The 57,671-nt window shown below is 64.3% G+C and carries 43 protein-coding genes; 17 read left to right on the plus strand and 26 right to left on the minus strand.

Annotated features, from left to right (window positions below; all coding sequences use genetic code 11):
* Positions 1–19: 19 nt before the first annotated feature.
* The gene (locus tag QX039_RS05635) at positions 20–313 is read left to right on the plus strand and encodes a DUF6496 domain-containing protein (RefSeq protein ID WP_315738669.1); all 294 of its coding nucleotides are present in this window, start codon (positions 20–22) and stop codon (positions 311–313) included.
* Positions 314–358: 45 nt separating this feature from the next.
* On the opposite strand, the gene QX039_RS05640 is transcribed toward QX039_RS05635, so the two are convergent.
* Complete coding sequence (locus tag QX039_RS05640) at positions 359–1,240, minus strand: Ku protein (RefSeq protein ID WP_315771969.1); 882 nt, start codon at positions 1,238–1,240, stop codon at positions 359–361.
* A gap of 640 nt (positions 1,241–1,880) precedes the next feature.
* On the opposite strand from QX039_RS05640, the gene ligD reads away from it, so the two are divergent.
* Complete coding sequence (ligD, locus tag QX039_RS05645; RefSeq protein WP_315771970.1) at positions 1,881–4,565, plus strand: DNA ligase D; 2,685 nt, start codon at positions 1,881–1,883, stop codon at positions 4,563–4,565.
* Between the two features lie 94 nt (positions 4,566–4,659).
* Here ligD and QX039_RS05650 read toward each other — a convergent pair whose 3' ends face one another.
* Positions 4,660–4,824, minus strand: a complete 165-nt coding sequence (locus QX039_RS05650) for a DUF3309 family protein (RefSeq protein ID WP_006614022.1) — start codon at positions 4,822–4,824, stop codon at positions 4,660–4,662.
* A 169-nt stretch (positions 4,825–4,993) separates the two neighbouring features.
* On the opposite strand from QX039_RS05650, the gene QX039_RS05655 reads away from it, so the two are divergent.
* Positions 4,994–5,305, plus strand: a complete 312-nt coding sequence (locus tag QX039_RS05655; RefSeq protein WP_315738666.1) for a polyhydroxyalkanoic acid system family protein — start codon at positions 4,994–4,996, stop codon at positions 5,303–5,305.
* Here the strand turns inward: QX039_RS05655 and treY are convergent, their stop codons facing one another.
* From treY to treS, 5 genes are read right to left on the minus strand one after another with little or no spacing between them, the layout of a single operon-like run.
* Entirely contained in the window at positions 5,306–8,107 is a 2,802-nt protein-coding gene (gene treY / locus QX039_RS05660) for a malto-oligosyltrehalose synthase (protein WP_315771971.1), read from the minus strand.
* Position 8,108: 1 nt separating this feature from the next.
* Complete coding sequence (gene treZ, locus QX039_RS05665; protein ID WP_315771972.1) at positions 8,109–9,875, minus strand: malto-oligosyltrehalose trehalohydrolase; 1,767 nt, start codon at positions 9,873–9,875, stop codon at positions 8,109–8,111.
* Complete coding sequence (glgX, locus tag QX039_RS05670) at positions 9,872–11,947, minus strand: glycogen debranching protein GlgX (protein WP_315771974.1); 2,076 nt, start codon at positions 11,945–11,947, stop codon at positions 9,872–9,874. The genes treZ and glgX overlap by 4 nt, the downstream gene beginning before the upstream one ends.
* A 4-nt stretch (positions 11,948–11,951) precedes the next feature.
* On the minus strand, positions 11,952–14,090 hold the full coding sequence (gene glgB, locus QX039_RS05675) for a 1,4-alpha-glucan branching protein GlgB (protein ID WP_315771976.1): 2,139 nt from the start codon (positions 14,088–14,090) through the stop codon (positions 11,952–11,954).
* Positions 14,087–17,392, minus strand: coding sequence for a maltose alpha-D-glucosyltransferase (gene treS, locus QX039_RS05680; RefSeq protein ID WP_315771977.1), 3,306 nt, complete (start codon positions 17,390–17,392; stop codon positions 14,087–14,089). Before treS ends, glgB begins: the two co-directional genes overlap by 4 nt.
* A gap of 351 nt (positions 17,393–17,743) precedes the next feature.
* On the opposite strand from treS, the gene malQ reads away from it, so the two are divergent.
* Together malQ and QX039_RS05690 are read left to right on the plus strand one after the other, a co-directional pair.
* Positions 17,744–19,696, plus strand: coding sequence for a 4-alpha-glucanotransferase (malQ, locus tag QX039_RS05685; protein WP_315771978.1), 1,953 nt, complete (start codon positions 17,744–17,746; stop codon positions 19,694–19,696).
* A gap of 41 nt (positions 19,697–19,737) precedes the next feature.
* Positions 19,738–21,549, plus strand: coding sequence for a glycoside hydrolase family 15 protein (locus QX039_RS05690; RefSeq protein ID WP_315738658.1), 1,812 nt, complete (start codon positions 19,738–19,740; stop codon positions 21,547–21,549).
* Between the two features lie 11 nt (positions 21,550–21,560).
* Here the strand turns inward: QX039_RS05690 and QX039_RS05695 are convergent, their stop codons facing one another.
* The 6 genes from QX039_RS05695 to QX039_RS05720 are packed head-to-tail and all read right to left on the minus strand — an operon-like array spanning position 21,561 to position 29,092.
* Positions 21,561–22,385: an HAD family hydrolase gene (locus QX039_RS05695; protein ID WP_315738656.1), complete on the minus strand. Its 825-nt coding sequence runs from the start codon at positions 22,383–22,385 to the stop codon at positions 21,561–21,563.
* 19 nt (positions 22,386–22,404) lie between these two features.
* Positions 22,405–22,899, minus strand: a complete 495-nt coding sequence (locus tag QX039_RS05700) for a gluconokinase (protein WP_315771980.1) — start codon at positions 22,897–22,899, stop codon at positions 22,405–22,407.
* Between the two features lie 22 nt (positions 22,900–22,921).
* On the minus strand, positions 22,922–23,671 hold the full coding sequence (gene pgl, locus QX039_RS05705; protein WP_316219509.1) for a 6-phosphogluconolactonase: 750 nt from the start codon (positions 23,669–23,671) through the stop codon (positions 22,922–22,924).
* Positions 23,672–23,673: 2 nt separating this feature from the next.
* Positions 23,674–25,197 (minus strand): glucose-6-phosphate dehydrogenase, encoded by a 1,524-nt coding sequence (gene zwf, locus QX039_RS05710; protein WP_315738654.1) that lies wholly within the window; start codon positions 25,195–25,197, stop codon positions 23,674–23,676.
* Positions 25,194–26,231, minus strand: a complete 1,038-nt coding sequence (gene gnd / locus QX039_RS05715; protein WP_315738653.1) for a phosphogluconate dehydrogenase (NAD(+)-dependent, decarboxylating) — start codon at positions 26,229–26,231, stop codon at positions 25,194–25,196. The genes zwf and gnd overlap by 4 nt, the downstream gene beginning before the upstream one ends.
* Before the next feature lie 14 nt (positions 26,232–26,245).
* Positions 26,246–29,092 (minus strand): bifunctional transaldolase/phosoglucose isomerase, encoded by a 2,847-nt coding sequence (locus QX039_RS05720; protein WP_315738652.1) that lies wholly within the window; start codon positions 29,090–29,092, stop codon positions 26,246–26,248.
* Between the two features lie 1,135 nt (positions 29,093–30,227).
* Here QX039_RS05720 and QX039_RS05725 point away from each other — a divergent pair.
* The 3 genes from QX039_RS05725 (at position 30,228) to QX039_RS05735 (ending at position 35,208) form a co-directional block, all read left to right on the plus strand.
* Entirely contained in the window at positions 30,228–32,171 is a 1,944-nt protein-coding gene (locus QX039_RS05725; RefSeq protein WP_315738651.1) for a PrkA family serine protein kinase, read from the plus strand.
* A gap of 224 nt (positions 32,172–32,395) precedes the next feature.
* Positions 32,396–33,673, plus strand: a complete 1,278-nt coding sequence (locus QX039_RS05730; RefSeq protein WP_315738649.1) for a YeaH/YhbH family protein — start codon at positions 32,396–32,398, stop codon at positions 33,671–33,673.
* Positions 33,670–35,208: a SpoVR family protein gene (locus QX039_RS05735; RefSeq protein WP_315738648.1), complete on the plus strand. Its 1,539-nt coding sequence runs from the start codon at positions 33,670–33,672 to the stop codon at positions 35,206–35,208. The genes QX039_RS05730 and QX039_RS05735 overlap by 4 nt, the downstream gene beginning before the upstream one ends.
* 15 nt (positions 35,209–35,223) lie before the next feature.
* Here the strand turns inward: QX039_RS05735 and QX039_RS05740 are convergent, their stop codons facing one another.
* Positions 35,224–35,634: a VOC family protein gene (locus QX039_RS05740; RefSeq protein WP_315738646.1), complete on the minus strand. Its 411-nt coding sequence runs from the start codon at positions 35,632–35,634 to the stop codon at positions 35,224–35,226.
* 161 nt (positions 35,635–35,795) lie between these two features.
* On the opposite strand from QX039_RS05740, the gene QX039_RS05745 reads away from it, so the two are divergent.
* Positions 35,796–37,067 carry a TMEM143 family protein gene (locus QX039_RS05745; protein WP_315738645.1) on the plus strand — a complete coding sequence of 424 codons (1,272 nt, stop codon included), beginning with the start codon at positions 35,796–35,798 and terminating at the stop codon, positions 37,065–37,067.
* A gap of 367 nt (positions 37,068–37,434) precedes the next feature.
* Here QX039_RS05745 and QX039_RS05750 read toward each other — a convergent pair whose 3' ends face one another.
* The 10 genes from QX039_RS05750 to pqqA all read right to left on the minus strand — a co-directional run bounded on the left by QX039_RS05750 (position 37,435) and on the right by pqqA (position 48,152).
* Positions 37,435–38,490 carry a 2-oxoacid:ferredoxin oxidoreductase subunit beta gene (locus QX039_RS05750; RefSeq protein WP_315738644.1) on the minus strand — a complete coding sequence of 352 codons (1,056 nt, stop codon included), beginning with the start codon at positions 38,488–38,490 and terminating at the stop codon, positions 37,435–37,437.
* A 166-nt stretch (positions 38,491–38,656) separates the two neighbouring features.
* Positions 38,657–40,507 carry a 2-oxoacid:acceptor oxidoreductase subunit alpha gene (locus QX039_RS05755; RefSeq protein ID WP_315738643.1) on the minus strand — a complete coding sequence of 617 codons (1,851 nt, stop codon included), beginning with the start codon at positions 40,505–40,507 and terminating at the stop codon, positions 38,657–38,659.
* Complete coding sequence (locus tag QX039_RS05760; RefSeq protein WP_315738642.1) at positions 40,477–42,276, minus strand: FAD-dependent oxidoreductase; 1,800 nt, start codon at positions 42,274–42,276, stop codon at positions 40,477–40,479. The genes QX039_RS05755 and QX039_RS05760 overlap by 31 nt, the downstream gene beginning before the upstream one ends.
* 337 nt (positions 42,277–42,613) lie before the next feature.
* On the minus strand, positions 42,614–43,282 hold the full coding sequence (locus tag QX039_RS05765) for a DUF4286 family protein (RefSeq protein WP_315738641.1): 669 nt from the start codon (positions 43,280–43,282) through the stop codon (positions 42,614–42,616).
* Positions 43,283–43,460: 178 nt separating this feature from the next.
* Positions 43,461–44,450, minus strand: coding sequence for a prolyl aminopeptidase (gene pip, locus QX039_RS05770; RefSeq protein ID WP_315738640.1), 990 nt, complete (start codon positions 44,448–44,450; stop codon positions 43,461–43,463).
* Positions 44,443–45,639: a pyrroloquinoline quinone biosynthesis protein PqqE gene (pqqE, locus tag QX039_RS05775; protein ID WP_315738639.1), complete on the minus strand. Its 1,197-nt coding sequence runs from the start codon at positions 45,637–45,639 to the stop codon at positions 44,443–44,445. The genes pip and pqqE overlap by 8 nt, the downstream gene beginning before the upstream one ends.
* Complete coding sequence (gene pqqD / locus QX039_RS05780) at positions 45,636–45,944, minus strand: pyrroloquinoline quinone biosynthesis peptide chaperone PqqD (RefSeq protein WP_315738637.1); 309 nt, start codon at positions 45,942–45,944, stop codon at positions 45,636–45,638. Before pqqD ends, pqqE begins: the two co-directional genes overlap by 4 nt.
* A 206-nt stretch (positions 45,945–46,150) precedes the next feature.
* Positions 46,151–46,906, minus strand: a complete 756-nt coding sequence (gene pqqC / locus QX039_RS05785) for a pyrroloquinoline-quinone synthase PqqC (protein WP_409998868.1) — start codon at positions 46,904–46,906, stop codon at positions 46,151–46,153.
* Between the two features lie 20 nt (positions 46,907–46,926).
* Positions 46,927–47,856 carry a pyrroloquinoline quinone biosynthesis protein PqqB gene (gene pqqB, locus QX039_RS05790; RefSeq protein ID WP_315738635.1) on the minus strand — a complete coding sequence of 310 codons (930 nt, stop codon included), beginning with the start codon at positions 47,854–47,856 and terminating at the stop codon, positions 46,927–46,929.
* Between the two features lie 215 nt (positions 47,857–48,071).
* Positions 48,072–48,152, minus strand: coding sequence for a pyrroloquinoline quinone precursor peptide PqqA (gene pqqA / locus QX039_RS05795; protein WP_012029362.1), 81 nt, complete (start codon positions 48,150–48,152; stop codon positions 48,072–48,074).
* Positions 48,153–48,457: 305 nt separating this feature from the next.
* On the opposite strand from pqqA, the gene QX039_RS05800 reads away from it, so the two are divergent.
* Positions 48,458–48,715 (plus strand): DUF6894 family protein, encoded by a 258-nt coding sequence (locus tag QX039_RS05800; protein ID WP_315718026.1) that lies wholly within the window; start codon positions 48,458–48,460, stop codon positions 48,713–48,715.
* Between the two features lie 54 nt (positions 48,716–48,769).
* Here QX039_RS05800 and QX039_RS05805 read toward each other — a convergent pair whose 3' ends face one another.
* Together QX039_RS05805 and QX039_RS05810 are read right to left on the minus strand one after the other, a co-directional pair.
* The gene (locus tag QX039_RS05805) at positions 48,770–49,204 is read right to left on the minus strand and encodes a group III truncated hemoglobin (RefSeq protein WP_315738737.1); all 435 of its coding nucleotides are present in this window, start codon (positions 49,202–49,204) and stop codon (positions 48,770–48,772) included.
* A gap of 80 nt (positions 49,205–49,284) precedes the next feature.
* Positions 49,285–50,388 (minus strand): lactonase family protein, encoded by a 1,104-nt coding sequence (locus tag QX039_RS05810; RefSeq protein WP_315738634.1) that lies wholly within the window; start codon positions 50,386–50,388, stop codon positions 49,285–49,287.
* A gap of 244 nt (positions 50,389–50,632) precedes the next feature.
* On the opposite strand from QX039_RS05810, the gene QX039_RS05815 reads away from it, so the two are divergent.
* The 7 genes from QX039_RS05815 (at position 50,633) to QX039_RS05845 (ending at position 57,301) form a co-directional block, all read left to right on the plus strand.
* Entirely contained in the window at positions 50,633–52,027 is a 1,395-nt protein-coding gene (locus QX039_RS05815) for an amidase family protein (protein ID WP_315738633.1), read from the plus strand.
* A complete protein-coding gene (locus QX039_RS05820) occupies positions 52,027–52,503 on the plus strand; it encodes a glutathione peroxidase (RefSeq protein ID WP_315725519.1) in 477 nt (158 codons plus the stop codon). The genes QX039_RS05815 and QX039_RS05820 overlap by 1 nt, the downstream gene beginning before the upstream one ends.
* The gene (locus tag QX039_RS05825; protein ID WP_315718031.1) at positions 52,500–52,754 is read left to right on the plus strand and encodes a DUF3297 family protein; all 255 of its coding nucleotides are present in this window, start codon (positions 52,500–52,502) and stop codon (positions 52,752–52,754) included. The genes QX039_RS05820 and QX039_RS05825 overlap by 4 nt, the downstream gene beginning before the upstream one ends.
* Positions 52,755–53,155: 401 nt before the next feature.
* Positions 53,156–54,211, plus strand: coding sequence for a hypothetical protein (locus tag QX039_RS05830; RefSeq protein ID WP_315738632.1), 1,056 nt, complete (start codon positions 53,156–53,158; stop codon positions 54,209–54,211).
* 440 nt (positions 54,212–54,651) lie between these two features.
* The gene (locus QX039_RS05835; protein ID WP_315738631.1) at positions 54,652–55,911 is read left to right on the plus strand and encodes a hypothetical protein; all 1,260 of its coding nucleotides are present in this window, start codon (positions 54,652–54,654) and stop codon (positions 55,909–55,911) included.
* Positions 55,912–56,002: 91 nt separating this feature from the next.
* A complete protein-coding gene (locus QX039_RS05840) occupies positions 56,003–56,584 on the plus strand; it encodes a hypothetical protein (protein WP_315738630.1) in 582 nt (193 codons plus the stop codon).
* A 303-nt stretch (positions 56,585–56,887) separates the two neighbouring features.
* Positions 56,888–57,301, plus strand: coding sequence for an SRPBCC family protein (locus QX039_RS05845; protein ID WP_315738628.1), 414 nt, complete (start codon positions 56,888–56,890; stop codon positions 57,299–57,301).
* Positions 57,302–57,671 lie beyond the last annotated feature (370 nt).

A 57,671-nucleotide genomic window follows, 5' to 3' on the forward strand; every position in this document is an offset into this window, starting at 1 on the left:
CGCAATCGGGAGGATGTTCATGGCACGACAATACTCGCGCAAGGCATCGGCCAAGGTCGGCCGGGCCATGAAGAAGCGCAAGGCCGGCACGCTGCGCAGCGGCGGTTCCGGTCGCAAGGTCAAGAGCCGCAAGCAGGCCATCGCGATCGGCCTGTCGGAGGCGCGCCGCGAGGGCAAGAAGGTGCCGCCGAAGAAGAGCGCGCGGACATCGGCGAAGAAGTCATCGAAAAAGACAACCAAGAAGGCATCGAGCAAGAAGACCACGAAGAAGACCAGCCGGAAGACAGCAAAGAAATCATCGAAGAAAAGCTGAGGCTCGGGATTGTGCCGCCTTGCGCTCATCCGGGCTACGGCGTACTCAGCCCGCCTTCCTCTGCCGCGCCGCCGACCGATGCGTCTTCTTCGCCGTGCGTCGATGCGTGCTCGTCCGCCGTGGCGCCGCACGCGCCGTCTTTTTTCCGCTCTTGCCGTTCAGGCTCTGCTTCAGCGCATCCATCAGGCTGACGACGTTGTCGGGCCGTTCCTCCGGCTCCGGTAGCTTGATCGGCTTGCCCGACGCCTTGCGTTTTACCAGCGCCTTCAGCGCGGTCTCGTATTGGTCCTTGAACTCCGAGGGATCGAAATGCGCCGCCTTGGTCTGCAGGATGTGGCCGGCGAGCTCGACCATGTCCTTGGTGATCTTCGGCGCCTTGATGTCGTCGAAGAACTCAGCTTCGTCGCGCAGCTCATAGGGAAAGCGCAGGGTGGTGCCGAGCATGCCCTTGCCCATCGGCTCGATGGCGATGATATGCTCACGGTTGGTCAGCACGATGCGCGCCAGCGCGACGCGGTCCTGATCCTTCATCGCATCGCGGATCACCGCGAAGGCGTCGATGGCCGCCTTGCCGTCGGGGGCGATGTAATAGGGATCGTTGAGATAGCGCTGGTCGATCTCGTCGCGCGGCACGAAGCTGTCGATGTCGATCGTATGGTTGCTCTTGATCTGGACCGCCTCCAGCTCCTCGGGCTCGATCTCGACGTACTGTCCCTTGGACAGCTCGTAGCCGCGGCCCTTCTGGTCGCCTTCGACGATGTCGCCGGTCTCGGAGTCGACCATCTGCTGCTTGAGCCGGTTGCCGGTCTCGCGGTTGATCAGATGGAAGCGCGTTTTCTCGACCGAGGTCGACGCCGGATAGAGGACGACGGGGCAACTGACGAGCGAGAGTTTGAGCGAGCCTTTCCAATAGGCGCGGGGGGCCATCGTGGTCTCCTTGGAAAATCCGGACGACGCTGCAACGGGCAAGCGTCGGTGTGGGTTCCATGGGCCCGGCGAAGGTCGCTTCGGGAAAAAATAATTCGCTTGACGACTTCGTAAAATCAGCATTATGGTCCGACCCGTTCCGTTGCGTCGGAGGGGACGTATCGCGGTCGTCACGGACGTCGGCAGCGGAATGCGATGGGTGTGTCGGATTGCAGCGTGATTCAGTCGCGCCGACGAACAATCCGGCATGCACGGTCAAGTCGCGCGGTCCTGATACCCCGATGCTGGTATCCAGCGCGATGCGCGCAAGCGCATTGTCGCGACACGGTGGCCAACAAGCCCGGCGCGCCGAGGAGAACGCGAAGCAGCCGTTAAAGCCGTCGCGCAGGGAGGGCCGGGATGTCTCGGCTGCACCTGTGGTACCTGCCGCCTGCATTTTTTTCGCAGGCGGGCCATGGGGGCGGCGAGCTCCCGGCCTTCCCTGCGCCCTCTCGATTGGCAGAGGGCGGACGCCAGCGCAGCCTGGGCTCCCTGAGCCGCGGGAACGCGGAACTTTGCCCGATGTTATCATCATGGTGATGCGGCCGGTTCCACGAGTTCACCGGCTTTGCTACGCTACCACTCAACGCGAGGGATCACCGTGGCGCTCAGGAAGCTCTCCACCTATCGCAAGAAGCGCGATTTTGACAAGACGGCGGAGCCGTCCGGCGACGCCAAGGTTGCGCGTGCGCCGCGGCCGCGTTTCGTCATCCAGAAGCACGACGCGACGCGGCTGCACTACGATCTCAGGCTCGAATTTGGCGGCGTCTTCAAGTCGTGGGCGGTGACCAAGGGCCCGTCGCTCGATCCGCATGACAAGCGGCTCGCGGTCGAGGTCGAGGACCACCCGCTCGACTACGGCGATTTCGAAGGCACGATCCCAGAAGGCGAGTATGGCGGCGGCACCGTCATGCTGTGGGACCGTGGCTATTGGGAGAGCGAGGATCCCGAGAGCGGCTTCAAGAAGGGCGATCTGAAGTTCACGCTGGATGGCGAGAAGCTGCATGGCAGTTGGGTGCTGGTGCGCATGCGCCACGATCGCACCGGCGGCAAGCGCACCAATTGGCTCCTGATCAAGCATCGCGACGAATTTGCCAAGGAGGGCGAGGCCAACGACATTCTCGACGCCGACAAATCAGTGGCGTCGGGGCGCACGATGGAGCAGATCGCGGCCGGCAAAGGCAAAGCGCCGAAGCCGTTCATGCTCGCCAAGACACAGCGCATGAATGCCGATGCGGTGTGGCATTCGAACCGCAGCGACGGCAAGGCCACTTCGACGAAGACGGCGCCGTCGGCAAAGACGACGAAAGCGAGCCCGAAGTCGAAGACAGTGGCGCCGCGCATGGTGTCATCGTTGCCGGACTTCGTCGCCCCTGAGCTTTGTACCTCGGTCTCGAAGCCGCCGAGCGGTGAGGGGTGGGGGCATGAGATCAAGTTCGACGGCTACCGCGTGCAGATCAGGGTCGAAGGCGGCAAGGCAACCCTGATGACGCGAAAGGGCCTGGACTGGACGGCCAAGTTCAGTGCGATCGCGCAGGAGGCCGCGAAGCTGCCGGATGCGATCATCGACGGCGAGATCGTCGCGCTCGACAAGGACGGCAATCCGAATTTCTCTGCGCTGCAGGCGGCGATCTCAGCGGGCGAAACCGACGAGCTGATCTTCTTTGCCTTCGACGTGATGTTCGCCGAAGAGTTCGACCTTCGCCGCCAGCCTTTGCGCGAGCGCAAGGCGCGGCTCGCGAAGCTGTTGAAGGCGAACATCAAAGGCAAGGCGCCGCGCATCCGCTATGTCGAGCACTTCGAGAGCGACGGCGAGGCGGTGCTGGAGTCCGCACGCAAGCTGTCGCTGGAGGGCATCGTCTCCAAGAAGCTGGACTCGGCCTATCATTCGGGACGGACGGAGAGCTGGACCAAAGCCAAGACCAGGCCCGGCCACGAGGTCGTCATCGGTGGCTGGAAGACCACCAACGGCAAATTCCGATCGTTGATGGTCGGCGTCAACAAGGACGATCATCTCGCTTATGTCGGGATCGTCGGCACCGGCTTCGGCCAGGACACGGTGAAGGAGATCATGCCGGCGCTGAAGGCGGCGGCCTCCGACAAGAGCCCGTTCAGCGGCAAGAACGCGCCGCGCAAGACGCGCGAGGTGCATTGGCTCAAGCCCGAGCTGGTCGCCGAGATCGAGTTTGCAGGCTTCACCGGCGACGGCAATGTCAGGCAGGCCTCGTTCAAGGCACTGCGCGAGGACAAGCCGGCGCGCGAGGTCGTTGCCGAGGAGCCGGTGGTGACGACGAAGGTTGCGAAGCCGGTGGCGCGCGCCGCGGCGAGCGTCGCGACCGTCGGCACCACGGTCCACAAGACGCCGTCTCGGACGAAGGGCTCGGCGACCGTGATGGGCGTTGCGATCTCCAAGCCCGACAAGGCGCTGTGGCCGGACGCGGGCGACGGCGAGCCCGTCACCAAGCTCGATCTCGCGAACTATCTGGAAGCCGTCGGAGACTGGATGATCGGTCATCTTAAGGGCCGGCCATGCTCGATCGTGCGTGCGCCTGACGGCATCGGTGGCGAAAAATTCTTCCAGCGGCACGGCATGCAGGGCATGTCGGACCTGCTCGAGCTGGTCAAGGTCTCGGGCGATCGCAAGCCGTATCTGCAGATCGATCGCGTCGAGGGATTGATCGCGGTGGCTCAGGTCGCCGCCGTCGAGCTGCATCCATGGAATTGCGCGCCGGACGCCTATGACGTTCCGGGCCGGCTGGTGTTCGATCTCGATCCGGCGCCGAACGTCGCGTTCGAGGAGGTGATCGCGGCAGCCAAGGACATGCGCCAGCGCTTGAAGAGCCTCGGACTCGAGAGCTTCTGCAAGACCACGGGCGGCAAGGGTCTGCATGTGGTGACGCCGTTGCTGCACGGCGCGCGCGACAAGGTGAGCTGGCCCGAGGCGAAGGCGTTTGCCCAGGGCGTGTGCCAATGGTTGGCGAACGACAACCCGGAGCAATATCTGCTCAACATGTCGAAGAAGCTGCGCAGGGGAAAGATCTTCCTCGACTATCTGCGCAACGACCGGATGTCGACGGCCGTCGCCGTGCTGTCGCCGCGCGCCCGCGAAGGCGCCACCGTGTCGATGCCGCTGACGTGGGCGCAGGTGAAGAACGGGCTCGAACCCAAGCGGTACACGGTCCGAACCGTGCCGGCGCTGTTGCCCAAGACCAGGGCGTGGGAGGGCTATGACGACGCGGCCGGAGCGATCAAGCCGGCGATGAGGAAGCTCGCGAACGAAGTGTGAGGCATGCGATGCGGGGCGCAATCAAGCCCAGGCCGACGTGGCGCGGCCACGTCAGCCCGAGCTGATCAGTTGGATGGCTATGAGATCGATCGGATCAGATGCGTCCGAGCAGGACGAGAATCAGCACGATGACGATGATCAGGCCGAGGCCGCCGCCGCCGTAGTAGCCGGTGCCGTAGAACGGACCGCCGCCGATGCCGGAAAAGCCGCCGAGCAGGGCGATGATGAGAATGATGAGGATGATAGTTCCGATGGACATGTGCTTCCCTCCAGTGCCCGGCAGCGGGGCGACAACGTGCCTGCCTTCGCCGAGGAAACTGGTTGGAACTTCGAAAGTTCCGCATGGGAACAAGTAAAATGCAGCGTGTGTCTTTGCGGTCGCATCCACCGATGACTACATGAAGACGGTTGTTGGTCAGGAGATCGCGATGTCAAGTCCGCTTGTCGTTTCCATTCCGCATCGCCTCGGCAAGGACGAGGCCGTGCGCCGGCTCCAGGCCGGTCTCAGCCGCGCCGCGACCAGCGTTCCGGTCCTGAAGGTCGACGAAGAGCGCTGGGAGGGCGACAAGATGATCTTTCGCGTTCGCGCGCTCGGTCAGGCGGCGTCGGGCCATGTCGACGTCGCCGACGATCACGTGCGTGTCGAGGTCGTGCTGCCCTGGCTGCTGCAGCGCTTTGCCGAGGCGGCGCAGGCCGCGATCCGTAACCGCGGCCAGTTGCTGCTGACGAAGAAGAGCTGATCAGGTCGGCGCTGCCGCTGTCTGGCGTCGACCAGCCGGGTGGGCTGCCGCATCAGTCCGCGCCGGGATCACTGCTGCAGGCACGTGCGTGAAGATGGAGGACACCGCGACCATGCCGTTCTGCATGTCCGCAGATGTGTAACCGCGGGCATGAACCTCGGCTTCGAAATCATCCGCGTGGGGCCACACCCGGCCAGCGTCGGTAAACGGCGCAAAGTTGCGCGCAGTGACGACGATGACGGCGTCGCGCCCGCGCCGCCGTGCGAAGGCAATGATGTGATCGGCATGACGTCCGCTCACCTCGAGCGGCTCATAGGCGCCGTCCGTGAAGACCGAGGACATCGCGTTACGCAGCCTGAGCAGCCGCCGCGTCCAGGCCAGCTTGATGCGGCCATCCGGCCAATGGTCCGCGAGGTGCGCCCAGTCGGGACTCTCGCACGCACGCAGCGCCTGTTCGCGTGCGGCGAAATCGACCGGGCGGCGATTGTCGGGATCGACCATCGAGAGGTCCCAGAATTCGGTGCCCTGGTAGAAGTCGGGCACCCCCGGCATGGTCGCCTTGAGCGTCAGCTGCGTCAGGGAGTTCAGCGCGCCGAGCAGCGCCAGCCGTCTGGCGACAGTCTCCAGCGACTGCAGGAACTCGGTCGAACGGTCGCGGTCCAGGATGCGTTCGATGAAGGCGCGCAGGCCGTTCTCATAGGCCTCGTTCGGATTGAGCCAGCTGGTCTCCTCCTTGCCCTCGCGCGCGGCTTTCAGCGCATAGGCCTGCAGCCGATCGGGCAGGGTGTCGTCGGTGCCGCTTGCCGGCCAGATGCCGACCAGCGTCTGGTACAGCATGTATTCGAACGCAGCCGAGGGCGCGCGCATCTTGCCATCCGTGATGACGTGCGGCGCGTTCAAGGTCTTCCAGCGCGCGACCGACGACGTCCAGTCGTTGGGCAGCTCGGTGATGGCGGCCAGCCGCGTGCGCGCATCCTCGCCGCGCTTGGTGTCGTGCGTGGCGGTGGCGGTCATGCCGTGCGGCCAATGCCTGGCGCGGTCCTGCATCAGCTTGTGGAAGTCGGCGATCGCCAGAGCATGCGCCGCCGGATCGCCGCCGACCTCGTTGAGCGCGAGCAGCCGGTGGAAGCGATAGAACGCGGTGTCCTCCAGCGACTTCGCCATCATGGGTCCGGTGAGCTGCTGCACCTTGAGGGCGAAGCGGCGCACGCGCGGGACGCTGTGGTTGGTGCTGCGGTCGCGCTTGATGAGATCCATGGTCAGCGCGTCGCGCAGGAACTCGAAGATCGAGCCGTCGGAGGCGAACCATTCGGCGCGGGCGCCGGCGATGGCGTGGTCGATCAGCTTGCGGTCGGTCTCGGTCGGACCGGCTGTGGTGAGATAGGTGCGATAGACCGGGAAGTGGAGAACATACAGTTCGAGCGCCTGGCGCAGGATGTCTTCCGAATAGTCGCGCGTGGAGTAGTGGCCGTTGGCGATGCGCGCCAGCAGGCGCGTCAGCACGGTGAACTCGCTGGTCAGCAGCGTCTCAAGCACGCGTCGCTTGGCTTCCTTTATCACCGGCGCCAGCTTCGGCGGCTTGTTGCTGATCTGGCGCCAGATCTCGTCGAGCGGCTCCAGGCCGTTGCCGTCGATCAAAAGCTGGATGACCACGTTCATCCATTCGTAGCCGGTGGTGCCGTGCACGCCTGCGAAGCGCGGCAGCTTCTCCTGCTTGCAGAGGATCTTCTCGATCACGACGTAGAACGGCCCCGCGGCCGGCCCGCGGGCGTCGCGGATCAGCCGGCGCAGGCGCTGAAAATATTGTGCGGGATCGCGCAGGCCGTCGATATGGTCGAGCCGCAATCCCTGCAACTGGCCGCCGGAGATCAGCGTCTTGACCAGCCGGTGGATCGCTTCGAACGTGCCGGCATCCTCGACGCGCAGGCCCGCCAGCGTGTTGACGTCGAAGAAGCGGCGGTAGTTGATGTCGCTGGAGGCGAGCCGCCAGTGGCCGAGCTTGTAGTGCTGCCTCTCCAGCAGATGATGCAGGGCGAGCGTCTGTGCCGGACGCTCGGGCCCGGCCTTGTAGGCCGCGATCCCGCGGGCAATGACGTCGGCGGCGTCCGGAATGGCCTTGAGGGCCGCCTTGAATGCCGGCGCTTCCTTGCGGTTCGGATGGCGCAGGCCTTGATAGCGCGAGGCGAGCTCCAGGATCGCCCTGCCGGTCTCACTGCTTTCTGCGCCTGCCTCCTTGACGATGATGCGCAGCACTTCGCCGTAGCGCTCGGGCGCGATCGGCAGCCGATGCTCGAAGTACCAGCAGGAGAACGAGCCTTCGCCTGGATCATAGCGCAGCTCGATGTCGCCATGTTCGAGTGCATGCCCGTAGGAGGTGCCGACGATCGGCAGCAGCACGCCGCCGCGTGCGCGATACGGCAACTGGTCCCAATCGATGTCGAACGAGGCGGCGTGCGGCGAAGCCTGGCCCCATTCGAGGACGTCGAGCCACCATGGATTGTCGTCGAAATGCACGCCGACATGGTTCGGCACGAAGTCGAGGATGAGGCCGAGATCGTGCTGTTTGAGCGCCGCGCTCAGTTTGGCAAAGCCGTCCTCGCCGCCGAGCTCGGGATTGAGCTTGGAATGATCGGTGATGTCGTAGCCATGCGTCGAGCCCTTCCGCGCCGTCATGAACGGCGAGGCGTAGACGTGGCTGATGCCGAGCGCCTTCAGATACGGCACGACGCGCGCGGCCGCTTCGAAGTTGAAATCACCCGTGAGCTGCAGGCGATAGGTCGCGAGGGGGACGGCCGGAGGCATGCTATCCTCCGATGCTCCAGAACACGGACCACGGCGGCAGTCGGTCTCCAGGCGTGCCGCCCCAGATCGGAGTGCCCGGGACGCCGTTCGGCGAAGCCGCGAGCTCCTTGTCCGAGACGTTGGCGAGCAGAGTCAGCCTGCTGCCATCGCCCATCTCCCAATGCGCGGTCAGGCGACCGTCATCGGTCACATCAGCGTCGCCGAATTTTGCGCCCGGAAGCCGCGGCGCAACCTCCTTGTGACGCACGGCGAGGAGCGCGCGCACCAGCGCCAGACGCTCGCGCCCCGGCGACTCATTGCGGGAGTCCCAGTCGATGATCGCGGACTTGAAGGTTTCGATGTCGAGCGGATCGGGGACCTCGTCGCCATGTTTGGCGTATGCCCACTCATACTCCTTGCGGCGTCCCTTACGCACGGCATGCGCAAGGTCGCCCTGGAAGTCGCAGAAGAATGGGAACGGCTGCTTCGAGCCCCATTCTTCGCCCATGAACAGCATCGGCACGGTCGGCGCCAGCAGCGTCACCGCGAGCGCCGCCGCGATCCCTTGCGGCGGCGCCAGCGCCTCGAGCCGGTCGCCGAACACGCGATTGCCGATCTGGTCATGGTTCTGCAGGAAGTTGACGAACGCTCCGGGGGCCAGATGACCGCTCGGCTCACCTCGCGGATCGCCGCCCCAGAATGCCGCCGGTTCGCCCTGATAGACGAAGCCGGAGGCGAGCGCGCGAGCGAGATCGCGGCGCGGCGCCTGCTGGTAGTCGCCGTAATAGCCGCCACTCTCGCCCGTCAGCATGACGTGCCAGGCATGATGATAATCGTCGTTCCACTGCGCGCGGAATTTGCCGCGCGGCGGCTCCTCCGCGGAATCCAGCATGCTGGCGCGGTTGTCGCCGTTTTCGAGCACAAGATGGATGTGCCGCCCGGTTGCCTCGACAAGCTTGCCAACCGCCGCGCTCAGATCGTGCAGCATCGGGATCTCACCCTCGTTGGACAGGATGTGATTGACCGCATCGAAGCGCAGGCCGTCGAAGCGATAATTCGTCAGCCAATGCAGCGCGTTCTCGATCGCGAAGGCGCACACTTCCGCGCGCCGGTAGTCGATCGCGCTGCCCCATGGCGTATGCGCATCGGTGAAGAAGGTCGGTGCATACAGGCCGATGTAGTTTCCCTCCGGGCCGAAGTGATTGTAGACGACGTCGAGAAACACCATCACCCCACGCAAATGGGCCTCGTCGATCAACGCCCGCAGGTCGTCGGGCCGGCCGTAGACGCTGTCGGGTGCGTAGAGCAGCACGCCGTCATAGCCCCAATTGCGCCGGCCGGCGAAATCCGCCAGTGGCATCAGCTCGAGTGCCGTGATGCCGGTCTCGACGAGGTGATCGAGCTTGTCGATCATCGCGCGGTAGGTGCCTTCCGACGTGAAGGTACCGACATGACTTTCCAGGAACACGGCATCCTGCCACGGGCGGCCGCGCCAGTTTTCCGAGCGCCAGGTGTAGGCGCGGTGATCGATGACTTCGCTCGGACCGGAGACGTCTTCTGGCTGGAAATCCGAGCCGGGATCCGGAACGTCGAGCTCGTCGTCGATGCGGAACTTATACTGCGTGCCGGCGCCGACGCCGGCGACCTCGAGCGCATACCAGCCGCCGTCGAGGCGCTGCATCTCGTGCTTGCCGTCGAGCACCAGATCGACGCGCTTGGCGGCGGGAGCCCACAACCGGAACGTCGTGCCTTTCCCGGTGATGCGAGGTCCGAACTGACGGGGGCTCATGGCAGGCCCGCATACGCCAGCACGGAGCGGGGCGGAGCCTTGAGGTCGGCCCCGGCGGTGAAATCGACCTGCTTCTGCTGGGCTTCGGTGGTGTCGAGGACCTGCTGCCACGTCTTGTATTCGGCGAGCTCGGGCAATTTGAATCCAATCTCTTCGGGCGCTGCATTCAGAACGATAAAGATCGGAGCCTGCTCCTGTTCCAACGGGGCGAGCACGTAGGCGAGAAATCGTCCGTCGGGAAAGGTCCAGTCGGTTTGCGTCATCTCCTCTGCCGAAGGCGTCAGCCACAGCACGCCGAAGCTGCCGTCCGAGCGGCGGCCGTCCAGCCAGCGGCGCGCGCGAATCTGGCCGAAGCGACGGCGCAGCTCGGTCATGTGCGCGATGAAGTCGATGAGGTCGTCGCCCTCGCGGCCCATGCCGCTCCAGTCGACCCAGCCGACATCGTTGTCCTGACAATAGGCGTTGTTGTTGCCGTGCTGCGAGTTGCCAACCTCGTCGCCTGCGAGCAGGATCGGCAGACCCTGCGCGAGGAACAGACAGGCGAGCTGATTTTTGCGCAACCGTCGGCGCATCGCATTGATCGCTGCGTCGTCGGTAGGGCCTTCATGGCCGCAATTGTTGCTGTGGTTGTCGTTGGAGCCGTCGCGGTTGTCCTCGCCGTTCGCCTCGTTGTGTTTGCTGTTGTAGCTGAACAGGTCCGCCAGCGTGAAGCCGTCATGGACGGTGACGTGATTGACGCTGGCGCGTTGGGTGCGGCCGTCGTGATTGAAGATGTCGGACGAACCGGTCATGCGGCTGGAGACCTCGCCGATCAGGCTGCCTTCGCCGCTCCAGTAGCGGCGCATGGCGCTGCGATAGCGGTCGTTCCACTCAGACCATTGCGACGGAAAGGCGCCGACCTGATAGCCGCCGAGGCCGACATCCCAGGGCTCTGCGACCAGCTTGACGCCGGCGAGCACGGGGTCCTGGCGGATCGCGGTGAGGAACCCGCTGCGCCGGTCGAAGCCATGCTTCTCGCGCGCCAACGTCGTCGCGAGATCGAAGCGGAAGCCGTCGACATGGCAGACCTCGACCCAGTAACGCAGCGAGTCCATCACCATCTGCAGCACGCGTGGATGGGTGAGATTCACGGACGAGCCGCAGCCGGTGAAGTCGTCGTAGAAGCGCGGATTGTCGGGCTTCAGCCAATAGTAGGATGCGTTGTCGATGCCGCGATAGCACAGGGTGGGCCCGAGATGGTTGCCTTCGGCAGTGTGATTGTAGACGACGTCGAGCATGACCTCGATTCCGGCATCGTGCAGCCGTGCCACGGTCGTCCGGAAGGCATCGAGCGGATTGTCCTGCGCGTAGCGCAGCTCCGGCGCGAAGAACGAGATGGTGTTGTAGCCCCAGTAGTTGACCAGCTTCTTCTCGACCAGCATGCGATCGTCGATGAAGGCGTGGATCGGAAGCAGCTCGATCGTCGTGACGCCGAGCCGCTTCAGATGCTTGATCATCGCGGGCGAGGAGAGTCCGCCATAGGTGCCGCGCAGATTGGGCGGCACGTCGTCGCGCTTGTTGGTCAGGCCCTTGACGTGGGCCTCGTAGATGATCGTGTCCTCCCACGGGATCTGCGGCCGCATCTCGCGCCGGCCCCAGTTGAAGGTCTCGTCGATGACGACCGCCTTGGGCATGCCGCGGGCATTGTCGCGCCGGTCGAACGAGAGATCCTCGCGCGGCGAGCCGGCGCGGTAGGCGAAATGGGCATCGCTCCAGACCAGCCGGCCGGCGAGCCGCTTGGCATAGGGGTCGAGCAGTAGCTTGTTGGCATTGAAGCGGTGGCCGCGCTCCGGCTCGTAGGGCCCGTAGACGCGGTAGCCGTAGAGCTGCCCCGGCGAGACGTCGTTGAGATAGCCGTGCCAGACATCTTCCGTCCGCTCCGGCAATTCGATCCGCTCGATCTCTCGCCGGCCCTGGCTGTCGAACAGGCAGAGCTCGACCTTCTCGGCATTGGCGGAGAACAAGGCAAAATTGGTCCCCCGTCCGTCCCAGGTTGCTCCGAGACGGGCGTGGCTTCCTGCGGCCAGACGCATTGCGTCAGGCTTCCGGGACGAGAAATACCGCTGCCATGGGCGGGAGGATGAGGTTGAGCTGGTGTTCTTCAGAGGCATGGACCTGGCCGACATTGCCGACATTGCTGCCGCCATAATGCAGGGAGTCGGAATTGAAAGCTTCCCTCCATTTGCCGCCGAACGGCACGCGGACCCGGTAATTGTAATACACGTTGGGCGAAAAGTTCACGACCACGACGCAGCGCGCGTGCTCATCGAAGCCCTTTCGCACCCAGGCGAACACGTTGCGGTCCGCGTCATCGGCGATCAGCCACTCGAATCCGTCCGGCTCGCAGTCCCGCTCATGCAGCGCCGGCACGTTGCGGTAGAGATGGTTGAGGTCTCGGATCAGGGCCTGGATGCCGGCATATTTGGCATCGCCGAGCAGATGCCAGTCGAGCGAGGTGTCGTGATTCCACTCGCGCTCCTGGGCGAGCTCGCAGCCCATGAACAGGAGCTTCTTGCCGGGATGCCCGAACATGAAGCTGTAATAGGCGCGCAGGTTCGCAAAGCGCTGCCAGTCGTCGCCGGGCATCCGGCCGAGAATGGAGCGCTTGCCGTGCACGACCTCGTCATGCGACAGCGGCAGGATGAAGTTTTCCGAAAAGGCGTAGTGAAGGCCGAACAGGATCTCACCGTGGTGATATTTGCGGTGGATCGGATCCTTGCTGATGTAGCGCAAGGTATCATGCATCCAGCCCATGTTCCACTTGTAGCCGAAGCCGAGCCCGCCCATGTCGACTGGGCGCGACACCTGCGGCCACGCCGTGGATTCCTCGGCAGCCGTGGTCGCCTGCGGGAAATGACCGAACACGTCGATATTGGTCCGACGCAGAAACTCGATCGCCTCGAGGTTCTCGCGCCCGCCATATTTGTTCGGGATCCAGCCGCCGGAGGGACGGCTGTAGTCGAGATAGAGCATCGAGGCTACGGCATCGACGCGCAGGCCGTCGATGCCGTAGCGCTCCAGCCAGAACAGCGCGTTCGAGCGCAGGAAGTTGGCGACTTCGGTGCGGCCGTAATTGTAGATCAGCGTGCCCCAATCGAGATGCCGGCCCTGCATCGGGTTGGCGTGCTCGTAAAGCGCTGTCCCGTCAAAATGGCCGAGGCCGTGCGGATCATCCGGGAAATGGCCCGGCACCCAGTCGAGCCACACCGCAAGGCCTTCGCGGTGGCAGGCATCGACCAGCGCACAGAAATCCTCAGGACTGCCAAAGCGGCTGGTCGGCGCGAACAGGCCGGTCGGCTGATAGCCCCAGGAGCCGTCGAACGGATGCTCGCTGACGGGCAGGAATTCGATGTGCGTGAAGCCCATGTCGCGTGCATAGGCCGGCAACTGCTCGGCGAGCTCGCGATAGGTCAGCCACTGGTTGTTGTCCTTGCGCCGCCAGGAGCCGAGATGCACCTCGTAGATCGAGACCGGTCGATTCAGTTTGTTGATGTCATGTGGCGCCGGCCGCGGCCGCGGCAGGATGGTCTCGTCGACCACGATCGATGCGGTCTTGGGACGCATCTCGGCCGCGAAGGCCATCGGGTCCGATTTCAGCGGCAGGTGCTCGCCCTGCGGGCCGATGATGTCGAACTTGTAGTGGTCGCCGGCCCTGGCACGGGGAATGAACAGCTCCCAATAGCCGTTGCCGCGGACGCGCATCGGGTGGCGCCGCGCATTCCAGAAGTTGAAATCGCCGACCACGCTGACGCGACGTGCATTGGGTGCGAGTACGACGAATCCGACGCCATCGACGCCGTCGAGCACCATCGGATGCGCGCCAAGCTTGTCGTAGAGCCGCTCATGGTTGCCTTCGCCGAGCAGATGCAGGTCGAAATCGCTCAGGATCGGCAGGAAACGATAGGGATCCTCGAGGTCGGTGACGTGGTCGCCGAAAGTCGCCCGAAGCCGATAGCGCTGCAGCGACGGCATGGTCCCGGTGAACAGGCCGGCATCATGGATGCGCGTCAGCGCGGCGACGTCGCCGTGCTCGCCGACCACCTCGACCCGAGAGGCCTCGGGCAGGAAGGCACGCACCACGGTCCGCCCGTCGACATTGTGCTGACCGAGATAGCGAAACGGGTCGGCATGCCGACCTTCGATGATCGCAAACGCCTCGGGAGAAAGATGGGTCATGAGGACTCGCTGGCTGATGCTGGCTCGGACAGGACGCGAAGCAGGTTGCCCAATGCGACACGCAACCAGTCCGGCCGGTGAGCCAGATCATATTCGAGCGCTCCGAGGGCTTTTTCCAGCATGAAAAAGTTAAGGAGCGCCTCCGCGGTGTGCGGATCGTCCGGCCAGAGGCGCTGGTTGGCCTTGATCTCCCGATAGCCCGTCAAAAAGGCCGTAACAGCCTGGTCGCGCCATTCCGACAGCGCGGCGGGGATCCGGCCGTGATCGTCCGGGCCTGCCCTCAGAGCACGCTCGAGCGCGACGCGGACCGAGCAATCGATCGAGCGCAGGAAGCCCGCGATGTCGCGGGCCGGCGGCGCCTTGCGCAGGCGCTCGGCGAGCGGCTGCTCCTCGTCGCCGTCGAAATCGATGATGAAGATATCATCCTTGACGATGAGGATCTGGCCGAGATGGAAATCGCCATGCAGCCGGATGTCGCAGCCGCCGACATGGTGCGGGATCAGGCTGCTGAGGCGCTCCGACAACTCGCCGCGCCTGGCGAGCACCTGGTCGACCAGCCCTCGTTCCGGATCCTTGAGGTGATCGCGGCGCTCGCTCAGGTCCGTCAGGACCCGTCCGGCCTGGGCGCGCAGCCGGTCGATCCAGTGATCGAGATGATCTGCGGTCGTGGGTTCGGGCGCGAAATCGGCGACGTCGCTGCGCGAGGCGAGCGCCGCATGCAGTTCGCCGACGCGACGGCCTGCCTGCGCCATGTAGCGCAGATAGGGCGACAGCTCCTCGCTCTGCCGCACGTCGCCGCTCGCGGCGAACACGCGCTGGTCGTCGACGTAGCGATCGAGATAGGCGGCGCTGACGGTCCAGCCGTCGCCCTGGTTCTCGATGAAACCATGGACGCAGCCGACGGTCTGCCGCTCGCCCTCCTGGATCACCTCGATGCTGCCGAGCAGCGGCGGGACATTGGCGAAGCCCACCGCCTCCGTGAGGAATCGGCCGATCTCGATCTCCGGATGCGGGCCGGCCTCCAGCTCGCGGCGGATCTTGATGAAGAACTCGTTGTTGACGACCGCCTTGCTGCTGCAGCGGTCGGTTTCGACCACGCGCACCTGCTCGGATTCGCGGATTGGCTTGTCCGGAAACCGCGACGTCGGCCGGAATTCGAGGCGCACCCCGTTTTCTTCGACCGTCAGCGATTGCTTCAGATTGTGCAGGAGCAGCGCAAGAAAGATCGGGCTGGTCGCTGCATCGAGCAGCGTTCCCTCGCGAGCGCCCTGGCGCACGGCGGCAAAGGCTTGCGGATTGTAGCGATCGCGATCGAAGCGAACCCATTCGATCTGCATCGGCAGCAGATAGCGCAGCTTGTCGTCGCGCTCAGCGGCCTTGAAGAAGATCAGCCAGGGCCGGTTGTCGCCGATGTCGCAGAACGGGATCGCCGAGGTCAGCGTCGGATGGATCGCGTCCGCCGAGCGCTCGGGGTACCAGCGCGCGCGCGCCAGATGACCGGGCAGAACGTCGCGTTCGAACACGCTGCGAGTGCGAGCCAGCGATACCCAGGTCGAGCCGAGCGGCACGACCAGCGTCTCGAACTCCGGCACCGCGCGCTGGATGATGGGCTCCGACTTCTCGCGCTCCTTGAGCTGGAACCAGTAGAATCCGTAGGGCGCGAGCGTGATCATGTAAGGCAGCTCGCCGATCGCGGGAAAGCGCGAGCGGCCGAGCATCTCGATCGGGACGCGATCCTTGAACGGCGAGAGATCGAGCTCGGTCGCCTGCGCCGAGCGCGACAGGTTGGCGACGCAGAGGATGACCTCGTCCTTGTATTGGCGGACATAGGCCAGCACCGACCGGTTGGCCGGGCGGATGAAGGTCATGGTGCCCCTGCCGAAGGCCAGCGTCGACTTGCGCACCGAGATCAGCTTCTTGGTGGCGTTCAACAGCGACGACAAGCTGCGCGACTGCGCCTCGACATTGACCGCCTCGTAGCCGTACACCGGGTCCATGATCATCGGCGCGTAGAGCCGCGCCGGGTCGGCGCGCGAGAAGCCGCCATTGCGGTCGGGAGTCCATTGCATCGGCGTTCGTACGCCGTTGCGGTCGCCGAGATAGATGTTGTCGCCCATGCCGATCTCGTCGCCGTAGTAGATGATCGGCGTGCCCGGAAACGACATCAGCAGCGAGTTCATCAGCTCGATCTTGCGCCGGTCGTTGTCCATCAGCGGCGCGAGGCGGCGGCGGATGCCGACATTGATGCGTGCGCGCGGATCGTTGGCGTAGGTCGACCACAGATAGTCGCGCTCGACGTCGGTCACCATCTCCAACGTCAGCTCGTCATGGTTGCGCAGGAACAGCGCCCATTGGCAGGTCGCGGGGATGTCGGGCGTCTGGCGAAGGATGTCGGTGATCGGGAAGCGGTCCTCCTGGGCGATTGCCATGTAGATGCGCGGCATTAGCGGGAAGTGATAGGCCATATGGCATTCGTCGCCCTGGCCGAAATATTCCTGAACGTCCTCCGGCCACTGATTGGCTTCCGCAAGCAGCAGCTTGTCCTTGGCGTAATTGTCGAGCTCGACACGCAGGCGCTTGATGATCGCATGCGTCTCGGGGAGGTTTTCGTTGTTGGTGCCGTCGCGCTCGCAGAGGTAGGGGATGGCGTCAAGCCGGAAGCCGTCGACGCCGGCATCGAGCCAGCGTTTCATCACCTGGATGATCGCGTTGACCACGCGCGGATTGTCGAAATTGAGGTCCGGCTGGTGCGAGAAGAAGCGGTGCCAGTAGAACTGGCCGGCCTCCGGATCCCAGGTCCAGTTGGACTTCTCGGTATCGGTGAAGATGATTCGGGTGCCGAGATATTTCTGGTCGGTGTCGCTCCAGACGTACCAGTTGCGGGCGCTGGAGCCGGGCGGGCTGCGCCGGGCGCGCTTGAACCAGTGATGCTGGTCGGAGGTGTGATTGACCACGAGCTCGGTGATCACCCGCAGGCCGCGCCGCTTGGCCTCCTGGATGAAGCGCTTGAACTCCTTCATCGTCCCGAAATCGGGATTGATGCTGCCGTAATCGGCGATGTCGTAGCCGTCGTCGCGGCCGGGCGAGGGGTAGAACGGCAGCAGCCACAGCGTGGTGACGCCGAGGTCCTGCAGATAATCCAGCTTGTCGGTCAGGCCGGCGAAGTCGCCGACGCCGTCATTGTTGCTGTCGGCGAACGCCTTGACGTGCAGCTGGTAGATGATCGCGTCCTTGTACCAGAGACCGTCGCCGTCGGTCTCGGTCTGCAGACTCGGCGAATCCAGGGATGACATCAGGTTCACGAGGCCCTCACCTAGGAGAGAGGATGATGATGCAGCTGCGATCGGAGGCGTCTCGAAAGATGTCTCGGTCTCGGCAGATGCGGCTCTCCTCAAAAGAGGGCAGAATAGGGGAGAAAGCGTCCTTGGGGGTGACGCTCTCGAACGTGTGCGCAAATTTGTTCACGGTGATGCCATTGACAAGAAAACGGCGTCCCGGTTCGCTAGAAGCCGAGACGACCCCCTTACAAAGCTGCAAGGCTCGTTTTGTTCCCCGGGAACGACGGCCATGCCGCGGCGTTAGGGGCTTATCTTCTTGCCGTCCCACAACAATTTACGACGTACGTCTCCCGTTACGTCCAGATCGCGTGCCGAATGGATCTCTACAGCGAAGCCCATAGTCTCGGAATCCTGACAGAATTCTACGATGGTCAGGGGCAGCGTCGTGTCACCGACGAAGCGGCGCTCAAGATCATCGTTGAGGCTTTTCCCAGGCCCACGCCTCGTCGGCTGCTGAGCGGCGCGGTCGTGATTCGGTCCGGGCAGCCGGCGCGCAGCCGCCTCAACGAGGCGGCCAAGCTGCCAGTCAGGTGGACCATCAGGCGTGGCGACGCTGAGACAGTCTCCGGGCAGGCCGCTGAGGCCCTGGTCGAGTGGCCGGGTGATCTGCCGGTCGGCAGCTATCGCCTCGAGCTGGTGGATGCGTCGTCGTACCGCGAGGAGCTGCCGCTGCTGGTCGCGCCGGCGAAGGCCTTCGGCGGTGATTTCGATCGCGTCTGGCTGCTGGCGGTCCAGCTCTACGGCATTCGATCCGGTCGCAACTGGGGCATGGGTGATTTCACCGATCTTGCCGATCTCATCACGCTTTGCGCCAAGCTCGGCGCCGATGGCGTCGGCCTCAATCCGCTGCACGCGCTGTTCGACGACCGGCCGGGCGATTTCAGCCCCTATGCACCGAATAGCCGGCTGTTCCTGAATGCGCTCTATGTCGATGTGGAGCAGGCGCCCGGCTTCGCGAAGGGGCCGGACAGCAAGGTGCTCGAGCCGCTGCGGCAGGCCGAGCTGGTGGACTACAAGGGAGTGGCGGCGTTGAAATGGCCGGCCTTGCGCGCGGCCTTCGACGCCTTCATGGCTGCGCCCGGCGCCGCCGCGGCGGCGGAGTTCAAGGCCTACCGCGCCGAGCGCGGCGATCTGCTGGCGCGCTTCACCTGCTTCGAGGTGTTGCGGCATCGCTTCCAGAAGCCGTGGTGGGACTGGCCCGAGGAGTGGCGGCAGCCCGATGCTGGGCGCTGCGCGGCGCTGCTCAGCGGCCCCGATCGGAGGGAGGCCGATTTCGTCGCCTATGTGCAGTGGCTCGCCGAACGACAATTGAGCCATTGCAGGGATCTCGCGCAGCGGCTGGGAATGAAGGTCGGTCTGTATCTCGACGTCGCGGTCGGCGTTCAATCCGACGGTTTCGATGCCTGGAACGAGCAGGGCGCCATTTCGCGCACGCTGTCGGTCGGGGCGCCGCCCGATCCCTTGAACACGGTCGGGCAGAACTGGGGGCTCGCCGGCTTCAACGCGCCTGGACTGGCGCTGAAGAATTTCGAGCCGTTCCGGGAAATGGTCCGGGCGTCGATGCGGCATGCCGGCGCGATCCGGCTCGACCATGTGCTCGGTTTGAAGCGGCTCTATCTGGTGCCGCACGGATTTCCGGCCAAGCAGGGCGCTTACGTGCAGATGCCGTTCGAGGCGCTGCTCGCCGCAACCGTCATCGAGAGCGTCGCCAACGAATGCATCGTCATCGGCGAGGATCTCGGCACCGTGCCGGAGGGCTTTCGCGAGCAGATGGCCGATTGGGGACTGTGGTCCTACAAGGTGATGATCTTCGAACGCGACGACAACGGGCGCTTCCGCGATGTCGACTTCTATCCGCCGAATGCGCTGGTGACGCTGAATACCCACGATCTCTCGACCTACGCCGGCTGGCGCTCGTTCGGCGATCTCAAGACCAAACGCGGGCTGGGCATCGATCCCGGTGAAAGCGACCAGGATCGCTGGGATGCGTTGGGGCTCTGGGACGAGGTGCTCCGCCAAAACGGCATTCGAGCCAACGACGTCCACTCAGCGATCGCCTTCCTGTCGCGGACGCGGTCCCGGCTGCTGGTGATTTCCCTGGAGGATCTGCTGGAAGTGGTCGATCAGCCCAATATTCCCGGCACGATCGACGAGCATCCGAACTGGCGCCGCAAGATGCCGATCAAGCTCGAGAACATCGCCGGTGCGACCAGCGTCGCGGCGTTGAAGGCGGCGACCGCCGAACGGATCAGCCCGGCCGGCGTTTAGAACGGGGGGATTGCGGGGGGGCAGTTGCACGCGGATGCCAAATGTCCTGCAGGATCGAAGACTACGCGCTGATTGGTGATTGTGAGACGGCTGCCCTGGTGAGCCGGAACGGGTCGATCGACTGGCTGTGTTGGCCGGCGTTCGATTCGGATGCCTGTTTCGCAGCCTTGCTGGGAGATCGCAGCCATGGCCGCTGGCTGATCGAGCCGCGCGGCGACGTCCGATCGACGTCTCGCCGTTATCGCGGCGACAGCCTCATCCTCGAGACGCGATACGAAACTGCGACCGGCACCGTCGAGGTGATCGATTTCATGCCGCCACGGGGCAGCGCCTCCGATGTCGTTCGGCTGGTCCGCGGCGTCTCCGGCCGGGTCGCCATGCGGATGGAGCTGATCATCCGATTCGGCTTCGGCATCGAGATTCCCTGGGTGAAGCGCTCGGGGGATCGCTCCGCGCTGCTCGCCATCTGCGGCCAGGACATGGCGGTGTTGCACACGCCGGTCGCCACCCGCGGCGAGGACATGACCACGGTGGCGGAGTTCGAGGTCGCTGCCGGCAACACCGTGCCCTTCGTGCTCACCTACGGTCCGTCGCATCTGCCGGTGCCCAAGGCGATCGATCCGGATCATGCGCTTGACGACACCGAAACGTTCTGGGCCGACTGGTCGCGGCGCTGCACCCATCAGGACGAGCATCGTGCGCTTGTGATGCGCTCGCTGATCACCTTGAAGGCGCTTACCTACGCGCCGACCGGCGGCATCGTCGCGGCGCCGACCACCTCGCTGCCGGAGAAGCTCGGCGGCCGGCGCAACTGGGACTACCGGTTCTGCTGGCTGCGTGACGCGACATTCACGCTGCTGGCGCTGATGAACTCGGGCTACACGGAGGAAGCGCTGGCCTGGCACAACTGGCTGCTGCGCGCCGCGGCCGGCGCTCCCGCCTATATGCAGATCATGTATGGCATCATGGGCCAGCGGCGGCTGATGGAGTGGGAGGCCGAGTGGCTGCCGGGCTACGAGGGTGCCCAGCCGGTGCGGATCGGCAATGCCGCGCATGCGCAGCTCCAGCTCGACGTCTACGGCGAGCTGATGGATGCCTTCCACCAGGCCCGCATGACCAAGCTCAAGCTGGAGGACGGCACCTGGGACCTGGAATGCGCGGTGCTCGACCATCTCACCGACGTCTGGGACCAGCCCGACCACGGCATCTGGGAACGCCGCGGCGATGGCCGTCATTACGTGTTTTCCAAGGTGATGACCTGGGTCGCGTTCGATCGCGCGATCAAGAGCGCGGAGAAGTTCGGGTTCAAGGCGCCGCTGGAGCGCTGGCGGCGGCTGCGCGAGGCCATTCATCGCGACGTCTGCGACAAGGGCTACGACGAAGGCCTCGGCAGCTTCGTCGAGTCCTATGGCTCGCGGCTGCTCGATGCCAGCCTGCTGCTGTTGCCGGCGGTCGGCTTCCTGCCGTGCTCCGATTCGCGCATTCGCGGCACGGTCGAGGCGATCGAGCAGCATCTGCTGCGGGATGGCTTCGTGCTCCGGCACGATCCGCGCGACGTCTCTCCGGACGAGCAGCAGCCGATCGAAGGCGCGTTCCTGGCCTGCACGCTGTGGCTGGCCGACGCGCATGTCCTGGCGGGCGATACGGAGAAGGCCGAGATGCTGTTCCGCCGCGTGGTGAACATCGCCAACGACGTTGGGCTGCTGGCCGAGGAGTACGACACCGGGGCACGGCGGCAGACCGGCAACTTTCCCCAGGCGCTGACGCATATCGCGCTGATCAACACGGCGCAGAATCTGAGCAGCGCCAAGAAGGCCAGCGACAAACCCGCGAGGCAGCGGTCGGAAGCCTGAGCTGCCGCGCGTCAGCTTGCGGATGAGCCTTGCGCGTTCTCCGCCAGGATCATCTCCATCGCATTGGCAAACCCTTCGTCCTGGTTGGACGTGGTGATGCGCTTGGCTTTGCTCTTCACCTCGTCACTGGCGTTGCCCATGGCGATCGACAAGCCGCTCACCTCGAACATCGCGACGTCATTATGCATGTCGCCGATGGTCGCGACCTGGTCGAGCGGGATGCCGAGCCGCTGGGCCATCGCTTTGACGAAGGTGCCCTTGTTGCGGCCTGGCGGCGTGATGTCGAGATAGTAGCTCTGCGAGCGGACAGCGGTCGCTTCCGCCCCCAATGCCTGCTGCATCTGGCTCTCGCAGCGCGCCAGCAGCTCGAAATCGCTGCTGGCGCCGACGATCTTGCAGGCGTTCGACAGATAGGGGGAGAAATCGTCGACGATCGTCGGCTCCGCGCGAATGGCGCGCCGCTCGTTCGGGACGTACTCGCCGTCCGGATTGCGCGTCAGCCAGGCATCATTGGTGAAGACCCAGATGTCGACGCCGGATTGATGGAGAAGATCGACGCAGCGCGCGGCGGCCGCGGGCGGGATCAGGCTCTGCTCGAGCGGGCGCATGTCGGCGCCGATGATCGAGCTGCCGTTGAACGGGCCGACCGGAAGGCTGATCTGCAGCGGCTCGATCAGAAAGCGCATGCCGATCGCCGGGCGGCTCGAGGTGAGCGTGAAGGCGACGCCGCATTCATGCAGCCGTCGCGCCACCTTCGCGGCCCGCTCGGTCAGAACCTTGTCCTTGGTCAGCAGCGTGCCGTCGACGTCGGATACGACGAGAGCGATGCGGGTCATGAGCCCTTCCTGTTCGCGGTCAGGAGCAGCGCCGACCGGCGTGAAGCTGTTGCATGATGTCGTGCACGATCGCCGCGACCGGCGCGTCGACCGAGACGGTAATGGGATGCTCGCCGGCCCCAGGTGGTTCCAGGGTGGCGAACTGGCTGGCGAGCAGGCCCGGCGGCATGAAGTGCCCCTCGCGATGGCTCATCCGCTCGCCGATCAGCTCCTGACTGCCCTGGAGATAGACCATGCGGACATCGTTGCGGCCGCCGACGAGGATGTCGCGATAGGCCTTCTTGAGCGCAGAGCAGGCGATGATGATGTGCTGGCCCGCAGTACGACAACGCGCGATCTCCGCCGCAATGGCCTGCAGCCAGGGCCAGCGATCCTCGTCCGTGAGCGGGTGGCCGGCGCTCATTTTGACGACGTTCGCGGGCGGGTGAAAGCTGTCGCCATCCTCGAAGCGCCAGCCGAGGCGCTGGCCCAATGCTTGCCCGATCGTGCTCTTGCCGGAGCCGGACACGCCCATAATGACGAGCGCATGGGGCAGGTCAGATCTCGCCACTTTGCCCCTCCGGCCAGGCCTCGCTGTCGATGAGCAGGATCGTCTCCTGAATCGAGCGGGCGCGATTGGCGGGCAGGTCCTCACCGGCCAGTACCCGCGCCATGACCGCGCGCTTGTCGGCACCGGCGACCTCGAACAGCATGGTTCGGCAGGAGGCGAGCGCAGGCAAGGTCAGGCTGATCCGCGGCACGAAGGGTGCGACGTGGGCCTTGTCGACGCCGACAACCCAGCGATCGGTGACGTCGATTGCGGGAAAGCCGGGAAATAGCGACGCGACATGGCCGTCGGGACCGATGCCGAGCAGCACGAGGTCGAACAGCGGCCGCCCGGAGTCGAGCCGCGCGGCGCCGTAGAACGCTTCCAGCGTGCGCTGATAGTCGCGGGCAATGGCCTCCGGGTCCGACCCATCGGTCGCGATCGGGTGGATGTTGGCGGCCGGCGCGCAGGCATCGAGGAACACGTGACGTGCCGTGGTCATGTTGTGCAGGGAATCGCCGGGCGGAACATATCGCTCGTCACCGATGAACCAGTGGACGCGCGGCCATGGAATCCGTTCACGATAAGCGTCCGTCGCCAGCAGCTCATAGAGCTGCCTCGGGCTCGATCCCCCGGTGAGACAGATGGCCACGCGTCCCGGATTGGTATCAGTCCGAGCCAGGAGATGTTCGGCCGCGACCCTCGCCATCGTCGCCCGGTCGGCGACGCGCACGAGCTTGCAGTCCTGCGGCCCGGCCACGGCTAAACCAGCTTGCGCCAGCTGCGGCCGTCGCGGGCCAGGAGATCGGCCGCCGCCTCAGGTCCCTCGCTGCCGGCCGCGTAGGAATGCAGGCCATCGCGGCCAGCCTTCTTCCACGCCCCGATGAACGGCTCGACGGCCTTCCAGCCGGCTTCGACGCTATCGGCGCGCTGGAACAGGATGTTGTCGCCGATCATGCAGTCATAGATCAGCGTCTCGTAGCCGGTGGCCGGCTCAGCCTGGAAATAGTCCTTGTAGTTGAACTTCATCTGCACGCCATCGGTGCGGATGGTGGGGCCGGGCACCTTGGTGTTGAACTGCAGCGTGATGCTCTGGGTCGGCTCGATGCCGATGACCAGATAGTTTTCGGCCAGGGTTTCGATCGGCGTGCAACTGAACATCGCGAACGGCGCCTGGCGGAACTTGATCGCGACCTCGGTGCGCTTGGCGCCGAGCGCCTTGCCGGTGCGCAGATAGAACGGAACGCCGGCCCAGCGCCAATTGTCGATCGTGAGCTTGAAGGCGGCATAGGTCTCGGTGGTGCTGTTGGGGCGGACGTCCTTGCTCCTCAGATAGTCGGGCAGCTCGGCGTCGCCGATCATGCCAGCCGTGTACTGGCCGCGCACCGAATTGAGCAACGCCTCCCGTTCGCTCAACGGCTGGATCGCCGACAGCACCTCCGCCTTCTCGGAGCGGACGGTATGTGCATCGAACCGTGCCGGCGGCTCCATCGCCACTAGCGACAGCAATTGGAATAGATGATTGGGGACCATGTCGCGCAGCGCGCCGGTCGCGTCGTAGAAGCTGCCGCGCGTCCCGACGCCGAGCTTCTCCTCGACGGTGATCTGCACGTGGTCGATGTGATGCCTGTTCCAGATCGGCTCGAACATGCCATTGGCGAAACGCAGCACCAGGATGTTCTGCACCGTCTCCTTGCCGAGGTAATGATCGATCCGGTAGATCTGGTGCTCGGTCACGAGCTGCAGCAGCTCGTCGTTCAGCTTCTTGGCCGAGGCGAGGTCGGTGCCGAACGGCTTTTCCACCACGAGGCGGCGCCAAGCCTTGCCGTCCTCGCGCAGCAACCCAACGCGCCCGAGCTGTTGCGCGATCGGCGCAAAGGCGCTCGGTGGCGTCGCCAGGTAGAACAGCCGATTGCCGTGGGTCTCCCGCGCGGCTTCCAGCTTTTCCAGCCTCTCCTTCAACTGATCGAAGCTTTCCGGCTCCTTCGGATCGGCCTCGATCGCGGTCACGCATTGCAGCAGTCGCTGGGCGATCTCGTCCTCGATCGGGCGCGTCGCGTATTTGCGCAGGCCTTCCATGAGATTGTCGCGCAGTTGCTCGCTCGACATGCCCTTGCGGGCAATGCCGACGATGCAGAACCTGTCCGGCAGCAGATGATTGGCCGCGAGATTGTAAAGCGATGGCAAGACGAGCCGATGGGTCAGATCGCCGGTCACACCGAAGATCACGAAGGCGCAAGCGTCGGGCTTCTGATGTCGCGGCTGGTGCGGATGCAGCGGGGTCACGCGCGGTCGTCCCTGGGCTTGACGATCTCGGGCGCGCTCTGGCGCGCCGGGTCTGGGTGCTGTTCAGGCTCCTTGTGTCCGCCGAAGCCTTCGCGCATGGCCGAGAGAATCTTCTCCGCGAACGTGTGCTCCTGGCGCGAGCGGAAACGGGCGAACAAGGCGGCGGTCAACACCTCGGCCGGTACCGCCTCGTCGATCGCCGCATTCACGGTCCAGCGGCCCTCGCCGGAATCCTCGACATAGCCGGAATATTTCTCCAGACCGGGCTGCCGCGCCAGTGCGCTGGCGGTGAGGTCGAGCAGCCAGGACGGAATGACGCTGCCGCGGCGCCACACCTCGGCGACATCTGCGAGATCGAAGTCGAAGCGGTGCGCCTGCGGCAGCGCCGCGCTGTTCGCATTCCTGAGGATGTCGAAGCCCTCGGCATAGGCCTGCATCAGGCCATATTCGATGCCGTTGTGGATCATCTTGACGAAGTGCCCGGCGCCCACCGGACCGGCATGCAGATAGCCCTGCTCGACGCGCAGGTCGCGGCCATCACGGCCCGGTGTGCGCGGGATGTCGCCGATCCCAGGCGCGAGCGCGGCGAAGATCGGATCGAGCCGGTCGACGACCGGCTTATCGCCGCCAATCATCATGCAGTAGCCGCGATCGAGGCCCCAGACCCCGCCGGAGGTGCCGACGTCGACGTAGTGCAGACCGCGCTCCTTCAGCGCCTTGCCGCGGCGGACGTCGTCCTGCCAAAAACTGTTGCCGCCGTCGATGATGACATCGTCTCGGGTCATCAGCCCGGTGAGCTGCTCGACGGTGGCTTCCGTGATCTTGCCGGCCGGCAGCATGATCCATGCGTGCCGCGGGGTGGCGAGCTTGCCGACGAACTCCTCGAGGCTCGCGGCGCCGGTGGCGCCTTCGGAGACCAGCGCGGCCACAGCCTTTGCGTCGCGATCATAGACCACGCAGGAGTGCCCCGCGCGAATCAGGCGGCGCACGATGTTGCCGCCCATCCGCCCGAGACCGATCATTCCAAGCTGCATCGACGAGGCCCTTCCTAGCTCAGCGCTTCGCTGATCGCGCTGTCGAGCATCTTCAGGCCCGATTTCAGATTGCCCTTGAGATGGACCCGAAGAGCCCGGCGCCCGCGCTCGGTGAGCACGTCGAAATCGCCGCGCGCCTGCGCCGCCTTGATCACGCCGAAGCTCGCCTTCTGCCCGGGGATCGGCAGATCCTCGGCATCGTCGGCGGTGATCTGGAGAAACACGCCGCTGTCCGGACCGCCCTTGTAGGCCTGACCGGTCGAGTGCAGGAAGCGCGGACCGAATTCGGCGCAGGTGGCGAGGTGCTTGGCATCGCGCAGCCTCAGCCGGATCCGCTGCAGCGTGTCGATATTGCCTGCATTGCGGTCGATATAGCCCAGCAGGGCGATGTAGTCGCCGTCGCCGGCGCGGCCGAGATGCGCCTTCAGCCAGGACGCAAGCGTTCCGTCGGCGCCATGCCCGCGCAGGCTCTCGACGTTCTGCGCATCGGTGTAAAGCTCGCAGCCCTTGATCGATACGACGGGCTCCTCCGCCGGCAGTGCGCCGCTTTGCTCGAACGCCGCGGTCAGTTCGCGGGTCTTGATCTTGGCCGATTCGACGTCGGGCTGGTCGAACGGGTTGATGCCGAGCACGGCGCCGGCAACAGCGGTCGCTATCTCGAAGCGGAAGAATTCCTGGCCGAGCTGGTCGATCGACGTCATGACGATGCGCACGACCGGATGACCGGCCTCCTCGAGCGCGGCGAGCTTCGCGTCATGGCCCGCCACCTCGTCGCCCTCGACCTTGATATCGATGAAGAAGCGATCGCTGCCATAGAGCTCAGGCGATGCGATAGGCTCGCCGTCGATCGGGATCAGGCCTTTGCCTTCCTTGCCCGTGGACTCCGCGATCAACTGCTCGGCCCAGGCGCCGAAATCGGCGATCTTGGGCGAGGCGAAGATCGTCACCTTGTCGCGGCCTTCGAGGCCGGCAAGGCCCATCGCCAGACCGAGCTGCACACCCGGGTTCTGCAGCGGCGGCACGTCGGGCCCGCAGGAGCGCACCATGGACAGCGCCAGCGTGATCAGCCTGCGCACGTCGATGCCGGCGGTGGCGGCCGGCACCAGGCCGAACGGCGACAGCACCGAATAGCGGCCGCCGATGCTCGGCTCGCCGTGGAAGATGCGGGCGAAGCCTTGTGCCTTGGCCGCCTTCTCCAGCGACGAGCCGGGATCGGTCACGGCAATGAAGCGATGGCCGGCCTTCTTGGGCCCGATCGCATCGGATACGCGCGCAAAGAAATAGTCCTTCATCGCGTTCGGCTCGGTGGTGCCGCCCGACTTGGACGAGACGATGAACACCGTCCTGGCGATGTCGATCGCCTTCTCCATCGCGCGCACCTGCGCCGGATCGGTGGAGTCGAGCACATGCAGCTTGGGGAAGCCGGCCTTGCGCGGGAAGGTCTCGGCCAGCACCTCCGGCCCGAGGCTGGAGCCGCCCATGCCGAGGACCACGGCGTCGGAGAATTTCTGTCCCTTCACCCGCTGCGCATAGTCCTCGTAATCGGCGATGTCGGCCTTCTCCGCGCTGGTCAGCCAGCCCAGCCATTTGTGCTCGTCACGGCCGGTCCAGACCGTCGCGTCCTTGTGCCAGAGTCGGCGGATCCTGGCGTCCTTGCGCCAGTCCTCAGTGGCGGAGGCGACCTTCTTCTCCAGATCAGCAGCAACCGCGATCGACTGCTGCCCAAGCCCGGTCCCGAGCACGACGGCGCGCTTGTGCGCAACCGCGCCATAGAGCTTGTCGGCGGCGTCCGCGAACTGCTTGACGCCGTCGATCACGAGATCTGCAGTGATGTCGTCGAGCGAGATGCCGGTCTTCGCCAGATCCTCAAGGGCGGCCTGGGCGGCATCGACGTCTTCCTCCAGACTGTCGCGCACCTTGCCGTGATCACGGAAGGCGTCCAGCGTGGCCGGCGGCACGGTGTTGACGGTGTTCGGCCCGATCAGCTCCTCGACATAGAGGACGTCGCTGTAGTCCTTGTTCTTGGTGCCGGTGGAGGCCCAGAGCAGCCGCTGCGGCTTGGCCCCTTGCTTGGCCAGCCGCTCCCAGCGCGCGCCGGCGAACAGCTGCTTGTAGTCCTGATACGCCATCTTTGCATTGGCGATGGCGATCCTGCCCTTGAGCGCGGCCAGCCGCTCCTTCTCGGTCGGATCATTGGCCTGGGCGATCTTCTCGTCCAGCTGCTTGTCGACCACGCTGTCGATGCGGCTGACGAAGAACGAGGCCACGCTGGCGACATGCGACGGATCGCCGCCGGCGCCGACGTAGGCTTCGAGGCCGGCAATATAGGCTTCGGCAACCTGCCGGTAGACGTCTTGCGAAAACAGCAAGGTGATGTTGACGCTGATGCCCTTGGAGATCAGGTGCTGGATGGCCGGCAGGCAGGCGTTGGTCGCCGGCACCTTGATCATCAGATTCCTGCGGTCGACCGCCGTCCAGAGCTGCTCGGCCTCGGCGATCGTGCCCTTGCTGTCCATCGCCAGATAGGGCGAGACTTCGAGGCTGACGAAGCCGTCATTGCCATCGAAGCGGTCATAGACGGGCCGCAGCACGTCGGCGGCATTCTGGATGTCCTCGACGGCAACGGCCTCGAACAGCTGCGTCGGCGATCGATCGCCGTTCTTCAGCGCCGTGGCGATCGGTGTGTCATATTCGTCGGAGCTGCCGATCGCCTTCTCGAAAATCGCGGGATTCGAGGTGACGCCCTTGACGCCATCCTCATCGATCAGCCGCTTCAGGTCGCCCCTGGCGACGAAGCCGCGTGCGAGGAAATCGAGCCAGACCGCCTGGCCGTGTTCTTCGAGAGCTTTGACCGGATTCATGATGCCTATCTATGTGCGTCGGCTTGCTTTTTTGGGTTCCCGCCTGGCAGCTGCCAGGTCGATAGGGACCTCACATGAACAACTATGCGCCAGCCCTCAGGAGAACGCCATTCATAATGGATTGATCCCTCTGGAATCCCAAGAGCTTCGAGCCGGGGTGACGTGCCGGCGGGGCGCGTCCGGAGGGAGATCGGCAGGCGACGCGAAGCCTGCCGCTGATCGTTCCGGCCAAAGCGCGCGGCAGAGCCGCCAGAGCGCGGTCGGCGTTCGGCCTGCGTCGACCTCAGCAGTGCTCGTGCGCCGGAGAGGCCCCGGGAGGCAAGCAAATGCCGTCGATCAAGCTTCTCCGGCTTGCAATGCTGGAAAGGTGCCACATGTGTTCTGGGGAATGGTGCCCTACGCAACGGATCATGGCGAACGTCTCACGGTTGTCGCCTCGGCAGCGCCTCACGAGTGTCGGCGGATAACCCATGATGCTTTCCGGCTGCAGATGCTCAGCGGCGAACAGCCGTGTGATCATGGCAATGATCGGCATCGAGTGATCCGTCCGGCTTCGGTCGCGCGTTATTTCACGCCGTTCGGTTCAGGCGGCGAACATGCGTGCGCGCGGCCCTATGAGATGCGCGCGCTCATCGCTCCCTCGAGGACGTTGTATGAGCGACGGCAGATGCGATCGCAGCAGGCCCGTGTTTGGTCGGCCGCCGTGGCCGGCGCGCATCAGGTCGTGCAGCGAATGAGACGTTCCCTGCCTGGAGCGCTTGCGGGAAGAGTTGCGTTCACTCGCGGTTCACTTCGGGAAGAGAGACTGATTTTGGAGCTGTCACGCCACCAGTTCACGTGGCTTCACAACACCTTGTGCGGCGCAGGGAGACTACGGTGCCGGGGTATTGCGGATGTTGCGAAGCAGAGACAATGAGGTACAAATGGGGAGAGTCGGCCGGCTTTTGCCGAACTATTGAGCGAAGTGCATGTTGATAGGGCATATGCTGCATGCACTTTGCGTTGCGGAAAAGGACGAAGACGGTGCCCAATGGGGGCTAGCGCGCTTCACTCTGAGTCGGTTCGGGATCAGCAGGAACGTACTTGGATCTCGGCCCGTTGCAGCAGTGCGGCGGAACCTACGTGGAGAGGGATCATGTACAACGATTCGTTGTTCAACGCGTTCGCAAGGTCGTTCGAGGCACGCAGCCAGACCGACATGTCGATGCAGGAATATCTAGAATCGTGTCGAACCGACCCGATGCGATACGCGAACGCCGCTGAACGACTACTAGCTGCGATCGGCGAGCCTCAGATGATAGACACGGCCAAGGACCCACGCCTTGGCCGTATTTTTTTGAACCGGACGGTTCGCCTGTATCCTGCATTCGCCGGCTTCTACGGCATGGAGGACACGATCGAGCGCATCGTCGGCTTCTTCCGTCACGCCGCGCAGGGTCTCGAAGAGCGCAAGCAGATCCTCTATCTGCTCGGACCGGTCGGCGGCGGCAAGTCGTCGCTGGCCGAACGGCTGAAGCAGTTGATGGAAACCCATCCGATCTACGTGCTCAAGGCCGGAGATGAGCTGAGCCCGGTGTTCGAGTCGCCGCTCGGCCTGTTCGATCCCGACACGCTGGGCCCGATGCTCGAGGAGAAATACGGCATTCCGCGCCGCCGTTTGTCCGGCCTGATGAGCCCGTGGTGCTACAAGCGGCTCGAAGCCTTCGGCGGCGACATCTCACAGTTCCGCGTCGCCAAGATCCAGCCGTCGCGGCTGCGCCAGATCGGCATCGCCAAGACCGAGCCCGGCGACGAGAACAACCAGGACATCTCCTCGCTGGTCGGCAAGGTCGATATCCGCAAGCTCGAGACCTACGCGCAAAACGATCCCGACGCCTACAGCTATTCGGGCGGTCTCAACCGCGCCAACCAGGGCATTCTCGAGTTCGTCGAGATGTTCAAGGCGCCGATCAAGATGCTGCATCCGCTGCTGACGGCGACGCAGGAAGGCAACTATATCGGCACCGAGAACATCGGCGCCATTCCCTACAACGGCGTGATCCTCGCCCACTCCAACGAGTCGGAGTGGCAGAGCTTCAAGACCAACAAGAACAACGAGGCCTTCATCGACCGCATCTGCGTCATCAAGGTGCCGTACTGCCTGCGCGTCACCGAGGAGCGCAAGATCTACGAGAAGCTGATCCAGGGCTCCGAGCTCTCCACCGCGCCCTGCGCGCCGGCGACCTTGGACACGCTCGCCCGCTTCTCGGTGATGTCGCGCCTGCGCAAGCACGAGAACTCGACGCTGTATGCCAAGATGCGGGTCTATGACGGCGAGAGCCTCAAGGAGTCCGATCCGAAGGCGCGCAGCGTGCAGGAATATCGCGATGCTGCCGGCGTCGACGAGGGCATGGACGGCATCTCCACCCGCTTTGCCTTCAAGGTGCTGGCTGCGACCTACAATCACGATACGGCGGAAGTATCGGCCGACGCCGTGCATCTGATGTACGTGCTGGAGCAGTCGATCAAGCGCGAGCAACTGCCCGAGGAGCTCGAGAAACGATACCTCGAATTCATCAAGGCGGATCTCGCGCCGCGCTACGCCGAGTTCATCGGCCACGAGATCCAGAAGGCCTATCTCGAATCCTACTCCGATTACGGCCAGAACCTGTTCGATCGCTACGTCGACTACGCCGACGCCTGGATCGAGGATCAAGACTTCAAGGATCCCGATACGGGACAGCTGCTCAATCGCGAGCTGTTGAACCAGGAGCTGACCAAGATCGAGAAGCCGGCCGGGATCGCCAACCCGAAGGACTTCCGCAACGAGGTTGTCAAGTTCTCGCTGCGCTCCCGAGCCCAGAATGGAGGCAAAAATCCGTCCTGGACCTCCTACGAAAAGATCCGCGAAGTCATCGAAAAGAGGATATTCTCGCAGGTCGAGGATCTGCTTCCGGTCATCTCGTTCGGTACCAAGAAGGACGGCGAGACCGAGAAGAAGCACGACGACTTCGTCGCGCGCATGGTCGAACGCGGCTACACCGAGCGGCAGGTCCGTCGGCTGGTCGAGTGGTACATGCGCGTGAAGCAGGCGGGTTGATCGTGGTCCGGCGCCGATGTTCACTGCAGGTGCGGCAGGCCATCGGTCTGACGTCGGCGCCAGGGTTACGAACGAGATGAACGTTCGACGCTGAGCTTCGCTGGGAGGCGTCGGACAGGCAGAGGGTGCCGTTGCAGTGTCGGGTCCGATACTGCGCCGCGGCATCGCGGCGGGGGAGAGCAGGAGTCGAAGCCGCTGCAGCAGGAGGCGTATGGAACGTGGTCATGCACATCATTGATCGGCGCCTGAATCCGGGCGGCAAAAGTCTCGAAAATCGTCAGCGATTTTTGCGCCGCGCCAAGGCCCTGGTTCAGGGAGCGGTCAAGAAGACCTCGCAGGACCGCGACATCAAGGACGTGCTGGAGGGCGGCGAGGTCTCGATCCCGCTCGACGGCATGGACGAGCCGCGCTTCCGCCGCGAGGGCGGCACCCGCGACATGGTGCTGCCCGGCAACAAGAAGTTCGTCGAAGGCGACATCCTGCCGCGCTCCGGCGACGGCAGCGGCCGCAAGTCGGCACCGGGGCAGGGCGACAGCGAGGACGCGTTCCGCTTCGTGCTGAGCAAGGAGGAGTTCGTCAATCTCTTCCTCGACGATCTCGAATTGCCTGATCTCGCCAAGCGCAAATTCGCCGAGGCCGAGAGCGAGGGGCTGGTGCGTGCCGGCTACTCGACGTCGGGCTCACCGGCCAACATCTCGATCAGCCGCACCGTCACCCGCGCCTTGGCCCGCCGCGTCGCGCTGCGCCGTCCGCGGCCGGAAGCGATTGCCGAGCTCGAGGCCCAGCTGGAGCAGGAGACCGACGACGACAAGCGTGCCGCGCTGCTGGCCGAGCTCGAAGCCCTGAAGGCCAAGGCCAAGCGCATCCCCTTCATCGATCCGATCGACATCCGCTACCGCCGCTTCGAGGCCGTGCCCAAGCCGATCGCGCAGGCCGTGATGTTCTGCCTGATGGACGTGTCCGGCTCGATGTCGGAGCACATGAAGGACCTCGCCAAGCGTTTCTACATGCTGCTCTACGTGTTCCTGACCCGGCGCTACCGTCATGTCGAGATCGTCTTCATCCGTCATACCGATCGCGCCGAGGAGGTCGACGAGCAGACCTTCTTCTATGGACCGGCATCCGGCGGCACCTTGGTATCGAGCGCCCTGCAATGCATGCACGACATCGTCCGCTCGCGCTTCCGCCCCTCGGACTGGAACATCTACGCGGCGCAGGCCTCCGACGGCGACAACGCCACCTCGGATTCCGATAACGTCGCCCGCCTGCTGACGGACAATATCCTGCCGGTGTCGCAGTTCTTCGCCTATCTCGAGGTCGGTGAATCCGGCACCTATTCGTTCGAGATGCCGGACTCCGCGCTGTGGTCGCTGTATGAGCGGCTGCGCGCCGATGGCGAGCCGCTGTCGATGCGCAAGGTGCGTGACCGCAGCGAGATCTTCCCGGTGTTCCACGACCTGTTTCAGCGTCGCGGCACCACGCAGGAGAGGGCGGCGTCATGAGCGGGTTGCTGTTCGAGGGCGCGGATTGGAATTTCCTCACCCTGCAGCGCATCCACGATGCCTGCGAAGCCGTCGCCGAGAAGGAGCTCGGGCTCGACACCTATCCCAACCAGATCGAGGTGATCACGGCCGAGCAGATGCTCGACGCCTATTCCTCGGTCGGCATGCCCCTGTTCTACAAGCACTGGTCGTTCGGCAAGCACTTCGCCTATCACGAGGCCTCGTACCGCAAGGGCCTGATGGGCCTCGCCTATGAGATCGTGATCAACTCCTCGCCCTGCATCTCCTATCTGATGGAGGAGAATACGGCGACGATGCAGACGCTGGTGATCGCGCACGCCGCGTTCGGCCACAACCATTTCTTCAAGAACAACTATCTGTTCAAGCAGTGGACCGACGCCGACGGCATCCTCGACTATCTCGATTTCGCCCGCGGCTACATCGCGCAATGCGAGGAGCGCTACGGCCGGCTCGCGGTCGAGCATACGCTGGACGCGGCGCATGCGCTGATGTCGCACGGCGTCGACCGCTATCCCGGCAAGAAGAAGCTCGACTTCCGCGAGGAGGAGAAGCGCGCCGGCAAGCGCAGGCTCTACGAGGAGGGCCAGTTCAACGATCTCTGGCGTACGGTGCCGACCGGCCCGGTCAAGACCAATGCGATGCTGAACGTCGAGCGGCGCCGCGCGCTGCTCGGCCTCCCGCAGGAAAATTTGCTCTATTTCCTGGAGAAGACCGCGCCGCGGCTGGCGATGTGGCAGCGCGAATTGCTGCGCATCGTCCGCCACATCGCGCAATACTTCTATCCGCAGGGCCAGACCAAGGTCATGAACGAGGGCACGGCGACCTATGTGCATTATCGCATCATGAACCGGCTGCACCAGGACGGCCGCCTCACCGACGGCAACTTCCTGGAGTTCCTGCAGTCGCACACCAACGTCGTCTTCCAGCCGGAGTTCGACGATCCGCGCTTCTCCGGATTCAACCCTTACGCGCTCGGCTTTGCGATCATGCAGGACATCGAGCGCATCGTGAAGGACCCGACCGACGAGGACCGCGAGTGGTTTCCGGACATCGCCGGCACCGGCGACGAGATGGCGGTGCTGCGCGACGTCTGGGCCAATTATCGCGATGAGAGCTTCATCAGCCAGTTCCTCAGCCCCAACCTGATCCGGCAGCTCAGACTGTTCCACCTGCATGACGATCCGGCCGAGCGCGCCGGCATCCTCGTCGACGCCATTCATGACGAGCGCGGCTATCGCCGCGTCCGCCGCGAGCTGTCCAAGCAGTACGACGTCGGTTGCATCGATCCGAACATCGAGGTGGTCGATGTCGATCTCGCCGGCGACCGCCGCCTGATGCTGCGGCATACCGTGGTGAAGGGGGCCCAGCTCAGCGAGACCGACACCAAGCGCGTGCTGCAGCATCTCGCCGATCTCTGGAGCTACGACGTCTCGCTGGTGGAAGTCGATGCCGCCACCGACAAGGTGCTGAAGGAGTACGTGCTCAATCCCCGGATACAACCGGCGGCCGCCTAGCGCGGCCGCCAAGCCTTAGATGTCCGCAAACACCTCGAGCAGATTGCCGTCGGGATCCCTGAAGAACAGCGTGCGGTGGCCGAAGGGCTGGTCCGTCGGCGGCTCCATGAGGGCGATGCCCTTGCCGGTCAGCTCGGCCGCGCAGCGGTCGACATCGTCGGGGGTCACCTTGAAGGCGAGCTGAAGCGATGCGCTCCCTGGCGGCGTCGGCTGGTCCGAGGCCAGCCGTTGCGGCCGGGCGAGCGCCAGCGTGTTGCTGCCGGCCTGGTACTCGATCCAGCCATGTGACAGCTCGCGCAGCAGGGGAAAGCCCAGCACCTCCTCATAGAAGCGGCGCATCGCGGACCAGTCGCGCACCAGGATGACGGTGTAGTCGATGGCCCGGATGGCCCGGAACGGCGATGTCTGTTGCCCGGCGTCGGTCATGATCAGTCTCTCGTTCTGCAGGCGGGACCTGCAGCTTACGTGTTGCGGCGAGTGGCGTGAACCGGATCGGGGCGCTATGGTATGCGGGTTGGCCGGACGCGCCGGCCCGTGCAGCCGGATCGGCTGTCAATGGCGCAGATCGAAGCTCGGGCGTGAGAGGCGTGGTCGGACCAGGGAAGACGGCGGCGGCGGAGCGGCGGGACCGGTTCATTCCGTTGCGCAAGTCGGACATTCTTGATGGCCTGATCTCGAACGGCCATGTCGATGACGCCCAGGCCAGCGAGCTGCGGCAGCTGGCGCGTATGCTCGGCGCGATTCTGCACCATCAATATTTCGACGAGCTCGATCGGTTCCGCGACGCCTATTTCGACTTCGATCCCGAGGTGCCGGTCGGCCGCCGTCGATCGCCGGAGGATCTCGACGCGGCCTATCGCAGCCTCGCCGACGAAGTCGTGCGGGTGCTCGGCGAGGCCAATTTCATCGAGATCAGCCATGACGAGATCGAGCGCGCCTTTGCCGAGCATGCGCTGGTGCGGGTCAAGCTGAAGGCGCCGATCTCCGACTATCGTGCTGTACGGATGTTCCGGCGTGGCCAGCATCAGGAGACGATCGAGGTCCCCATGCTGTATGGGCTGCGACGGCGCAAGCATGAGATCGAGGTCTATGACGACATCGTGCTGATGGTCGCGACCAAGCCCGACGAGCCGGTCAAGAAGAAGAGCAAGGCCGCCGCCTGGCGCGGCCGCAACAAGATCCGCGGCGGCGCGGTGCTGTTCAAATATTTCCGCCACATCGCGCGCTTCGACCTCGAGGCGCTGCTGCCGAACGTCCGCGTCGTCATGGGCCTGCGCGAGCAGCTGACGCTGGGCGTGCCGGCGCTCGTCGGCGGCGTACCGATCCTGCTCAAGCTGGCTTCGACCTTGACCGTGCTGTTCATCGTCGCCGGCTTCTATCTCGGCCTCAGCGGCACCGTGCACGACAACGATACGGAGCAGGCGCTGGCGGCGCTGTCGGGATTGTTCGCGCTCGGCGCCTTCATCCTGCGGCAATGGGGCAACTTCCACCGCCAGTCGCTGATCCATCAGAAGCAGGTCACCGACAACATCTACTTCCGCAACGTCAACAACAATTCCGGCATCTTCAACTATTTGATCGGCGAGGCCGAGGACCAGGACTGGAAGGAAGCGATGCTGGCCTATGGCGGCCTGCTGCTGGCGTCGGTGCCGCTCTCGCGTGCTGCATTGGGCAGCCATGTCGAGGAGTTGCTGCAGCAGATGTTCGGGCTGGGTCGGGCGTTCAATATCGATGAGGCGCTGCTGCGGCTGCGCGAGTTTGGGCTTGTGAGTGGTGGCGACGACGCGCTCTCGGCGCTGCCGCTGCCAGCGGCGATCGCGCAGCTCGATCGCGTTTGGGCGAGCGCGCTGCGGGCGTAATCGTCATCAACGATGACGGGCCTCATGGTTCAAGACGCGCCTGCGGCGCTCCTCACGATGAGGAGCGAGGGCGCGGCTCACCAGGATATGCCGAGCTGTCGCAACGAACGATCTGCCAGTTAGTTACTCCGTCATGCCCGGGCTGGTCCCGGGCATCCACGTGGTTCTCAGCGTGCCGAACGACGTGGATGGCCGGGACAAGCCCGGCCATGACGTGGAGATAGAGAAGCGCAAAACTCCGATTGTGAAATGCGATAGCCCCGCCAGAAGCGGGCGCAATGCACTCCGCCCTCGTCCTGAGGAGCCCGCCGGAGGCAGGCGTCTCGAAGGACGGCTACAGAGCACACGCTCTCCACGCAGCGGTCTGCTAGCGCAGACTCGCATTGATCTTGTCGAGCGCGGCCTGTCCCGGACACAGATCCGCGGCCTCCAGTCGGTTGAGCGGCCGCTCCACCGTGTTGAGGTGGTTGTGCAGATCATCGGCTTCCGGATCGACATAGAGCAGGCCGGTCACGATCTGGCCTTGCGCGGCATGCTTCTGCAGGAAGGTCATGGCGCCGAGCCGGTCGTGCGGGTCGTAGTCGGCGTCGATCTTGCGCAGCGCCAGCCTGGAGCCGTCGTGCTGCTCGACGATCTGCACCGTGCCCGGATCCTGGTCGATCTCGATCGGATCGCGTCCGGTCAGCACGTCGAGCCGGTTCACGGCATCGTTGTGCTCGCGGACATAGTCGAAGCTCTTGGTTGAGCCGGCGTGATTGTTGAACGCGATGCACGGGCTGATGACGTCGATGAACGCCGCGCCCTTGTGCTGGATGGCGCCCTCGATGATCGGCACCAGCTGCTTCTTGTCGCCCGAGAACGACCGCGCCACATAGGTGGCCCCGAGCTGCAGCGCGATGCCGACCAGATCGATCGGATTGTCGGTGTTGGTGACGCCCTTCTTCGACTTCGACCCGCGGTCGGCGGTCGCCGAGAATTGGCCCTTGGTCAGGCCGTAGACACCATTGTTCTCGACGATATAGGTCATGTTCACGCCGCGCCGGATCGCGTGGGCGAACTGGCCGAAGCCGATCGAGGCGGAATCGCCGTCGCCGGAGACGCCGAGATAGATCAGCTCGCGGTTGGCGAGGTTGGCGCCGGTCAGCACCGAGGGCATGCGACCGTGCACGGTGTTGAAGCCGTGCGAATTGCCGAGGAAATAGTCCGGCGTCTTCGACGAGCAGCCGATGCCGGAGATTTTTGCCACGCGATGCGGCTCGATCGACAGCTCGAAACAGGCCTCGATGATCGAGGCCGTGATCGAATCGTGGCCGCAGCCGGCGCAGAGGGTCGAAATCTTGCCCTCGTAGTCGCGATGGCTGTAGCCGAGCGCGTTCTTCTTGATGCCCGGATGCTGGAACTTAGGCTTTGCGATGTAGGTCATGAGAGCCTCGCATCACCCGGCATCGTCATGGCCGGGCTTGTCCCGGCCATCCACGTCGGGGCCGGGAGGAAAGACGTGGATACCCGGGCCTTCGCCGCGCCGAAGCAGCTACGGCCGCGCAGGCGGGTCGAGCCCGGGCATGACGGCGGAGAGAGCGAAGAGTACGTCATGACACGGCCTTGCGCAGTGGGGTGACCTTGATGTGGTCCTGGTGGTCGCCGATCGCATCGGCGATGAAGCGCGCCGTGATCGGCGTGCCGTCATAATGCAGGATCGGCACCAGCCGGACCGGGTCGATGCCGTTCTCGGTGACGATCAGCTGGCGCAGCTGGGCGTCGCGGTTCTGCTCGACCACATAGACGAAGTCGTGCTCGGCGATGAAACTCGCCACGCTCGAATGGAACGGGAAGGCGCGGATGCGCAGCCGGTCGAGCTGGCAGCCGCGCGCCTCCAGCAGTCCGATCGCCTCGTCCATCGCCGGCGCGGTCGAGCCGAAATAGATCACGCCATATCTCGTCGGCTTGCTCGCATTGGCCTGCAGCGGCCGCGGCACCATGTCTTGCGCGGTCTGGAACTTGCGCAGCAGGCGCTGCACGTTGTCGGCATAGACGGCGCCTTCCTCGGAATAGCGCGCGTAGCGGTCACGCGACGTGCCGCGGGTGAAGTAGGAGCCCTTCGTCGGATGCGTGCCGGGGTAGGTGCGGAACGGAATGCCGTCGCCGTCGACGTCGAGATAGCGGCCGAAGTCGCGGCCTTCGTCGAGCATCTCCGCCGTCATCACCTTGCCGCGGTCATATTGCTTGGCATCGTCCCACTTCAGCGGTCTGCACAGCCGCTGGTTCATGCCGATGTCGAGGTCGAGCATCAGGAAGATCGTGGTCTGCAGCCGCTCGGCAAGATCGAACGCCGCAGCGGCAAACTCGAACGCCTCGGCCGGATCTTCGGGGAACAGCATCACGTGCTTGGTATCGCCGTGCGAGGCATAGCCGCAGGCGATCAGGTCGCATTGCTGCGTCCGCGTCGGCATGCCGGTCGAGGGGCCGGCGCGCTGCACGTTCATGATCACGGCCGGGATCTCGGCAAAGTAGGACAGGCCGATGAACTCGGTCATCAGCGAAACGCCGGGGCCCGATGTCGTGGTAAAGGCGCGGGCGCCGTTCCAGGACGCGCCGACCACCATGCCGATCGAGGCGAGCTCGTCCTCGGCCTGCACGATCGCGTATTTGGCCTGCCCGGTTTCCGGATCGTGCCGCAGTTTCTTGCAGTGGTTGCTGAACGCTTCGGCCAGCGAAGACGACGGCGTGATCGGGTACCAGGCGCAGACCGTGGCGCCGCCATAGACGGCGCCCAGCGCGGCGGCGTTGTTGCCCTCGATGAAAATGCGGTCGCCGACCTTGTCGGCCTTCTTGATGCGCAGGCCGATCGGGCATTTCAAATTCTGCAGCGCCCAGTCGCGGCCGAGATGCAGCGCGTGGACGTTGGAGGAGAGCAGCTTCTCCTTGCCCTTGTACTGCTCGCCGATCAATTGCTCGATCAGCTTCGGATCCATGTCGAGCAGCGCTGAGAGCGCGCCGAGGTAGATGATGTTCTTGAACAGCTGGCGCTGGCGCGGATCCGAATAGGTCGAGTTGGTGATCGCGGTCAGCGGGACGCCGATGACGGTGATGTCGTCGCGGAACTTGGTTGCCGGCATCGGCTTGGTGGAATCGTAGAACAGATAGCCGCCCGGCGCGATACCGGCGACGTCCTTGTCCCAGGTCTGCGGGTTCATCGCCACCATCAAATCAGTGCCGCCGCCGCGGGCGCCGAGATGGCCCGCTTCGGTGACGCGCACCTCGTACCAGGTCGGCAGGCCCTGGATGTTCGACGGGAAGATGTTGCGTGGGCTCACCGGCACGCCGTGACGGAGCACGGCGCGCGCGAACAGCTCGTTGGCGCTGGCCGAGCCGGAGCCGTTGACGTTGGCGAAGCGGACGACGAAGTCGTTTACGCTGCTGAGCGGCGCTTGCTGGGACATGCGTTACCTGCGTGGGTCGTCTCGATGAAATATTTCTGCATGTCCCACGCACCGGTGGGACAGCGCTCGGCGCACAGGCCGCAATGGAGGCAGACGTCCTCGTCCTTCACCATCACGCGCCCGGTCTTCAGATCCGAGGACACGTAGAGGCTCTGGTCGGGATGCAGCGAGGGCGCCTTCAGCCGCTCGCGCAGATCCGCCTCCTCGCCATTGTCGGTGAAGGTGATGCAATCCATCGGACAGATGTCGGCGCAGGCGTCGCATTCGATGCACAGCGTGTCGGAGAACACCGTCTGCACGTCGCAATTCAGGCAGCGATGCGCCTCGCCGAGCGCGAGCTTGACGTCGTAGCCGAGCTCGACCTCGGTGCGGATGTCCTTCAGCGCCACGACCTTGTCACGATGCGGCACCTTGAAGCGTTTGTCGGAGGAGATGTCGTTGTCATAGCTCCATTCATGAATGCCCATCTTCTGCGAGGAGATGTGCACCTCGGGCAGCGGGCGCTCGGTGATGTCCTCGCCCGAGAGCAGGCGATGGATCGACAGCGCGGCCTCGTGGCCCTGTGCGACCGCCCAGATGATGTTCTTCGGCCCGAACGCGGCGTCGCCACCGAAGAACACCTTTGGATTGGTCGAGACGAAGGTGGTCGGATCGACCTTGGGCATGTGCCGCTTGTCGAATTCGATGCCGCAATCGGCTTCGATCCAGGGGAATGCGTTCTCCTGGCCGACGGCGACCAGCACGTCGTCGCAGGGATAGGTCTCGTCGGGCTCGCCGGACGGCACCAGCGAGCGTCCGCCGTTGGCGTCATATTCCGCCTTCACCTTCTGGAAGGTCATGCCGGTCAGCTTGCCGGCGGCATGGTGGAACGCGATCGGAACGAGATAATTGAGGATCGGAATGTCCTCGTGCAGCGCGTCCTCCTTCTCCCACGGAGACGCCTTCATCTCCTCGAAGCCGGAGCGCACGATGACCTTGACGTCTTCGCCGCCGAGCCTGCGCGCGGTGCGGCAGCAATCCATCGCGGTGTTGCCGCCGCCGAGCACGATCACGCGCTTGCCTATCTTGTCGGTGTGGCCGAACGAGACACCGGATAGCCAGTCGATGCCGAGATGGATGTTGGCCGCCGCTTCCTCCCGACCTGGAATGTTCAGCTCCCGGCCGCGCGGCGCGCCGGAGCCGATGAAGACGGCATCATAGTTCTCGGCCAGCAGCTTCTTGAGGCTGTCGATACGATGGCCGGCCTTGTAGTCGACGCCGAGGCTGAGCACGTAGCCCGTCTCCTCGTCGATGACGCTGTCGGGCAGGCGGAACTTGGGAATCTGTGAGCGCATCATGCCGCCGGGTTTGGGATCGGCGTCGAACACGGTGCAGTGATAGCCGAGCGGCGCGAGATCGCGCGCCACGGTCAGCGATGCCGGGCCGCCGCCGACCAGCGCGATGCGCCGGCCGTTCTTCGGGGCAGGGCGCGGCATGCGCTGATGGACGTCGTCCTTGAAATCGGCCGCCACGCGCTTGAGGCGGCAGATCGCGACCGGGCTTTCCTCGACGCGCCCACGTCGGCAGGCGGGCTCGCAAGGGCGATCGCAGGTGCGTCCGAGAATGCCCGGGAATACATTCGATTTCCAATTGATCATGTAGGCGTCGCTGTAGCGACCCTCGGCGATCAGTCGGATGTATTCGGGGACCGGAGTGTGCGCGGGACAAGCCCATTGGCAATCGACTACTTTGTGAAAGTAGTCGGGGGCCGAGATATCAGTCGCTCTCATTCATACCCTGTCCGCGCGGCGAACCATGAGCGCGCGGCCTTCCTGACGTGAGGACGACTGCTTGTTCAGGATCGGCTGGGGATCGATTGGGAGTCCGGAGCAGGTCCTGTTCGTCGCCCTTCTGTTTTTTGAATGGCTCAATTGAATAGTCTTATGAGACTAGAGCCATTCCAAGGCGCACACAAAGGCAAATTTGCAAAGCTGCCCTTCGTGCACAGTGTGCGGCGCCGCATTGCGGGCGTGATGCTGCCATCGAATTTGTTGCGTTGCGGCATTGTGGCGAGCGGCTGCATCTGCCGGTTGCACGCTCGCGTCATTGATGCAGAACAATGCGCGCTCAGCCAGAGGCGATGTCCGCGCGGCTCAGGTCCCACATCAGCCTGTAGATGCCGGCCGAGATCTGCGTCGCCAGCGGACCGTCGATCGCCGCGAAGCGCGTGGTCATCAAGGTCGCGATGGCATGACTGTCGGTGCCGTCGATGAGGATGAACCAGTCGGCATCGCGTGAGCTCGCAGGAACCCCGGCTGCCGGACCGGAGAGATCAGCATCGCCCTCGAGCAGGTGCATCGAGATGACGCCCTTGACCTCGCTCGGATCGAGCTCGATCTGCAGCGCGTCGCGCAGCGCCCCGTCCTGTCCCGGCTTCGGCCGCAGGCGGATGATGCCGAGCACCGCGCCGCGACCGGCGCCGATCGAGATCGTGATGCGCGCGACGCTGCGGATCATGTTCTTGAACCGCGCCATCACTGCCTTCGACCATTCCGTCGGCGACTCGAGCCGGGCGCGATAGGGCGCGCTGTCGAGCACGTCGATCGTCTCGGTCGAATACAGGCAGAGATATTTCGGGCTGCCCTGCTCGGCGACATAGCGCCGCGCCTCGATGAAGCCGGGGATGGCCACGCGCTCTTCGAGATGCTCGCTGTCATACCAGCGGTTGAAGTCGGCTTCGTCAGCGGCATCGATGTTCATCGATGTCAACAGCATGCCTTTCCCGGCGATGGGCATTGCAGATGTCCTTGTTTGGCGGCCAATTCCTCATGGTGAGGAGCGCCCCTCGGGCGCGTCTCGCGGACAATGCTTGCGCATTGCCTGGTGAACCATGAGGTCGGGATGGATCGGCCTCATCCTTCGAGACGCCATGCTGCGCATGGCTCCTCAGGAATGAGGGGAGACGATCACATGTTTAAGGCGCGGTCGTGCGCTTAGCCATGTCGGAGATGGCTTTCATGACCGCATCGCGGATGCCGGGGTCATAAAGATTGTGACCTGCGGCTTCGACGACACGGATTTCGGCGTCGCGCCACACCTCCGCCAGCCGTGCCGAGGTCGCTGGCGGACAAAGCAGGTCGTAGCGGCCCTGCACGATGATTCCGGGAATCCCGCTGAGGCTGTTCGCATTGCGCAGCAACTGGTCCGGCGCCATGAAGCTGTCGTGCGAGAAATAGTGCGCCTCCATGAACGGCGTCGCCGGCAAGGCGGTGCCGGAGCGGATGGCGAGGCGATCGAGCCGGGCGCGCGCGGGCTTCACCTCCGACAGCGCGCGCTCGGTATCGTGCCAGGCGCGGGCGGCAGGGCCATGGATCGCCGGATCGGGATCGAGGATGCGCCGGAAGTAGGCGTCGCACGGATCGGCGTGCTCGTTCTCCGGCAGCAGCTCCAGAAAGTCGCGGTGCAGGGCTGGGTGAAAGCGCGCCAGCGTCTCGCCGAAGGCGGTCGCCACCTCCGCGCGGGTGCCGAAAAAGGTCGCGCGCAACACCAGGCCCGTGACGCGCGTCGGGTGCGCCTGCGCATAAGCCAGCGCCAAGGTGGCGCCCCAGGAGCCGCCGGCGACGATCCAGCGCTCGAAACCGAATCTTTCGCGGATCGCCTCCATGTCGGCGATCAGGTCGGGCAGGGTGTTGTTGTCGCGGCTGCGTGCAGGACGCGAACGGCCGGCGCCGCGCTGGTCGAACAGCACGGCGTGGAAGCGCTCGGGATCGAACAGCCGGCGGTGATCCGGCTGGCATCCGGAGCCCGGCCCGCCGTGCAGATAAACCGCGGGAATGCCGCCAGCGCGGCCGCTGCTCTCGACATAGATCTGGTGACCGCCGGAGACATCCAGCCATTCCGACGTCAGCGGGATGAACGGATCGCTGCGGTGCGCGGAGGCGCGGCCGGCTTCGGCGTCAGGCATCGTTGCCGTTCTCCGGCGTGCCGCCGGCAAAGTTGCGATAGAGGAAGCGGTCCTGGCCCGAGGCCGCGTCACGTTCCGCCTGCTTGAAGATGCTCTCGTGTAGCGGGGATAAGGTGCAGGCCGGATCGGTGTTGGCGGCGTCGCCGGTCAGCGCGAACGCCTGGCAGCGGCAGCCGCCGAAATCAATCTCGCGGAACTCGCAGGATTTGCACGGCTCCTTCATCCAGCCGGTGCCGCGGTAGCGGTTGAAGGCCTCGGAGTTCTGCCAGATCCAGGCGATCGAATGGTTCGAACGCACCGACATGAAGTCGAGCCCGGTGATGCTCTCGGCGGCGTGGCAGGGCAGGATCTTGCCCGAGGGCGAGATGTTGAAGAACTGCCGGCCCCAGCCGCCCATGCATTTCTTCGGCCGCAGCGCGTAATAGTCCGGCACCACGTAGTCGATGGTCAGCGTGCCCTTCAGCCGCTCGCGGGCGTCCTCGACGATGCGGTCGGTCTCTTCGAGCTGGGCGTAGGTCGGCATCAGGCTGGCGCGATTCTTCAGCGCCCAGCCGTAATATTGCACGTTGGCGACCTCGAGCCGGTCGGCGTCGAGATCGACCGCCATCCGGATGATATCAGGCAGCTGATGCAGGTTCTGCCGGTGCATGACGGCGTTGACCGTCAGCGGCAGCTCGAGCTCGCGGGTCCAGCGCGCGACCTCGAGCTTCTTGACGTGGCCGCCCTTGTAGCCGCCGACGCGGTCGGCGATGCCGGCCTCGCTGCCCTGGAAGCTGATCTGGACATGGGACAGCCCGGCATCGGCCAGCTCCTTGAGCCGCTCGCGGGTCAAGAGCACGGCCGAGGTGATCAGGTTGGTGTAGAGTCCGACGTCGTTGGCATGCTGCACCAGCTCGACCAGATCCTTGCGCGCGGTCGGCTCGCCGCCGGAGAAGTGGATCTGCAGCACGCCGATCTCGGCGAGCTCCGACAGCACCTTCTTCCACTCCGCCGTCGTCAGCTCCTGCCCGGCGCGATCGAGCTCCAGCGGGTTGGAGCAATAGGGGCATTGCAGCGGACAGCGATGCGTCAGCTCGGCCAGCACGGCGAGCGGGATGCCGTAGGTCTCGGCCGTGGAGCCGCGCCGCTCCAGCACGGCAAGGCCGTCATTCGCGTCGATCTGCGGCGTCGTCTCGGTGAGCTCGGTCATGATGTCGTCTCCCGAACCTCGGTGAGAAATCCCTTGTCGGCGAGATCCTGCAGCATGGCGACGACGTCGGTCGCGATGACGTCGCGGGGCGCGGCATATTTCGCCGCGAGATCGTCGATGATGCCGGCGACGGCGCGCGCGCCGTCGCACAGCTTGAGCACCTCGACCGCGATCTCGTCCGGCGCCAGCACGCGCTCAGGGGCGAGGATGACCCAGACCTGGCGCGTCTCGTCGAACTTCAGCTTGGTGTGTCGCGGCAGCACCACGCGGCTGGTCTCGGTGACTTGGATGTGACGCGGAGCCATGGCGGGTCTCTAAGTCGTGTAGTCGTGAAGAAGCACGGTGGCCGCGCAGAGCACGATGCCACTCCCCTCCCCCTTGCGGGGAGGGGTCGGGGGTGGGGGTCCCAGCAAAGACTTCCCGTGTGGACCCCCCACCCCAACCCTCCCCCGCAAGGGGGGAGGGAGTGCACCGTTCGCGGTACGAGAGCGGTGGTTCAAACGGGACACGGCTACCCCTCCTTCGGCACGAAGGCGCCGGGCGGGATGTTGCCTTCGACATAGGCGTAATACAGTGCGTCGAGCTGCACCCACAGCACGTTGGTCTTGAAGATCAGCGCGTTGCACACGGCGGCGCGCTGCTCCGGCGTGGTGGCGTGCTCCTTGACGTAATGCAGCGCGAAGTTGGCGTCGCGCGGCGCCTGGGTGAGACGCCGCTTGAAGTAGCTCATCGTGTCGTTGTTGACGAAATTGTAGTGCTCGAGCATGCCCGAGATACGCTCTTCATGGATGCTCGGCGCGAACAGCTCGGTCAGCGACGAGGCGATCGCCTCCAGCGGTGAGCGGTCGCGGCAGAAATGCACATAGGCTTCGACCGCGAAACGGGTAGCGGGCAGGATGCCCTCGGTGGATTCGACATAGTCCGTGTCGAGGCCCAGGCCCTCCGTGAGCTTGATCCAGCGCTCGATGCCGCCTTCGCTGCCGACGTCGCCGTCATGATCCTCGATGCGGTGCCGCCATTCCAGCCGGGTGGCGCGATCGCGGAAGCGCGTCATCACCATCGCGTCTTTGATTGGGATCGTCGATTGATAGTAGTAGCGGTTCAGCGCCCAGGCCTGCACCTGGCCCTTGTTCAGCTTGCCGCCATGCAGCAGCTTATGAAACGGATGCAGGTTGTGATAGCGCGTCGCCCCGATATGGCGCAGCGCCGCTTCCAGCTCGCTGGCACTGTTCAAGGTCACGCCCTTGCCGACCGACAGCGCCGTCATTCCACTCAGTTTTGCCTCACTCACAGTACGATCTCCATCCCTTCAGCGGGGATTTCCCATCCCTCGCGTTCCAACGTTTGCCGCTCGGGTGAGGCGTGCAGCCACGCCGGATTGGAGTTGTTGATGTGCAGGAAGACCTTCCTGCCGATCCCGATGTCCGCCAGCTGCTTGATCGCGCCGCTTTCTCCGGACATCGCGATATGTCCCATGCTCTGCCCGGTCTTGTTGCCGAGTCCGGCCTGGATCATCTCGTCGTCGCGCCACACCGTGCCGTCGAACAGCACCAGCGGCGCGCCCTTCAATCTCGTTCTCAGATCATCGTCGACGCCGGCACAGGCGGCGATGACGTAGCAATATTGGCCGCCTTCGAGATCGGCAATCTTCAGGCCCAGCGTGTCGCCGGTCGTGGAGCTACCGCCGGGATGCTGCTTGTCGCGCAGATACCACGCGCTCGTTCCCGAGACGGCGAAGGCCGTGACCTCCAGGCCCGAGGGCCTTCCGTCCTGCAAAAGCGGCCGGAACGGCACGTCGATCACGATCGGCACGCGCTTGACGGTCTCGTCCTTCAGCACATCGAAGATGTTGTTCGATCTGAGGATCGCAAGCACCTTGGGATGCGCATGGATCGAAAATGGCGAGCTCTCGCGCATCGACAGCAGCCCCGTGACCGCGTCGATCTCGCCATTGGTCAGGATCACGCCGGCGATCGGGCTGTGGCGCAAGGCGCCGGGCTTCGGATGCAATTGCGGCGTGCGGGTGACCTGCTGACGCAGATCGGGCGAGGCGTTGATCAGGAACCAGTTCGCCCCGTCGGCGCTGACCGCGACCGAGGCCTGGCTGTTGCTGATCTCGGGATGATCCGTGCGCGCGGCACGGCACACGGCGCAGCCGCAATTCCACTGCGGCACTCCACCGCCTGCGGCGGCGCCCAGGACGACGAGGCGAAGCATGAGCCGTCTCCTGGAATTCAGCTGTGGTGGCGCACGCGATTACCAGCGGCAGGATGACCGACAGGCAAGCTGACCAACGGCCAGGATCGCCCGCAGGGAAGGTGACGAGGGTGGGACATCCGACCCGCGTACGGGCTGGCACATACGCGGTCGCTGATCCCCACCCTCAAGCGTCGACGTCCTGATCGCCGAGACCTGGACGTCACACCCGCGAATTATTTGCGGGCCGCGCAGGCGTACATGTTGATTTCCATGCCGACCGGCACTTCAACGATCTTCGGTGCTTTCCAGGCCATTGTCCTCTCCTTCAAGATGGGACGGTTATCGTCCTCAGCATTAAACTACCGTGCTACGAAAAGTTCGCCAGTGGAATCTTTTTGTTTGAGCCTCTCAGGCCTGTTTATTGCAGTGCGAAGTTGCAGATGCGAGTTGCTGCCGTTTTCGTCGGATTGAGCCGCGAAAACAACGAATTCGTGATCGATGGCTTCGCAACGCCGTACAATTCGGTCCCTAGCTTGAGGGGCTGAGCTGGCCGGATGAAGCAGTCGTGAGATGTTCGAGACTTCAAAACCCAAGCGCGCGACCCCATTGGAAGCTGATGATGCCTAGATATTTCTTCAACACACGGATCGGCGAGGAACTGGTCTCCGATACCGACGGCGAGGTGCTGCGCAGTCCCGACCGCGCCTGGGAAGTCGCGCGCGACATGATCAAGGAACTGCTGCGTACCGAAGGCGGCAACGCGGCGCTGATGACGGCCGTCATCGAGGTCACCGACGAGGACGGCGAGATCGTGCTGGAGTTCCCGTTCTCCGAAGCGATCTTCAACATGCCGGCGCAATCGATGACGCGCCATTGAGCGCAGAGCGGCCGCATCGCCGCTCCTCGAACGCTCGCATGTTTGCAGCCGAGGTCAGACCGAATGGCGCGGGCGCACGATGTCGCCGCGCGTGCTGGCGATGCCCATCTCGAAGCTGTCGGCGATGCGGCGGGCGCGGACGATGAAGAGCTCCGCGAGTTCCGGCGCGAGCAGGTCCTTCGCCGTCGCCTCGAACAGTTGCAGCCAGCGGTCGAAATGCGGCCCCTGCAACGACAGCAACAGATGCGGCCGCATCGGCGCGCCGGTGTAGCGGCCCGTCTTCAGGAACATCGACGACCAGAAATCGCTGATCCTGCCAATATGTTCGTCCCAATCCTCCACCGCACGGTTGAAGATCGGGCCGATCAGCTCGTCCTCCCGTGCGCGCCCGTAGAAGGTCTCGACCAGTAGGCGGATCGAGGCGTCGTCGAGTTCCGGATGTTGAACGGCGAGGGGATGGCGGTCGGGCTGGGCGGCAGGCATGGTCATGCGCTGTATATAGGGGATGATAGCGCCGGTGGAAACGCCGGGGCCGCCACTCACGATCTCGCGGCGGCGCCGGCGTTCGGTCACGGCAGGCTGACGAACTCCACCCAGTTCGGCTTCTTGCCCACGGCGTAGGATTTCAGCTTCTCCAGTGCGCCGCCGGCGGCGTCGATCCGATACACCGTCATGCCGTTCGACAGCTCGCCGACGGCGGCGAGATAGCGCCCGGCGGGATCGATGGCGAAGCCGCGCGGCTGGGTCTCGGTCGGCACGCTGCCGATCAAGGTCAGGCGCCCGCTGGCCGCATCGACCTTGAAGCCGGCAATCGTGTTCGAGCCGCGCTCCGAGGCGTAGAGGAACTTACCATCAGGCGTCACGTGAAGATCGGCCGCCCAGGGTTTGCCGGTGAAGCCGGCGGGCAGGGCGGTGGTGCGCTGCTGCTCGCTCCAGGTGCCTTTCTCGGCGTCATAGGCATAGACGGCGAGATCGGCGTTGAGCTCGTGGAGGAGATAGATGAACTTGCCGTTCGGGTGGAAGATGAAGTGGCGCGGCCCTGACTTCTCCGGCGTCTTCACCGTCAGCGCGTCCTTGGCCGTGAGCGCGCCGGTGGCGGCGTCGAAGGCGAAGCCGAGCACCTGGTCGGAGCCGAGATTGGTCGCGAACACGAAGCGATTGTCGGGCGAGGGCAGGAAGGCATGGGCGTTCAGCCCGGTCGGGAGCACCTGGCTCGGCGCGGCGACCACGCCGTTGGCCTGGACCGGATTCGCCGCGACCTTGTTGCCGCCATAGGACGCGCTGAACAGCACCTTGCCGGTGCGGTCGAAGGCGATGTTGGCCATGCTGTCGGCGAGCGGGCCGTTGCCGAGATGGCTGAGCTGGCCGGTCTTGGCATCGATCGCGAAGCTCTCCGCCTGGAACGGCTGCGACCGCACACCGGCGATCAGCACCCGCTTGTCCGGGCTGACCGCGAGCGGGGTCGACGAGCCCGGCTTGTCGACGCCGACGAAGGAAGCCGTCTGCACCGAGGTCATCTCGCCGGTCGCGGCGTCGAATTTGAAGACGCTGATGTCGTTGCTGTCGGCGTTGCCGACATAGGCGTAGGTCTCGGCGTAGCCTGCGCGCGGCGCCAGCGTTGCTGCAGCGGCGAGAACGAATGTCGCGGCCATGATGGTGCCCGGTCTGATCATGTGGTTTCCCCCTTCGTGATGTTGTTGCTTGAGGTCTTAAAGTCGTTTGTGAAGCTTGACCAAGCTTGTTTCCGGATCGATCGATACAGGATCGGTATTGATCGTCCCCTCGGTCCCGATCGGCGAGCGGGGGACAAGACCCATGCGCGTTGCTGCATGGGCTATCCCGGAGTGCCGCGCCTGGACGGCTTTCTCCCATCCAGCCCGCGCGCTAGAACAGCCATCCGTCACCACGGAGCTCCCCATGACCGATCTCTGGCGCCTGCCGGCTGCCGACCTCGCCGCCCTCATCAAGTCGAAACAGGTCTCCGCCCGCGATGCCGCGACCGCGGCGCTGGCGCGGCTCGATGCGGTCAATCCCGCGATCAACGCCGTGATCGACCATCGCCCCGAGGACGTGCTGCAACAGGCCGACGCCATCGACTCCCGGCTGGCGCGCGGCGAGGATCCGGGGCCGCTCGCCGGCGTGCCGGTGACGATCAAGGTCAATGTCGACCAGGCCGGCTTCGCCACCACCAACGGCCTCAATCTGCAGAAGGACGCGATCGCGTCGGCACACAATCCGGTCGTCAACAACCTGGTCAAGGCCGGTGCGGTGCTGCTCGGCCGCACCAACACCCCGGCGGTCTCCTATCGCTGGTTCACCAGCAACCTCATCCACGGCCACACCAAGAATCCGCGCGACCCCGGCATCACGCCGGGCGGCTCCTCGGGCGGCGCAGGATCGGCCACCGCGTCGGGCATCGGCCATATCGGCCACGGCACCGACATCGCCGGCTCCGTCCGCTATCCCGCTTACGCCTGCGGCATCCACGGCCTGCGCCCGACGGTCGGCCGCATCCCGGCCTTCAATACACAGTTCCCCGAGCGCCCGATCGGACCGCAGATCAGCGCCGTCTCGGGGCCGCTCGCCCGCACGATCAACGACATCAGGATCGCGCTGGCGGCGATGTCGGCGCGCGACGTCCGCGATGTCTGGTGGATGCCGGTGCCGCTCGAGGGCCCGCCGCTGCCGAAGCGCGTCACGCTGTGCGTCAACCCGGACGGGCTGAACCCGGTGCCGGAGGTCGTGGCCGCCTTGCGCGATGCCGCCAGGCGGCTGGAAGCCGCCGGCTGGACCGTCGAGGAGATCGCGGACACGCCGCCGATGCAGGAGGCCGCGCTGCTGCAGACCCGTCTCTGGCTCGGCGACGGCTACGAGGCGCAGCTCGCGGCGGCCGAGAAGGAGGGCGACCCTGGCGCGCTGGCCTGCCTGCGCGGCGTCAGTGACAAGGTTCACCCGTTCGACCTGTCGCAGACGCTCGCGCGCCGCGCCGCGCTGACTCGGCAATGGCTCCTGTTCATGGAGCAGCATCCGCTGCTGCTGATGCCGGTGTCGGGCATGCTGCCGTTCGCCGATCAGCTCGACCGCAAGGACGAGGAGTCCTTCAGGCAGGTCTGGCACGCCCAGCTCACGCAGATCGCGATTCCGTTCTTCGGCCTGCCGGGCCTGACGGTCTCGACCGGCATGGTCGGCCGCGTCCCGGTCGGCGTCCAGCTTGTCGGCCAGCGCTTTCGCGAGGACGCGTGCCTTCTCGCTGGCGAAGCGATCGAGGCTGGCGGTACGCCGCCGTCGCCGATCGATCCGGTGCTGGGCTGATGGCCGGCATCTATGATTTCACCGCGACCTCGCTGAAGGGCGAGGAGGTGCCGCTGAAGCGCTTCGAGGGCCAGGTGCTGCTGATCGTCAACACCGCCAGCGCCTGCGGCTTCACGCCGCAATATCGCGGGCTCGAAGCGCTGCACCGGGCCTATGCTGACAGGGGCTTTGCCGTGCTCGGATTTCCCTGTAACCAGTTCGGCGCCCAGGAGCCCGGCACGGCCGAGGAGATCGGCGCGTTCTGCGCCGGCAAGTACGACGTCACCTTTCCGCTGTTCGCGAAGATCGACGTCAACGGTGCGGACGCGCATCCGCTATACCGGTTCCTGAAGGGCGAGAAGACGGGCCTGCTGGGCTCAGCGATCAAGTGGAATTTCACCAAATTCCTGGTCGATCGCACCGGTCACGTGGTGTCGCGCCATGCGCCGACCACCACGCCCGAGGCGTTGAAGAAAGAGATCGAGGCACTGCTGTGAGCGACAACGAGACGACTGCGACCCCATTTCCTGACCGGCTGTCGGTCGATCCGAAGAGCCCCTATTACAATGCGGAGATCCTGTCGCGCGACGTCGGCATCCGCTTCAAGGGCGCCGAGAAGACCAATGTCGAGGAATACTGCATCAGCGAAGGCTGGATCCGCGTCGCCGCAGGGAACGCCAAGGACCGCCACGGCAACCCGCTGACCATCAAGGTCCACGGCCCGGTCGAGCCGTATTTCAAGGATTGAGGCGACTGCGCTGCGGGCCTCTGGTGGTCGTATCCGCCAACCTCTGGCCTCAGCGATGAGGCAAACCGCCAACCCAGGACTCATCATGCCCGGGCTTGTCCCGGGCATCCACGTCGTCATTCCAGGCGCACGACATGGATGGCCGGGACAAGCCCGGCCATGACGGTGTGGAGAAGGGCGGGGTCGAAGCAGCTTTAGCACCCGCGTCGCGATGGGGAATTTAGAATGTTGGTCGTAGATATTTGAGCGTCGTTCAAAATTATATTGAACGTCGCTCACATTCCGCTACACTCACCCATATCCGCCCCGTCGGCACCGGTCCCGACGCGCGACGTCCCCAGGCGTCTGCGCGATCGGACCCCTGCGTGCCGTCTCCGGCGAGATCACAGAGGGTGAAGACGATGTCCTATTCGGAACAAGATCTGCGCGCCGCAGCCGGGGCCGGCGCGATCGGGCCCGACGAGTTGCAGCGGTTGCTGACCTACCTCGAGCAACAGGCGAAGGCGGGTCCCGCGGCGCACGCCAAATTCGATGCCGCGCATCTGCTCTGGTACGCCGGCGCGCTGATCGTCATCGGCGCCATGGGCCTGTTCTCGACGGTGGCGTTCTCGCAGATGGGCGGCCGTGCGCTGACCGCTTGCGCGCTCGCCTACGCCGCCGCGTTCGGCTTCGCCGGCGACCACCTCTGGCGCCGCGACCTGCGCGTCCCCGGCGGCCTGCTGATCGCCATCGCCGTGTCGATGGCACCGCTCGCCGTCTACGGCGTCCAGGCCGAATTCGGCTGGTGGGGCAAGTTCGGCAAGCCCGGCACGGTCCACGACTTCTACGTCTGGATCAAGGGCAGTTGGCTGTTCATGGAGATCGCCACGATCGCGGCGGGCGCGATCGCGCTGCGCTTCTATCGCGTGCCCTTCATCGTCGCGATCATGTCGGTCGCGCTGTGGTTCATGTCGATGGACCTCACGCCCTGGATCTTCAACGTCAGCCATTTCGACTGGGAGATGCGCCGCATCGTCTCGATCTGGTTCGGCCTCGGCATTCTCGCGGTGGCGTGGATCGTCGACTACAACAGCCACAGCCGCGACTTCGGCTTCTGGATGCACTTGTTCGGCCTGATGGCCTTCTGGGGCGGCGTCAGCGCCACCGAAGGCGCCACCGAGCTCGGCAAGGCGATCTACTGCCTGCTGAACGTCGGCCTGCTTGCGATCGCCGTCATCATCGTCCGCCGCGCCTACGCCGTCTTCGGCGCGATCGGCATCACGATGTATCTCGGCCACCTCGCCGACGTCGTCTTCAAGGACTCGCTGCTGTTCCCGTTCGCACTGTCGCTGATCGGCATCGCGGTGGTCGCGGTGGGACTGGCGTATCACCGGAAGCAGAAGCTGATTGCGGAATGGCTGGCAGCCAATCTGCCGCCGGCGGTGCTGCGGCTGCGGCCGCAGGGCGCGTTGGGGTGAAGTGGCGGGATTTCGGTTACGGCGTCACGGCGCATCGAGAACGCCAGAATTGATAGTTGTGAACCTACCTGAAGGACAAGCATCGGCGCGCCGCGCCGGGGGCGGCAATCGCAAGACTGGTATTCACCGGAATTGGTGGGCACACCCAATTCTTCCCTCAGGCTCGGCTCTCGCAAATGGGCGTACAAGACCAACATCTTCGGCTTCGAGTGGCAGTTGGACCGCAGCCAGTGCTGGCGCAACATCAATCCAGCGCCCTAAGTTCTGTACCCGTTTGTATATAAAGGGCGGCGCACCATGTGGTTTGCGTGCCGGACAACTGGATTTCGTGTTCAGAGCTCTTGCCTTCGCGAGTGGAAGTTCCCACTTATCGCAAAGGTTGTGCTTATACCCCATTTTTCTCGTGTTAGGTCATGCCGCGGAAAAGCGAGCCTTCGTTCGTGTCCGACGCGCGTCTGCGCTTAGCGCAGGCCAAAAAGCGCATCGTGCGACAGCAGCGCCGCATCGAGAGGATGAGCGCTGCGGCACCGAACCGCGTTCGTGCTGAGACGCTGCTCCAACTGCTGCGGCGACGCGAACACAGGGCGACCCAGTATTTGGGCATGGTTTCTGGCTGGTCGCGAAAGCACCGCCGCAGCAGGTTTCCCCGGAATATCAAGAATAGATTTATTGGTCCTCCAAAGGCGCGCGAAACCACAGAACAGCGTAAAGCGCGATGGGATCAGAACGTCCGCAGTTTCCTGGACAAGCAATATGAGGCCGCGCCGCACTACAAGTCGTGCGTTCTCATGGCGTGGGAGAAGTTTCTTGCCCTCAACTTGCCGTCAGAGCACTTCGTCACGGAGCTCGTAAGCGGCAACAAAGCTAAGATCCTGCAGCGAGTGTGGGAAATGATGATCGCGCGTCATCTCGATGCGCTCGGCTTCAAAATCACAACCGCTGCTAAGGGGCCGGACTTCAGGTTCGAGCACGAAAATAAGGTTTATTGGATTGAGGCCGTTTCACCGGAGCCCATGGGAGTACCCGAAGACTATTTGGAGTTTCCGAAGCCTGGCGAATTTAAGGTTGGGGATGTACCGCATGAGGAGGTACGGCGACGATGGATCGCAGCGGTTGATGAGAAGGCGAAGAAGCTAAAAAAATATCGTGCCAAGGGCATTGTTGGTAGCAAGGATGCATACGTCATTGCTGTGAATGGCTGTCAACTTGGTGCACTCCCAATTGATCATGGGCTCTCAGGGCTTCCCTACGCTGTTGAAGCAGTTTACCCAGCAGGCCCTGTTACCATCCCCGTTGAAAGAGCTACCGGTGCGTTTGGAAAACCGTACATCGGAAGCCAGTGGTCTATAAAAAGTGCGAACGGAAGCCCGGTGCCGACCTCGATGTTTGTTAACAGAGAGCACGCTGGGGTTTCTGCTGTTATCGCGTCGTCTTCCGATCGTTCTGAAGACCCCATCTTACCGCTCGACGTCGTGCACAACAATTTCGCCGAAGTGCCGGTTGGTCGCGGCCTGTTGGGCGCCAAGTCGGACGAGTGGGTACCATCTCCCGACGGCAAAGGAGGTATCAACATAACGAAGGTTGCACTCAAGTCACAAATGGTAGCCGGAGCGGTGACAGGTAGCGTGGAAGGCACGGAGATTTCTCTCGGGCATGACCTGAACTGTGACAGTGCACAAGACTCCCTGTCGGGACGATGAGGTGAGGTAGTCAATACGTTAAGTGTCATCGAAACCCAATCGGGCGCGTGACCACGTCGGAAAGTGCGCTAACGCAGCGGGAGGCTGCTACGTGAACATCGAAGAGTTTCTGAAGGCTCATCAATATACGATTGCCGCCCTAGGCGTCTTAGGCACGTTCTCGGCCGTCTTAGTCGCTCTGTTTAGCTCGATCGCTGCAATGAGAACATCCCGTACGAGAATAAGTGCGCGCGCCTCCATAAATGTCATCCACCACTCTTCCTTGGAAGGAAAGGAGCGACCGAAATATCTGGTAGTATCCATTCGCAACTTAGGCACGATGCCCGTGCATATTCCGATGGGGTTCTTTCATTGGAAGCTACCTCTCCAGCGCGGAGTTTACGAGGTGTTGCCTCTAGACTACTCGGCTGCAGATGAATGGATTGCCCAGAAAAGGTACCCAGTTGAAATCAGGGCCCGCGGGTCTGAGATCTTCTTTCTCTCGCCTATTTCGGTTTTTCAGGAAAATGCATTAAAAACATTTATTGGAACATCCGTTTGGAGCAGATTTCGCTACCGATTTCTTTCCGCGATGGTGTTTACAGACGAAGGTAGGACCTTCAACGTTAAGCTCGAGAGTTCGTTGCGCAAAGAGATGGTGCGTCTTTGCGATCATCGGAGCAACTCAATGTAAGTTTGGTAAGAATATGGTAGGGGCCACTCTAGTTCTCGGCTCTTTCGGTGACAGTGCATAAAACTCGTCCTTGAGCGCGCTGATCGACGCGAAGACGGCGGAAGCGAGAGGTGTTGGGTTCCGAGCTGGGGCGCCAACAGACGCCAACCGCATGCTGACCGTGCACACCGGCGTCTTTTTCATTTTTCAACGCATTGAGGGCTCGCGGGTGTCGGGACCGGCCAGTCTGGCTCGTCTTTTAACCGACACCGCCCCCTGCGCTCATGCAGTGAGCCGTCCAAATGCAACCAGGAGCAATGTTTCATGAGGATCACCGTCGAAACCACCGTCGCAGCCCCGATCGATCAGGTCTGGCGTGCCTATACGACGCCGGCCGACATCGTGAAGTGGAACGCGGCCTCCGACGACTGGCATACGACCAAGGCCACGGTCGACCTGAGAGAGGGCGGCGCGTTCTCGTCGCGGATGGAGGCCAAGGACGGCAGCATGGGTTTCGACTTCGCAGGCACCTACACCAAGATCGTCGAGCACAAGCTGATCGAATACGCCTTCGGCGACCGCAAGGCCGAGGTCCACTTCGAGCCCGGCCCGAATGGCGTTGTCGTTCGCGTCGCCTTCGATGCCGAAACGACCCATTCAGTCGAGCAGCAGCAGGGTGGCTGGCAGGCCATTCTCGACAGCTTCGCGCGGCATGTGGAGGCGAAGAAGGCGTCATGAGGGCGAGGGGGCCGAGGTCCCGACGGGCACCGCCCGAATCTTTCACCTTGACAAATTCCGAAAATCAGCAATGATGCGCATGTCCTGTCCTTTTCGCAGAGGGACGTACGCGTCGTCACGAACGTCGGGGCAGGGATGCGGTGGCCGTGGAGATGTCGGTAGACGACCGGCGTCTGTGCGGACGGAGAAGTCGTGTGGTCCTGGCCTCTCGACGCTGAGGTCAAGTCCGCAAGCGTTGCTTGACGGCACGCCCGGGCGATGGGGGCAAGAACGCCTCTCCCCAGGGAGAGCACGAAGGACACCGTTCAAACCATCGCGCAGGGAAGGCCGGAATGCACCGGTCGTACCTGTGGTTCCTGCCCCGTGCACT

This window comes from Bradyrhizobium sp. SZCCHNR1043 (assembly GCF_032489675.1).
In the GTDB taxonomy this organism is placed as follows: Bacteria; Pseudomonadota; Alphaproteobacteria; order Rhizobiales; family Xanthobacteraceae; genus Bradyrhizobium.

Bases quoted from the DNA above. Each gene is read 5' to 3' on its own strand.
- QX039_RS05635 (WP_315738669.1), top strand. From the start codon at position 20: ATGGCACGACAATACTCGCGCAAGGCATCGGCCAAGGTCGGCCGGGCC.
- QX039_RS05640 (WP_315771969.1), bottom strand. From the start codon at position 1,240: ATGGCCCCCCGCGCCTATTGGAAAGGCTCGCTCAAACTCTCGCTCGTC.
- QX039_RS05650 (WP_006614022.1), bottom strand. From the start codon at position 4,824: ATGTCCATCGGAACTATCATCCTCATCATTCTCATCATCGCCCTGCTC.
- QX039_RS05655 (WP_315738666.1), top strand. From the start codon at position 4,994: ATGTCAAGTCCGCTTGTCGTTTCCATTCCGCATCGCCTCGGCAAGGAC.
- treY (WP_315771971.1), bottom strand. From the start codon at position 8,107: ATGCCTCCGGCCGTCCCCCTCGCGACCTATCGCCTGCAGCTCACGGGT.
- treZ (WP_315771972.1), bottom strand. From the start codon at position 9,875: ATGAGCCCCCGTCAGTTCGGACCTCGCATCACCGGGAAAGGCACGACG.
- glgX (WP_315771974.1), bottom strand. From the start codon at position 11,947: ATGCGTCTGGCCGCAGGAAGCCACGCCCGTCTCGGAGCAACCTGGGAC.
- glgB (WP_315771976.1), bottom strand. From the start codon at position 14,090: ATGACCCATCTTTCTCCCGAGGCGTTTGCGATCATCGAAGGTCGGCAT.
- malQ (WP_315771978.1), top strand. From the start codon at position 17,744: ATGGATCTCTACAGCGAAGCCCATAGTCTCGGAATCCTGACAGAATTC.
- QX039_RS05690 (WP_315738658.1), top strand. From the start codon at position 19,738: ATGTCCTGCAGGATCGAAGACTACGCGCTGATTGGTGATTGTGAGACG.
- QX039_RS05695 (WP_315738656.1), bottom strand. From the start codon at position 22,385: ATGACCCGCATCGCTCTCGTCGTATCCGACGTCGACGGCACGCTGCTG.
- QX039_RS05700 (WP_315771980.1), bottom strand. From the start codon at position 22,899: ATGGGCGTGTCCGGCTCCGGCAAGAGCACGATCGGGCAAGCATTGGGC.
- gnd (WP_315738653.1), bottom strand. From the start codon at position 26,231: ATGCAGCTTGGAATGATCGGTCTCGGGCGGATGGGCGGCAACATCGTG.
- QX039_RS05720 (WP_315738652.1), bottom strand. From the start codon at position 29,092: ATGAATCCGGTCAAAGCTCTCGAAGAACACGGCCAGGCGGTCTGGCTC.
- QX039_RS05725 (WP_315738651.1), top strand. From the start codon at position 30,228: ATGTACAACGATTCGTTGTTCAACGCGTTCGCAAGGTCGTTCGAGGCA.
- QX039_RS05730 (WP_315738649.1), top strand. From the start codon at position 32,396: ATGCACATCATTGATCGGCGCCTGAATCCGGGCGGCAAAAGTCTCGAA.
- QX039_RS05735 (WP_315738648.1), top strand. From the start codon at position 33,670: ATGAGCGGGTTGCTGTTCGAGGGCGCGGATTGGAATTTCCTCACCCTG.
- QX039_RS05740 (WP_315738646.1), bottom strand. From the start codon at position 35,634: ATGACCGACGCCGGGCAACAGACATCGCCGTTCCGGGCCATCCGGGCC.
- QX039_RS05750 (WP_315738644.1), bottom strand. From the start codon at position 38,490: ATGACCTACATCGCAAAGCCTAAGTTCCAGCATCCGGGCATCAAGAAG.
- QX039_RS05755 (WP_315738643.1), bottom strand. From the start codon at position 40,507: ATGTCCCAGCAAGCGCCGCTCAGCAGCGTAAACGACTTCGTCGTCCGC.
- QX039_RS05760 (WP_315738642.1), bottom strand. From the start codon at position 42,276: ATGAGAGCGACTGATATCTCGGCCCCCGACTACTTTCACAAAGTAGTC.
- QX039_RS05765 (WP_315738641.1), bottom strand. From the start codon at position 43,282: ATGCCCATCGCCGGGAAAGGCATGCTGTTGACATCGATGAACATCGAT.
- pip (WP_315738640.1), bottom strand. From the start codon at position 44,450: ATGCCTGACGCCGAAGCCGGCCGCGCCTCCGCGCACCGCAGCGATCCG.
- pqqE (WP_315738639.1), bottom strand. From the start codon at position 45,639: ATGACCGAGCTCACCGAGACGACGCCGCAGATCGACGCGAATGACGGC.
- pqqD (WP_315738637.1), bottom strand. From the start codon at position 45,944: ATGGCTCCGCGTCACATCCAAGTCACCGAGACCAGCCGCGTGGTGCTG.
- pqqC (WP_409998868.1), bottom strand. From the start codon at position 46,906: ATGACGGCGCTGTCGGTCGGCAAGGGCGTGACCTTGAACAGTGCCAGC.
- pqqB (WP_315738635.1), bottom strand. From the start codon at position 47,856: ATGCTTCGCCTCGTCGTCCTGGGCGCCGCCGCAGGCGGTGGAGTGCCG.
- pqqA (WP_012029362.1), bottom strand. From the start codon at position 48,152: ATGGCCTGGAAAGCACCGAAGATCGTTGAAGTGCCGGTCGGCATGGAA.
- QX039_RS05800 (WP_315718026.1), top strand. From the start codon at position 48,458: ATGCCTAGATATTTCTTCAACACACGGATCGGCGAGGAACTGGTCTCC.
- QX039_RS05805 (WP_315738737.1), bottom strand. From the start codon at position 49,204: ATGACCATGCCTGCCGCCCAGCCCGACCGCCATCCCCTCGCCGTTCAA.
- QX039_RS05810 (WP_315738634.1), bottom strand. From the start codon at position 50,388: ATGATCAGACCGGGCACCATCATGGCCGCGACATTCGTTCTCGCCGCT.
- QX039_RS05815 (WP_315738633.1), top strand. From the start codon at position 50,633: ATGACCGATCTCTGGCGCCTGCCGGCTGCCGACCTCGCCGCCCTCATC.
- QX039_RS05820 (WP_315725519.1), top strand. From the start codon at position 52,027: ATGGCCGGCATCTATGATTTCACCGCGACCTCGCTGAAGGGCGAGGAG.
- QX039_RS05830 (WP_315738632.1), top strand. From the start codon at position 53,156: ATGTCCTATTCGGAACAAGATCTGCGCGCCGCAGCCGGGGCCGGCGCG.
- QX039_RS05845 (WP_315738628.1), top strand. From the start codon at position 56,888: ATGAGGATCACCGTCGAAACCACCGTCGCAGCCCCGATCGATCAGGTC.